The organism is Scandinavium sp. NPDC088450 (assembly GCF_044900545.1).
Taxonomy (GTDB): Bacteria; Pseudomonadota; Gammaproteobacteria; order Enterobacterales; family Enterobacteriaceae; genus Scandinavium.
This window is the reverse complement of record NZ_JBJDNI010000001.1, coordinates 286,742-330,386: the sequence shown is the minus strand read 5'-3', so window position 1 is coordinate 330,386 and position 43,645 is coordinate 286,742. Positions and strand designations below refer to the sequence as shown.

General features: G+C 51.9%; 36 protein-coding genes (1 of these 36 only partly in view). 23 read left to right on the top strand and 13 right to left on the bottom strand.

Translation table 11 applies throughout. The features are described from left to right. Positions 1-351: 351 nt before the first annotated feature. From ACI2I2_RS01490 to ACI2I2_RS01465, 6 genes are all read left to right on the top strand, one after another. Complete coding sequence (locus ACI2I2_RS01490) at positions 352-1,941, top strand: methyl-accepting chemotaxis protein (protein ID WP_404656275.1); 1,590 nt, start codon at positions 352-354, stop codon at positions 1,939-1,941. Between the two features lie 48 nt (positions 1,942-1,989). Next, complete coding sequence (gene glsB, locus ACI2I2_RS01485) at positions 1,990-2,916, top strand: glutaminase B (protein WP_404656274.1); 927 nt, start codon at positions 1,990-1,992, stop codon at positions 2,914-2,916. Between the two features lie 139 nt (positions 2,917-3,055). Beyond that, complete coding sequence (locus ACI2I2_RS01480) at positions 3,056-4,492, top strand: GGDEF domain-containing protein (protein WP_404656273.1); 1,437 nt, start codon at positions 3,056-3,058, stop codon at positions 4,490-4,492. A 195-nt stretch (positions 4,493-4,687) separates the two neighbouring features. Further along, positions 4,688-5,680 (top strand): diguanylate cyclase, encoded by a 993-nt coding sequence (locus ACI2I2_RS01475; protein WP_404656272.1) that lies wholly within the window; start codon positions 4,688-4,690, stop codon positions 5,678-5,680. Between the two features lie 56 nt (positions 5,681-5,736). Then, positions 5,737-6,711: a diguanylate cyclase gene (locus ACI2I2_RS01470; RefSeq protein WP_404656271.1), complete on the top strand. Its 975-nt coding sequence runs from the start codon at positions 5,737-5,739 to the stop codon at positions 6,709-6,711. 205 nt (positions 6,712-6,916) lie between these two features. Beyond that, positions 6,917-8,368: a tagaturonate reductase gene (locus ACI2I2_RS01465; protein ID WP_404656270.1), complete on the top strand. Its 1,452-nt coding sequence runs from the start codon at positions 6,917-6,919 to the stop codon at positions 8,366-8,368. A gap of 184 nt (positions 8,369-8,552) precedes the next feature. On the opposite strand, the gene ACI2I2_RS01460 is transcribed toward ACI2I2_RS01465, so the two are convergent. Beyond that, positions 8,553-9,674 (bottom strand): Fic family protein, encoded by a 1,122-nt coding sequence (locus ACI2I2_RS01460; protein ID WP_404656269.1) that lies wholly within the window; start codon positions 9,672-9,674, stop codon positions 8,553-8,555. 179 nt (positions 9,675-9,853) lie between these two features. On the opposite strand from ACI2I2_RS01460, the gene ACI2I2_RS01455 reads away from it, so the two are divergent. Further along, positions 9,854-10,768: a bestrophin family protein gene (locus ACI2I2_RS01455; RefSeq protein ID WP_404656268.1), complete on the top strand. Its 915-nt coding sequence runs from the start codon at positions 9,854-9,856 to the stop codon at positions 10,766-10,768. Positions 10,769-10,779: 11 nt separating this feature from the next. Beyond that, positions 10,780-11,220 (top strand): GNAT family N-acetyltransferase, encoded by a 441-nt coding sequence (locus tag ACI2I2_RS01450; protein ID WP_404656267.1) that lies wholly within the window; start codon positions 10,780-10,782, stop codon positions 11,218-11,220. A 153-nt stretch (positions 11,221-11,373) separates the two neighbouring features. On the opposite strand, the gene tam is transcribed toward ACI2I2_RS01450, so the two are convergent. After that, entirely contained in the window at positions 11,374-12,135 is a 762-nt protein-coding gene (gene tam / locus ACI2I2_RS01445) for a trans-aconitate 2-methyltransferase (protein WP_404656266.1), read from the bottom strand. Between the two features lie 104 nt (positions 12,136-12,239). Between tam and ACI2I2_RS01440 the strand changes: the two genes are divergently transcribed. Then, positions 12,240-12,539 carry a hypothetical protein gene (locus ACI2I2_RS01440; protein ID WP_404656265.1) on the top strand — a complete coding sequence of 100 codons (300 nt, stop codon included), beginning with the start codon at positions 12,240-12,242 and terminating at the stop codon, positions 12,537-12,539. A 73-nt stretch (positions 12,540-12,612) separates the two neighbouring features. After that, a complete protein-coding gene (locus ACI2I2_RS01435) occupies positions 12,613-13,227 on the top strand; it encodes a DapH/DapD/GlmU-related protein (RefSeq protein ID WP_404656264.1) in 615 nt (204 codons plus the stop codon). 46 nt (positions 13,228-13,273) lie between these two features. On the opposite strand, the gene ACI2I2_RS01430 is transcribed toward ACI2I2_RS01435, so the two are convergent. The 3 genes from ACI2I2_RS01430 to ACI2I2_RS01420 all read right to left on the bottom strand — a co-directional run bounded on the left by ACI2I2_RS01430 (position 13,274) and on the right by ACI2I2_RS01420 (position 17,070). Continuing rightward, positions 13,274-14,548 (bottom strand): Glu/Leu/Phe/Val dehydrogenase, encoded by a 1,275-nt coding sequence (locus tag ACI2I2_RS01430; RefSeq protein WP_404656263.1) that lies wholly within the window; start codon positions 14,546-14,548, stop codon positions 13,274-13,276. Positions 14,549-15,219: 671 nt separating this feature from the next. After that, a complete protein-coding gene (locus ACI2I2_RS01425) occupies positions 15,220-15,858 on the bottom strand; it encodes a TetR/AcrR family transcriptional regulator (protein ID WP_404656262.1) in 639 nt (212 codons plus the stop codon). A gap of 12 nt (positions 15,859-15,870) precedes the next feature. After that, positions 15,871-17,070, bottom strand: coding sequence for a TCR/Tet family MFS transporter (locus ACI2I2_RS01420; protein ID WP_404656261.1), 1,200 nt, complete (start codon positions 17,068-17,070; stop codon positions 15,871-15,873). Between the two features lie 112 nt (positions 17,071-17,182). Between ACI2I2_RS01420 and ACI2I2_RS01415 the strand changes: the two genes are divergently transcribed. Both ACI2I2_RS01415 and ACI2I2_RS01410 read left to right on the top strand, forming a co-directional pair. Beyond that, positions 17,183-17,803 (top strand): class I SAM-dependent DNA methyltransferase, encoded by a 621-nt coding sequence (locus tag ACI2I2_RS01415; protein WP_404656260.1) that lies wholly within the window; start codon positions 17,183-17,185, stop codon positions 17,801-17,803. 66 nt (positions 17,804-17,869) lie between these two features. After that, on the top strand, positions 17,870-19,054 hold the full coding sequence (locus tag ACI2I2_RS01410; protein ID WP_404656259.1) for a PLP-dependent aminotransferase family protein: 1,185 nt from the start codon (positions 17,870-17,872) through the stop codon (positions 19,052-19,054). A gap of 304 nt (positions 19,055-19,358) precedes the next feature. Here ACI2I2_RS01410 and ACI2I2_RS01405 read toward each other — a convergent pair whose 3' ends face one another. Then, complete coding sequence (locus tag ACI2I2_RS01405) at positions 19,359-19,595, bottom strand: hypothetical protein (RefSeq protein WP_404656258.1); 237 nt, start codon at positions 19,593-19,595, stop codon at positions 19,359-19,361. Positions 19,596-19,651: 56 nt separating this feature from the next. On the opposite strand from ACI2I2_RS01405, the gene ACI2I2_RS01400 reads away from it, so the two are divergent. The 4 genes from ACI2I2_RS01400 (at position 19,652) to ACI2I2_RS01385 (ending at position 26,021) form a co-directional block, all read left to right on the top strand. Next, complete coding sequence (locus tag ACI2I2_RS01400) at positions 19,652-22,132, top strand: autotransporter outer membrane beta-barrel domain-containing protein (RefSeq protein WP_404656257.1); 2,481 nt, start codon at positions 19,652-19,654, stop codon at positions 22,130-22,132. A 182-nt stretch (positions 22,133-22,314) separates the two neighbouring features. Continuing rightward, positions 22,315-24,069, top strand: coding sequence for a cytochrome c biogenesis protein DipZ (locus ACI2I2_RS01395; protein ID WP_404656256.1), 1,755 nt, complete (start codon positions 22,315-22,317; stop codon positions 24,067-24,069). Between the two features lie 15 nt (positions 24,070-24,084). Continuing rightward, entirely contained in the window at positions 24,085-24,774 is a 690-nt protein-coding gene (gene msrA, locus ACI2I2_RS01390) for a peptide-methionine (S)-S-oxide reductase MsrA (RefSeq protein WP_404656255.1), read from the top strand. Between the two features lie 101 nt (positions 24,775-24,875). Next, on the top strand, positions 24,876-26,021 hold the full coding sequence (locus tag ACI2I2_RS01385) for an MFS transporter (RefSeq protein WP_404656254.1): 1,146 nt from the start codon (positions 24,876-24,878) through the stop codon (positions 26,019-26,021). An 8-nt stretch (positions 26,022-26,029) separates the two neighbouring features. On the opposite strand, the gene ACI2I2_RS01380 is transcribed toward ACI2I2_RS01385, so the two are convergent. From ACI2I2_RS01380 to ACI2I2_RS01370, 3 genes are all read right to left on the bottom strand, one after another. Further along, positions 26,030-27,280 carry an MFS transporter gene (locus ACI2I2_RS01380; protein WP_404656253.1) on the bottom strand — a complete coding sequence of 417 codons (1,251 nt, stop codon included), beginning with the start codon at positions 27,278-27,280 and terminating at the stop codon, positions 26,030-26,032. Positions 27,281-27,321: 41 nt separating this feature from the next. Next, on the bottom strand, positions 27,322-28,581 hold the full coding sequence (locus ACI2I2_RS01375) for an MASE1 domain-containing protein (protein ID WP_404656252.1): 1,260 nt from the start codon (positions 28,579-28,581) through the stop codon (positions 27,322-27,324). 116 nt (positions 28,582-28,697) lie between these two features. Further along, on the bottom strand, positions 28,698-29,792 hold the full coding sequence (locus ACI2I2_RS01370; RefSeq protein ID WP_404656251.1) for an AAA family ATPase: 1,095 nt from the start codon (positions 29,790-29,792) through the stop codon (positions 28,698-28,700). Between the two features lie 208 nt (positions 29,793-30,000). On the opposite strand from ACI2I2_RS01370, the gene ACI2I2_RS01365 reads away from it, so the two are divergent. The 3 genes from ACI2I2_RS01365 to ACI2I2_RS01355 all read left to right on the top strand — a co-directional run bounded on the left by ACI2I2_RS01365 (position 30,001) and on the right by ACI2I2_RS01355 (position 36,751). Further along, positions 30,001-30,345: a hypothetical protein gene (locus ACI2I2_RS01365; RefSeq protein ID WP_404656250.1), complete on the top strand. Its 345-nt coding sequence runs from the start codon at positions 30,001-30,003 to the stop codon at positions 30,343-30,345. A gap of 465 nt (positions 30,346-30,810) precedes the next feature. Beyond that, positions 30,811-31,380, top strand: coding sequence for a hypothetical protein (locus ACI2I2_RS01360; RefSeq protein ID WP_404656249.1), 570 nt, complete (start codon positions 30,811-30,813; stop codon positions 31,378-31,380). Between the two features lie 226 nt (positions 31,381-31,606). Then, on the top strand, positions 31,607-36,751 hold the full coding sequence (locus ACI2I2_RS01355; RefSeq protein WP_404656248.1) for an autotransporter domain-containing protein: 5,145 nt from the start codon (positions 31,607-31,609) through the stop codon (positions 36,749-36,751). 49 nt (positions 36,752-36,800) lie between these two features. Here ACI2I2_RS01355 and ACI2I2_RS01350 read toward each other — a convergent pair whose 3' ends face one another. After that, positions 36,801-37,715, bottom strand: coding sequence for a LysR family transcriptional regulator (locus ACI2I2_RS01350; RefSeq protein ID WP_404656247.1), 915 nt, complete (start codon positions 37,713-37,715; stop codon positions 36,801-36,803). A gap of 628 nt (positions 37,716-38,343) precedes the next feature. Between ACI2I2_RS01350 and ACI2I2_RS01345 the strand changes: the two genes are divergently transcribed. Next, positions 38,344-38,598 (top strand): hypothetical protein, encoded by a 255-nt coding sequence (locus ACI2I2_RS01345; RefSeq protein WP_404656246.1) that lies wholly within the window; start codon positions 38,344-38,346, stop codon positions 38,596-38,598. An 86-nt stretch (positions 38,599-38,684) separates the two neighbouring features. On the opposite strand, the gene ACI2I2_RS01340 is transcribed toward ACI2I2_RS01345, so the two are convergent. Both ACI2I2_RS01340 and fusA read right to left on the bottom strand, forming a co-directional pair. After that, entirely contained in the window at positions 38,685-38,978 is a 294-nt protein-coding gene (locus ACI2I2_RS01340) for a VF530 family DNA-binding protein (protein WP_404656245.1), read from the bottom strand. A gap of 142 nt (positions 38,979-39,120) precedes the next feature. After that, a complete protein-coding gene (gene fusA / locus ACI2I2_RS01335; protein WP_404656244.1) occupies positions 39,121-41,223 on the bottom strand; it encodes an elongation factor G in 2,103 nt (700 codons plus the stop codon). 209 nt (positions 41,224-41,432) lie between these two features. On the opposite strand from fusA, the gene ACI2I2_RS01330 reads away from it, so the two are divergent. From ACI2I2_RS01330 to ACI2I2_RS01320, 3 genes are all read left to right on the top strand, one after another. Then, positions 41,433-41,747 carry an ArsR/SmtB family transcription factor gene (locus tag ACI2I2_RS01330; protein ID WP_404656243.1) on the top strand — a complete coding sequence of 105 codons (315 nt, stop codon included), beginning with the start codon at positions 41,433-41,435 and terminating at the stop codon, positions 41,745-41,747. Positions 41,748-41,846: 99 nt separating this feature from the next. Continuing rightward, the gene (locus ACI2I2_RS01325; protein WP_404656242.1) at positions 41,847-42,173 is read left to right on the top strand and encodes a ProQ/FINO family protein; all 327 of its coding nucleotides are present in this window, start codon (positions 41,847-41,849) and stop codon (positions 42,171-42,173) included. A gap of 84 nt (positions 42,174-42,257) precedes the next feature. After that, the gene (locus ACI2I2_RS01320; protein ID WP_404656241.1) at positions 42,258-43,601 is read left to right on the top strand and encodes a glycoside hydrolase family 10 protein; all 1,344 of its coding nucleotides are present in this window, start codon (positions 42,258-42,260) and stop codon (positions 43,599-43,601) included. Positions 43,602-43,635: 34 nt separating this feature from the next. Here ACI2I2_RS01320 and ACI2I2_RS01315 read toward each other — a convergent pair whose 3' ends face one another. Then, positions 43,636-43,645: the 3' portion of an RNA polymerase sigma factor gene (locus tag ACI2I2_RS01315; RefSeq protein ID WP_404656240.1), read on the bottom strand. Its footprint extends 551 nt past the window's final position; the window shows 10 of its 561 coding nt (coding positions 552-561); the start codon falls outside the window, past its right edge; its stop codon occupies positions 43,636-43,638.

Below are 43,645 nucleotides of genomic sequence, written 5' to 3'. Positions count from 1 at the left end.
CACGAGTTCTGTAATATTCAAACCGTGTGGAAGGATCGCCACTAATTTCCGTTGTAGGCCTGCGCAAGCGTAGCGCCGCCAGGCAATGTGATCCCTATGCCCGGCGGCACTGCGTTTGCCGGGCCTACAAAACTTTGGTCTGCACGAGTTCTGTAATATTCAAACCGTGTGGAAGGATCGCCACTAATTTCCGTTGTAGGCCTGCGCAAGCGTAGCGCCGCCAGGCAATGTGATCCCTTATGCCCGGCGGCACTGCGTTTGCCGGGCCTACAAAACCCCGTTCATTTTGTCATGGTTCTGTCATTTTCATCTCGTACACTCGCGTCTAACGTGTTGTTATAGATGAAAATTATGAACTTAATGCAAATTCCTCGTCGTTTTATTCGCCGTTTCTTTCCGCAGCAGTTTGGTTTACTTGCCGGGATCTTCTTCATCATCGGGCTGTTTTGCGCAGTCCAGATTGCTTCTACCTTTCTGTTATCGTGGTCGCTGCAAAATGCCCGCCTGAGTGAACAGCATAATCAACGGGCGCACCTTCAGCAGTTGAAGGTCGATCAGGCTCGTGTTCAGCTTCTGGCGGCAAGTGACTTGCTTAACCGCGCGGGTGTTTACTTCATGCAGGATAAAGAAACGGGATCAGTCGGCAGTTCTGATGGTTTGCTGCAGGAAGCCGGAAGTGCTCTGCTTGAATCCCACAAAGCCTGGCAAGAATGGCTGGATTTGGCTCCGCCTGACGATGAAGCACTCATTAACAGCTATCAGCAATTTTATGCGGCGATTGAAGAGCAGCTCAACGGTCTGCAAAAAACACAGTCAATTGATGCCTTCTTTGCCGTACCCGTGCAGGCTTTTCAGAGTGATTTCAACGACAACTATGCCCGTTTTCAAACGACCAGCGAGCGGAATGCCGAGCTGGGGCGACAGTCACTGATTGATAATCTGGCCGGTTTACAGCACATGTTTGTCCTTACGCCATTGGTACTGCTGATCGTGGCCTTATTTGTGTGGCGGGGCATGGTGCATTGGGTGATTACGCCATTACGGCGTCTTATTGGCCATATCAAAACGCTGGCGGAAGGGGATCTCTCACAGTCCGTGCCTCAGGTTTCTGCTTTTAACAAAGAAATTCATCAGATCAGCACCAGTCTTGCGGGCATGCAGCGAGGCTTACAGCAACTGGTGAGTCAGGTCAGCGATGCCAGCGGCGCGATTGCAAGCAACATCGATAAACTGGCGCAAGGGAACGAGGCACTGGCTCAGCAGGCGCAGAAGCAGAGTCAGGAACTGGACGACGTGACCCGGCATATTCTTTCACTGGAATCGCACGTTGAAGGCAACGCTAATTATGCCGGGCTCGCGCGTGAGCGGGCGGAAGAGGCTAATCAAGTGGCTTCGGGCGGCGATAAAATGATGATGACGGTCAATGCGTCGATGGAAGCGATTGTCGAACGTTCGTCAGAGATGCGTGGCATTGTTTCCATGATCGACAACGTCGCGTTTCAGACAAACATTCTGGCGCTTAATGCCGCCATTGAAGCCGCGCATGCGGGAAATCAGGGGCGCGGCTTTGCAGTGGTCGCCCGTGAAGTTGGCTTGCTGGCCCGTCAGAGCAGCCAGTCGACGCAGACGATTCAGGAGCTTATCAATTATTCGTTACAAGGGATTGATGACGGGTCGCGCGCGGTTAACCAACTGGAGCAAAATCTTCGCCAGGTCACCACCCTGGTGGGGGCGTTAAGCTCGTTGTTGAGTGAGATTTCCCGCGCCACGCTCAGCCAGGGGGAAAGCATTCATCAAATGACGCAACAGGTGCATTCCCTGAATCAGGTCGCGGGCAAAACGGGTGAACTGGTCAATTCTGCGGCGACGTCGTCTCGCCATCTTGAAAGCAGTGCCCAACAGCTCACGCAGGCGGTTATGCGCTTTCGTCTGCCAGCCTGACGCTGGTATACTCGCAGGCCGAATTTGGCCTGCGGGCAAGGAGTGAAAGTGGCAACGGTCATCGATAACAGCATGCTGGAATCTGTATTAGCAGAAGTTCAGCCGTTGATAGGGCGCGGCAAAGTCGCCGATTATATTCCGGCACTGGCGTGTGTGGATGGCAGCAAGCTGGGGATTGCTATCAGTACCGTTGACGGTCAGCATTTTCGCGCCGGTGATGCCGATGAGCGTTTCTCGATTCAGTCGATTTCCAAGGTACTCAGCCTGGTGGTGGCGATGAACCATTATCAGGAAGAGGAAATCTGGCAGCGCGTCAGAAAAGATCCCTCCGGCCAGCCTTTTAACTCTTTATTGCAGCTGGAAATCGAACAGGGCATTCCGCGTAATCCCTTCATCAATGCGGGCGCGTTGGTGGTCTGCGATATGTTGCAAAGCCGTTTGAGTGCGCCGCGCCAGCGCATGCTGGAAATTGTGCGTAAGCTGTCGGGCGTGGATGATATTGCCTACGATGCCGTGGTGGCTCGTTCAGAGTTTGAAAACGCCGCGCGTAACGCCGCAATTGCCTGGCTGATGAAGTCCTTTGGTAATTTCCATAATGACGTGACCACTGTCCTGCAAAACTATTTCCATTATTGCGCGCTGAAGATGAGCTGCTCCGAGCTGGCGCAGACCTTTCTGTTCCTCGCGAATCAGGGGCAGTTTCCGCAACGCGATCAGCCCGTTATTACGCCATTACAGGCACGGCAGGTGAATGCGCTAATGGCGACCAGCGGGATGTATCAAAATGCCGGGGAATTTGCCTGGCGTGTCGGGCTACCCGCGAAATCGGGTGTGGGCGGCGGGATTGTTGCGATTGTGCCCCATGAGATGGTGATTGCTGTCTGGAGCCCGCAACTGGATGAGGCAGGGAACTCACTGGCGGGGATTGCCATGCTGGAGAAACTGACTCAGCGACTGGGGCGTTCCGTCTACTGACATTTGCAAATGAACAACAAATAAGTAACAAGGTGAATTGTGAATACGCGCATTGTGATCAATAGTAGATACAGCTAGCGATCATTGTTCCTCAAGTCCCGAAATAATTGCCATCTGCGATTATATGGAAAGATAATTAATGCGTTCGATTTCCGTTCCTCGTTTCACTCTTTTTAGCGAAGCGCACGCCCTGCGTAATGCCCTTGTTCTGTTTATTATCACCACGCTTTTTTACGCGATTGGCGCGATGCTGCGTATGGTGCAGGAGCTTTCCTTATTCTGGCCGCTGAATGCGGTGATGGCGGCGATCTTTGCCCGCTATATCTGGCTGAACCGGATCCACTATTACGTCATTTGTTACGGTGCCATGCTGTTATATGACGTCATGACCACTCAGTGGGGGCTGGCCTCGCTGGTGATTAACGCCTCGAACATGGTGTTTATTATCATGGTGGCGCAGTTAGTGATGCGTGATAAACGGCATGCCGGGCGCGATCCTGGCCCGATAAACGCGCTGCGGCTATTTTATTATTGTCTGGTGTCTGCCGTCTTTTGCGCTCTGCTTGGCGCGCTGGGTTCGGTGGGTATCGACAGACAAACCTTTATGCCGCTGCTGGCGGATTGGTTTAGCGAACAGTTTTCTACCGGCGTGTTGATCCTGCCGTGTGTGATGACGCTGACGATGCCGCATCAGCTCACTGGCATTCGCTTGAAGCAGCTTTTACCTGCTTTCACGCTGGTGCTCTCTGTGCTGGCATCTATCGCCGTGGGTGGGGCGGGAAGTTTGGCGTTCCCGCTACCGGCGCTTATCTGGTGCGCCATTCGTTATCCTTTGCCGGTCACTTGCTTGCTGACGCTGATTACCGGCGCGAGCGAAATTATTCTGGTCGCTAATTCGGTTATCAATCTTGCCGTTTCCGGGCCGTTGCATACCGCACAACTGTTTTCAACGCGTCTGGGCATTGCCACGCTGGCGATTAGCCCGGTTATCGTGTCGACGAGCGTGGCGGCCATCAACAATCTGATTCGCCAGGTCTCGCTGCGTGCAGACTTCGATTTTTTAACTCGTGTTTATTCGCGCTCGGGCTTGTATGAAGCGTTAAAAAAACAACCCGGCCATCCTGAGCAGAACCTGACGGTGATGTTGCTCGATATCGATTTCTTTAAAAGCGTGAATGACAACTACGGACACGAGTGCGGTGATTACGTACTGGCGGCGTTTGCCCGTCAGGTGCATGAAGCCGTGGGCGAGAAAGGGCTGGTGGCAAGAATGGGCGGCGAAGAGTTTGCCGTGGCCGCTAAAACGGAGGACCCGCTTGATGGTTATCAACTGGCAGAGAAAATTCGCCGCCGCGTAGAGAATTATGTTTTCCAGTGGCGGCAACAGCCGCTGCGGATAACGGTCAGCATCGGTATTGGCAGTGGGAGCGTGGGTAACAAAGCCATGATTGATATCTTCAATGAATTGCTGGTGGAAGCCGATGAATATCTCTATCGGGCCAAAAAAGCCGGGCGTAACAAGACTTGCGCCAGGTCGCAGGCTGAAGAAGGACAGCTGGAATCAGCGACTTCGTGAGATGTCGGTGACAACGTCACTTTTATGATGAAAGGGCCGACAAAGGTATTCACCTATCTTTATTGATAGCTTGCGCGGGAAGCAAAAAGCGAAGAGGATAACCGCGGCCTGATATCGGAAAAACTGCATTAAATGAACGGTTTTGACCAACAAAAAACGAATGATAAGGTCCCGGGTAGGCGGTTTGTCCGGCGTATGTATCTGATGCGCATCCTCGGCACTTTTCTCTGTTTTTTCCCCATTCTTTCTGTTCTGACAGAACTTGAGCGTCCACTTTGGTTGCGCGGCCTGCTGGTGGCCAATGCCTTCATCTGGCCGACAGTGGCTTACCTGCGAGCCAAAAGCGCACGAACCCCTTTAGTCGCGGAACATCAAAATCTGGTGATTGACGCCGGAGCGGGCGGGTTCTGGATTGCGATGATGGCGCTCAATCCATTGCCTTCGGTGGTGATTGCGACCATTTTGCTTGCCGACAGGCTCGCGGCAGGCGGCGTGGTGCTGATGCGTAAAGCGGCTGTTCTGATGATCTGTACCTTCGCTATCGGCTGGCTGAGCATGGGAATGGAAGTGCAGGTTGGCGTTTCCCAGCGCACCATGCTTGCGACATTGCCCTTAATCGCCATCTATCTGCTGGCGCTCTGCGTGTTGACCGATATTCTCGCCGTTAAACTTCGTCGCAAAAGCAATGAGCTGGAACGGATTGCGATGAAAGATCCGCTGTTGGATATCGCCAACCGCCGCCTGCTGGAAAAACGTATCGCCTGGGAACTGGGTCGGTTGCAGAACGCCTGTGGGGAGTCGGCACTGGTGTTTATCGACCTCGATAATTTTAAAGAGGTTAACGATCGCTACGGGCATAAAGTCGGCGATGCGCTACTGGAAACGGTCTCGCAAATTTTGCATGTCGCCACCCGAAGCACAGACACACCTGCGCGCCTGGGGGGCGATGAGTTTGTGATTTTGCTGCCGGATACCTCTCCGGAAGAAGCGATGATGATTTCGACTCGTATTATGGAAGCGACAGCGGTGATTACCGCTCAACCCGAAAGCGAACTGTCCTTAACGTTGAGCATCGGTGTCGCCAGCGCCCGGCCCGAAATGGAAGATGTCGCGGACTGGCTGAAAGCCGCCGATGACGCGCTCTACGAAGCCAAAAGGCGTGGCAAAAATCAAATCTACGCCCATTAAGCCTTTCCCTTAAAAATCCAGGCTAAGCTATTCATTATTCGGCAAGAGGAGACGCCATGAAGAGTCCTGACCATCCTGAAAATGAAACCCAACGCCTGGCCTCATTACGCGAATCCGGCATCCTTGATGCTGGCGATCCGGCGCGATTCGATCGCCTGACTCGCCTGGCGCGGCGTTTGTTTAATGTGCCGATGGCCATGGTGAGCCTGGTGGATGAAGAATCGCTGGTGTTCAAGTCCTGTAATGGCCTGCGCTACGCATCACTGCCGCGCGATATTTCGTTTTGCGGCCATGTCATTCTCAGCGAAACGCCATTGCTGGTGCCGGATGCCAGAAATGACGCGCGTTTTAGCGACAATCCTTTGGTGACGGGCGAGCCTCATATCCGCTTTTATGCAGGCTATCCTCTGCGTCTTCCTGATGGCGCAATGGTCGGGTCGTTCTGCTTGTTAGACCACGATAAGCGCACCTTTACCGACGACGATGTGGCCGTGCTGAAAGACCTGGCAGCCATTGTCGAAGATGAATTTGAAACGATTGCTGAGGCGACGACCGATGTGCTTACCGGATTGTTAAACCGCCGCGGCTTCGAGCATCTGGCTAACTTTGCCATTTCTTCTGCTCATCGACGGGCGGAACCTTTAACGCTCGGCTGGCTGGATCTCGACAGGTTCAAAGAGATAAACGATCGCTTCGGCCATGCTGAAGGTGATGTCGCCCTCAGGCAAATGGCGCAATTGCTGACCAATGCTTTTCGCGATAGCGATTTACTGGTTCGTCATGGCGGAGATGAGTTCGGCATTCTGTTTTCCGATACCGATGAAAGCGGCGCATGGATTGCGATGCAGCATCTGGTGGAAGAGGCTGACGCATGGAACCTCACCTCAGGTAAGCCCTGGAAACTGGCGTTTTCGTGGGGCGTGACGGAGTTCAATCACGACGATATCACCAACCTGTCGAGCTGGCTGCGCGCGGCGGATAAACGCATGTATGCCATGAAGAAAGAGCATCAGGCCGAACGGCGTAATTGAACTAAGCGCCATTCTGGTCGACAGCTTGATTGGCGGCACCCGCCGCCATCAGTTTTATGTCCTCTTTTCACCCGCATAAAGCCGCCACTTTCTGGCAAAAAGCGGCGCGCTCTTGATCAAAGCAGGGGTTTTGTGGTTTTAAAGTCTGCTAAGTTATTAGACCAATAACGCAGGCTGTATGACCAATCAATAAGGGAAACCCATTGTGAACACACTAAACCGCCGCGATTTTCCTGGTGCCCAGTACCCCGACCGTATCATTCAGTTCGGAGAAGGTAATTTTCTTCGCGCTTTCATCGACTGGCAAATCGACCTCCTGAATGAACACACCGACCTGAATGCCGGTGTGGTTATTGTTCGCCCGATTGCCAGCGATTTCCCGCCGTCGCTAAGCACCCAGGATGGCCTCTATACCACCATTATTCGTGGCCTGAATGAGCAGGGCGAAGCAGTGAGCGACGCACGTCTGATTCGGTCTGTTAACCGTGAAATCAGCGCCTACAGCGATTACGCGGCATTCCTCGAACTGGCGCATAATCCGCAAATGCGTTTTGTGTTCTCTAACACAACAGAAGCCGGGATCAGCTATCACGCAGGGGATAAATTCGACGATGCGCCAGCCGTCAGTTATCCGGCGAAACTGACTCGTTTGCTGTTTGAGCGCTACAGCCATTTTGCGGGCGCTGCGGATAAAGGCTGGGTCATTATTCCTTGTGAACTGATTGATTATAACGGCGACGCACTGCGTGAGCTGGTGCTGCGTTACGCGAAGGAATGGGCGTTACCTGAGGCTTTCATCACCTGGATTGAAACCGCGAATACCTTCTGTTCCACGCTGGTCGACCGCATTGTAACGGGCTATCCACGTGATGAAGTCGCGAGCCTTGAAAGCGAACTTGGGTATAAAGACGGTTTCCTCGATACCGCCGAGCATTTCTACTTGTTTGTTATTCAGGGGCCAAAATCGCTCGCGGCTGAGCTTCGTCTCGACAAGCTCCCGCTCAATGTGCTGATTGTGGATGACATCAAGCCTTACAAAGAGCGCAAAGTGGCTATCCTCAACGGCGCACACACGGCGCTGGTGCCGGTGGCTTATCAGGCTGGGTTAGATACTGTGGGTGAAGCGATGAACGACGAAGCCATTTGCGCGTTTGTTGAGAAAGCGATTCATCAGGAAATCATTCCGGTACTCGACTTGCCACGTGATGAACTGGAATCTTTTGCCAGCGCGGTGACAGGGCGTTTCCGTAATCCTTACATCAAGCATCAGTTGCTGTCGATTTCACTCAACGGCATGACCAAGTTCCGCACTCGTATTCTGCCGCAGCTGCTGGCAGGGCAGAAAGCGCAGGGCAAACTCCCGGGCAGACTGACCTTTGCACTCGCCGCGCTGATTGCGTTCTACCGTGCAGAGCGCAATGGAGAGAGCTATCCCGTTCAGGACGACGCACACTGGATTGAACGCTATCAGCAGCTCTGGTCATTGCATGGTGATAACCAAATCAGCACGCAATCTTTGGTTGAAGCGGTGCTGTCGGTAAAAGATCACTGGGAACAGGATCTGACGCAGGTACAGGGTTTAGTTGAGCAGGTAACTCGCGACCTCAACGCGATCCTGAGCAAAGGCATGCGCGAAGCCGTTCAGCCTTTGTGTTAAGGGCTTAATCCTACCCGGCGAAATGCCGGGTTTGTTTTACCTTCACATTAGTTACAACATCCTATTTTGCTTTTTTAATACAGCCCAGTTTGGCACTGTGCCTGTGAAGGCTTTGTAGGGGAGATGAGCCGATTGCGATGCACATTCGGCTCATTAGGTGAGTTGAATATAGTCAGCATTTGGCTCATGCCATTTTCGCCAAATGATAGCGTGTGTTGCGCCCGCCGCCGGGTAATTTCTCAAGCAATCCTTGTTCCAGCAGAAAAGCAAGATGACGGGTGGCCGTGGCTTTACTGACTTTCGCGACTTTCTGATACTGACTGGCGCTGATACCGTCAGCAAAACCCGTGTCTCCACCTTCCAAAAGTCGGTTAAGGACTTTCATCTGTTCCGCGCTCAGGACCTGACGAACCACATCGTGCCGTTTCCAGTAGCGACTTTTCTCCAGCGTGCTGTCAACTCTCGATAACGCGGCATCCAGCGTGGTATCAAGCGTTTCCAGAAACCAGACCAGCCAGGCAGTGATATCCAGACCCGATTTTTGTGTTTGTTCGAGGGCTCGGTAATAAGCGCTTCTGCGCTCAAGAATGGAGGCTGACATGGCATACAGGCGAATGCTTTGTTTGTCGGCCTGGGCCAGCGCTAAATCTGTCAGCGCACGGGTTAAGCGCCCGTTTCCGTCGTCATAAGGGTGCAGCGTAACAAACCACAGGTGAGCTATAGCTGCCCTGATAACAGGGTCCAGCAGCGGATCGTTATTGCTCCGATTAAACCAGGCAATAAAGTCTTCCATTCGTGCTTCAAGCCCTTCGCGAGGCGGTGCTTCAAAGTGAACGACGGGTCTGTCGATTATCCCGGAGACAACCTGCATGGTTTCACCGCCTTGCAGTTCACCGGCATGAACAGAATGCACCGCCCACGGATCATGCGGAAAAAGCCAGCGATGCCATTGATGAAGGCGAGAAAGCGAAAGGGGAACCTGGCGGTTGTCGATGGCATCGATCATTATCGACGCTACGCCTTCCGAGCGTTCAGAAACAGGAAAGGGCGTCTCTTCATCCACGCCAAGACGGCGAGCCAGCGAAGAACGCACTGAATGCGCATTTAACCGCTCATCCTCGATGGCCGATGAGGCCAGAATGTTGGCGAGCAGGGCGTCCAGCGTTTGCTTTTCTTCGTCCTGAACTTCACTTCGGCCCACCAAAACACCGGTTTTTCGCTGTAACTGGCGCAGCAGCGGCAAAACAGACTCATCCTGCCAGTAAAATTCGGGCCAGTTCGGTTGTTGCCAAATCCAGTGCGTCATAAAAACCTCTGAGCCGAATAATCACATTATTGGCTCATATTATGAGCCGAATGAGACGAGAAGTAAAATGAGACCTCAACGTCATTGTTATGTGTTTGTAATGAACTTTCGCAATAAACTTGAAAGAGTGATTTAGATCACGTTAAATAACGCAGTCCTTTTTTGACAGAACACTACCCATGATTGTTAGACCCCACGAACACTGGCTCACCCGCATTTTTGTCTGGCACGGCTCAGTACTCTCAAAGATTTTTTCCCGCCTGCTGCTGAATTTTCTCCTCTCCATCGCTGTGATTTGCCTTCTGCCCTGGTACAGCTCGTTGGGCATCAAGCTAACAGTGGCCCCCTTCAGCATTCTTGGGGTGGCGATTGCCATCTTCCTGGGTTTTCGCAACAACGCCTGCTATTCCCGTTACGTCGAGGCACGTCTGCTCTGGGGGCAACTGATGATTGCCTCGCGGTCACTGTTGCGGGAAGTCAAAACGACGTTGCCTGCTACAACTGACTTAGCGGGATTCGTCCGCCTGCAAATCGCCTTCGCACACTCGTTGCGCATGCAGCTACGCCGTTTGCCGCAGCAGGAAACGTTGGCTAATTATCTGACGGCGGAACAACTTATTCAGGTCCTCGCCGTACAATCGCCAGCCAACCGAATTTTGCTTCTGATTGGCGAGTGGCTGGCAGAACGTCGCCAGCAGGGGCTGTTGTCGGATATCTTGTTCCACAGCCTGAATAATCGTCTGAATGATATGTCGGGCGTTTTGGCAGGTTGCGAGCGTATCGCCAATACGCCCGTGCCGTTTGCCTATTCGCTGATCCTGCACCGCACGGTTTACCTGTTCTGCATCATGCTGCCGTTTGCCCTGGTCGGGGATTTGCATTACATGACGCCATTTGTATCAGTGCTGATTTCCTACACTTTCATTTCGCTGGATGCGCTTGCGGAAGAACTTGAAGAGCCGTTCGGCATCGAAAATAATGATTTACCGCTCGACGCTATCAGCAACGCCATCGAGATAGATTTGCTACAGATGAACGATGAGGCAGACGTTCCTGCGCGTAGAGTGCCTGATAAATGCTATCAACTAACATAAGGACGCTGGCAATGGATGTAAGCATTCGGGAAGTACAAGTGCAGGACAAAGCCCAGTGGCGTCAGCTTTGGGACGGGTACAACGCGTTTTATCGCTCGGTGGTGACCGAAGAGATAACCGAAAACACATGGCAGCGAATGCTGAGCGATCAGTCTTCCATTTTTGGCCGTGTGGCGGTGGTGGAGGGCGAGGTTGTCGGCTTTGCACTCAGCGTGCTGCACGAAGGTACGTGGGTCACATCACCCATTTGTTATCTCGAAGACTTATTTGTGGCTGAGAACCAGCGTGGCCGGGGCATCGCCGGAAAGCTTATACAGGCGTTGATTGATGAGGGGAAAGCGAAAGGCTGGTCGCGTCTGTACTGGCATACCGCCACCGATAACCCCGCCAGAAAGCTTTACGACCGTTTTACCCCCGTTGAGGATTACGTGCGTTATCGGATGAATCTGTAACCCTGTTGTTAAAAATCCAGGTAAGCTTTTTTCCAGAAATGGCAAAAGCCATCAGGAGAGTCATCATGGAAAAAAAGATTGAGACCGCCGTAAACATCATAATTTTCATTTCCCTGTTCGCGACGGCCTGGGATTTATCGATCGTTCGCGACTTCAGCTTTTAGTGCTTCGAGCCACAATGAACAACCGTGGGAACGCCAGCAGAACTTGCCCGTTTTGCTGGCGTGGATAATGCTCTTCCAGCAGCTGCAAATAGCGGCGTAAAAAAGCCTGTTGGCTGACGCTATCAAGATCTTGCAGATAGGGACGCAAACCCGTCGAACTTAACCACTCAATGATGGCCTGGTGCGATGCCAGCGGGTGGAAATAGGTCGTTCTCCAGATATCCACTTCGCAGCCATGGCTGGTCAGTAAATCATAGTAAGTCTGCACGCTCGGCAGCGGTGTTCTTGCCCGTGGAGGATGGCCCAGTTCACTGGCAACCTGGCGCATTGATGCATGCGAAGGCTCTTCCCAGTTATCCGGCATCTGCACCGCCAGCACGCCGTCTTTCGCCAGCAATGTCACTAAGTGGGGGAACAGCGTTTGATGGTCGGGAACCCATTGCAATGAGGCGTTGGCATACACCACATCCAGCGGCTGTTCCGGCTGCCATTCACTGATATTCGCCATCACAAACTGACAGTCAGGTAAGGCTTGTTGCGCTTTTTCAAGCATCGCTGGCGAGTTATCAACGCCTGTGATTGCTGCCTTAGGCCAGACATCACGCAGCAGCTCGGTACTGTTGCCCGGGCCACAGCCCAGATCGGCGATATAATTTGCAGAAGGTTTGGCGATCCTTGTCAGCAATTCCGCCGCTGGGCGGGTTCGTTCAGACGCAAACTGCAGATACAACGAGGGATTCCAGTCAGCCATACAAACTCCTTAAGCCTTGTTTAGACGAAGTAGAGCTTAGCGCAGTTATGATCTTTGCCAGATTTGATTATGTAAATAAACGCGAAAGAAACAGGAGAAAGTTCATGGAACAACAATTCACTGAAGAGCAAGAGAGCTTTATCGTCAACAAACTCTTTGAAGCTGAGAATCAAATGTTTAAGGAGATCATGGCTGTCATTAAGCAAACCGAAGCGAAGGCGAATGCTGATTTTGACGCTGAAGGAATCACCTTTACGAGCCATTCTCCAGCCAATTCCGACTACTTAACAGTCGCGTCCATTGAGTGGCTGTTTAATAAGTTACATGGTGGCAACAAAGCTCAGGCACAGAGGATACTGACGATGATGGCAAAACAAAACGGGATCTCATTGCACGTCGATTAAGCCTTTCCAGCGTCATGCTCCGTTAACAAAAGCGCCATACAGTAGCGCGATATCTCAACGGAGCGGAAAGCGAATGAAAACCGTAAAACTTGCCGAAACCTTTATCGACAGCAGCGTACGGATGCGGGAGTGCCGGATTGGCCAACAGTGTGAAATCCTTGCTCAGAGCGTGCTCGAATACGCCACGCTGGGCGATTTTTCGTATGTTGGAGAGTATTGCTCGATTGCCGACGCGCAAATTGGCCGCTTCGTGGCTATCGCCAACCAGGTACGGATTGGTGCGCCGAATCACCCCATGGAACGGGCGACGCAACATCGCATTACTTACTGCCCGGAATACTATTCCAGCCGTGCAACTCGCGATCATGACTTTTTCACTCAGCGCCGGGAAGACAGAGTGACTATCGGTCATGATGTCTGGATTGGTCATGGCGTGATTGTTTTGCCGGGCGTTACGGTCGGAAATGGCGCAGTCCTTGCGGCAGGTGCGGTCGTCACCAAAGACGTTGAGCCTTATACGATTGTCGGCGGTGTTCCGGCCAAAAAATTAAAGGCGCGTTTTCCTGAGGCAATTGCTCACGAGCTGCAAAGTATTGCGTGGTGGGACTGGCCTCTGGACACGATAATCGACAGGCTCGGTGATTTTCAGCAGGGCGATATCGCCCAATTTTGCGAGAAGTATCGCTAAGAGGAAGAGACGGTGAGCAGCCAGTGCCGCTCACCGTAGTCAGGCGTTAGCCCGGATAGATACCACGATCTTTACGAGCCAGCAGAATGCGTTCACAAGCCACGATGTAGGCGGCGGTGCGCAGAGAGCAGCTTTTCTCTGCCGCTTTCTCCCAGACATGAACCATCGCATCGGTCATGATCTTGTCCATACGCGCGTTGATTTCTTCTTCGCTCCAGAAGAAGCTCGCCATGTCCTGAACCCACTCGAAGTAGCTGACGGTGACACCACCGGCGTTACATACCACGTCGGGAACCACGATAATGCCGCGGCTGGCTAACATATCGTCAGCATCCGGATAGGTTGGGCCGTTTGCGCCTTCAAGCACCAATTTACATTTCAGCACTTCTGCGCGATGACGGGTAATCTGACCTTCCAGCGCGGCCGGGATCAGAATGTCCATGTCCACTTCCCAGAATGCTTCGCTGGCGATAGTGTCCGCGCCCGGGAAACCGGCGATTTGTTTGTGCTCAATCTGCCAGGTGGTCAGGGCATCCATATCAATGCCGTTGGCGTTGAAGAGGGTGGCGGTGTGATCCTGAATCGCCACCACGCGGGCGCCAGCGCCAGCAAACAGACGAGCCGCTTCGCTACCCACGTTACCAAAACCTTGCACCGCAACTCGTGCGCCTTCAACTTCAATATTTGCACGGCGAGCCACTTCACGACCGCTGATGTACACGCCACGGCCCGTCGCTTTCTCACGGCCTAATGAGCCACCAAGGTGAATTGGTTTGCCCGTGACCACGCCGGTAATGGTGGTGCCATGGTTCATGGAATAGGTGTCCATCATCCACGCCATCACTTTACCGTTGGTGCCCACATCTGGCGCAGGGATGTCTTTCTGCGGCCCGATGATGATACCGATTTCGCTGGTATAGCGACGGGTCAGACGCTCAAGCTCGCCTTCGGACAGCTCAAACGGGTTAACACGAATGCCGCCTTTCGCACCGCCATAAGGCAGGTTCAGGGCCGCACACTTGATGGTCATCCAGGCAGAGAGCGCCATCACTTCGTTCAGGTCCACGTCCGGGTGGTAACGGACACCGCCTTTACCCGGTCCACGGGAAAGGTTGTGCTGCACACGATAGCCTTCGAAATGGCGGATAGTTCCGTCATCCATTTGTACCGGGATATCGACAATCAACGCGCGTTTAGGATGGCGGAGGGTATCGACCCAACGGGACAATTCGCCAAGGTAAGGGGCCACACGCTCGATTTGTTGCAGGTAGGTGTTCCAGGCAGATGTCTTGCTATCTGATGCGTAAGATAACTTATCCATGATGAACCTTAGTCTTGTAAGTAATATGTTCTTAGTTAGCCGTGGTGTGCAGTGTTAGTCACTGCATGGCATAAATTTAACATTTATTTAAAATTTCGCACCAGCGAAGCGTCAGAAAATGGCTGAAATGGACAGAATTTTTAACAGTGAGAATGAATAATTATCCAGCAGATGAAAGGGCTTTGCCACTATGTTCACAGCCTGGGCGTTGATGTCAGCGAAGATGCTGAAAAAGTATTGGGCGGAATACTACTCATTTATGCACAGGAAGCGCATTGTTAACGACTCTAATGATTTTCCGGAATTATGATGCGCCTCAAAAAGTGAACATATTGATAACAGGCTGTGTTGACTTTGTTAGTCCGCGTTCAGCGTCTACGCGATGCTCCTGACGGGCAGGCCAAGGGCTAATGCCTTTCTGAGTGACTGTTCAAAATTTCAGACACCCCTCACGATGGCACTCAAGGAGGTGCTTATGCCGAATACCTTGACCGGCATCACAAAAATCATTTACATAACACATTGATGTTTATCTGTTTTATCCCCCTTAATGGCAAGCTATCGCTCAAACTCTCGCCAGGGCTGTAACGCCATGCTTAAAATGACATTAAATCCTGTAATGGAAATTCATGGCGTTATATCATGCTGATTCAGTGGTGGCTTCGCTAATTTCACGCATACGCTGTGCCCGCCAACGCGGCTTTTTGCCCGGCCGCACCTTTATCAATGACCGCCAGAAAGGCCTGTATGGCTAGTTTTTCATCCACACTGGAACGAAAGACTTCGTGGGCAGTGATTAGCGCCACGCTCCAGCTGGCGAGCAGCAGGGCAGCGGCCAGCTTCGCATCGCCGTCGGGTTCATCTTTCCCGGAAATCATAGCCAGCTCAGCCGCCATGATGTTCGCCACCTCGTCACGAATTTGCCTGGCGCGCGCTTTCAGGGTTTCGCTGGCCTGAATGATGGCTACAAAGCCCTGGCTGTCGGCAGAGAATTGAAGGAAAGGGCGCTTCTCGGCAATTAACCGATGCGCCAGTAACCGCAGGGCCTCGATGGGAGAAAGCTCTGCCGGACGTTCGCGCAAGGCCTGGCAGAGCGTTTCGCGGATCTCTTCATCACGGTCAAAAAACATGTCTTCCTTGCGAGGAAAATGGTTAAACACTGTCATTCTGCCCACATCTGCTGCGGCCGCTATCTCGTCGACAGTCACGTTATCAAAGCCTTTTTCGGCAAACAGTGCTGTCGCGGCATAAGAGATATTACGGCGCGTTTCCAGCCTTTTACGTGAACGGCGATCGGTAGGTTCGGACATGTTTTTACTCCTTTAAGCGATGTTTTCAGATTCGGGTGGCGTGTTTTTACGCGTGCCAAGCACAATCAGCGGCACGGCCAACGCGTAAATCGCAACCACTGAGAGCCAGATTGCCCCCGGCCAGCTCTGCTGTACCAGAAAGTAAATGCCGGAAAAACCAAGTGGGGCAATGATGGAGGCCAGGCTGATGGCGGAACCCAGCACGCCCTGAAATTGTCCCTGCCGATCGGCATCAACCTGACGAGTGGCTAACGCCTGCAGCGCTGGCGTGCCAATGCCGCCAAGTGCAAAGAGCGGCATGATGGCAAACACCATCCAGCTTTCACGGGTAAACGCGAGGATCGTCAGTGCCACACAAGAGCAGGCCACGCCCACCAGCACTGCACCGCGTTCGCCAAAAAGCCGAGCTGCGGGGCCGGGTAGAAATGCCTGTACCAGGGCCTGACAAATCCCAAATGCGCAGAGCGAAAGGCCAATCCAGAAGCCGTTCCAGTGGAAGGTGTCGCTCCCCCACAGCGCCCAGCAGATACCGTAAACCTCACCAATTCCGCTGAGGATAAAAAAGACCAGCACAATCGGGATGAGCTTTTTCATCGACAACGCCCAGCGCAGCGGTTTAAGCGGATTCAGGGCTTTTAAGTGCAAGCGTGTATGAGACGGAACACGAGATTCTGGCAGGACAAATAGCGCCATCAACAAATTTGCGGCGGTCAGGACTGCGGCGGCAAGAAACGGCAAGCGAACCCAAAAATCGCCAAGCAGCCCACCCAACACAGGCCCGATAATGAACCCTACGCCAAACATCGCGTTAAACAGACCAAAGCGACGAGCTCGCTGTTCCGGCGGGGTGATATCAGTGAGATAAGCGGTAGCGACAGACATGTTGGCGCTGGTCAGCCCGGCAATTGCCCGGCCGATAAACAGAATCCAAAGCTGTGGGGCAAAAGCCAGAATCAGGTAGTTGATAGCCGAGCCTGCAAGCGACACGATCAGCACAGGACGTCGGCCATGGGCATCGCTGAGCGCGCCAAGCACCGGCGCGAAGACAAACTGCATCACTGCGTAAAGTGCCGTCATGATCCCCATATACAGCGCAATATTGCTGGTATGCGCCACATCTTCCAGCAAACGGGGAAGAATAGGGATGATGAGGCCAATGCCGATCGCGTCGAGACAGATTGTTGTGAAGATAACAATCAAAGATTTATTCATAATGATTCTCAAAGAGTAATAGAGTGTACTGAGTTTTAAATGGTACTGAGTACACATTTAGTCTGCGCGTGAACCTGAAGATTGTCAACGATCGTGAAAACAGAGGCTGGAAATGGAAAAAGATCACCCCTCAGCAGAGAACATTATGCGTCTGTATCAGGAAGGCGCGGCGCAGTGGGATGCCATACGTAAGGAAAATTTCATCGAGCAAGTCTGGCTGGACCGCTTCCTGGCTTTATTGCCTGAACACGCCAGCATTCTGGATCTCGGTTGTGGCGGAGGCGATCCTATAGCCCGTTATTTCCTGCAAAAGGGCCACCAGATTTGTGGCGTCGATGCTTCAGCACCGTTGCTTGAACGTTGTCAGCAACGTTTTCCTCATGCCGAATGGCATCTTGCGGATATGCGCAGTCTGAAACTTCAACAGACATTCGATGGCATCATCGCCTGGGACAGTTTTTTTCATCTGACTCGCAGCGCACAACGCAAAATGTTCTCTATTTTTCAGCAGCATAGTCATGACGGTACCGCATTGATGTTCACCAGCGGGCCCGATAACGGTGAAGCCATCGGGGAGTTTATCGGCGAGCCGCTGTATCATGCGAGTCTTGCCCCTGATGAGTATCGTCAGCTGCTTGCAACGCACGGTTTTAACGTCAGAAACCAGGTGACGGAAGACCCGACTTGCGGCGGGCGTACGATTTGGCTGGCACAGCTTGAGAAGACTCAGTAGAAAGCCATTGCGTAATCAATTGATCGCCAGATATATTTCAAAGAAATGAAAAACAGAGATAACACCATGAGCAAGAGCAATCACCTCGCACACCGTATCCAGCAGCTTCAGCCTTCCGCCATTCGCGAACTTCTCAAACACAGTAAGATGCCTGGCGTGATTTCCCTCGCCGGCGGCATTCCTTCTGCTGAATTGTTCGATAAAGAAGGGCTGGCGCAAGCCACTCAACAAGTCGTTGAGCAGAATTTTAATGAAGCCTTTCAGTATGGTTTGACGGAAGGGTGCGTCGATCTGCGCCAGCAACTGGTCGGCCTGTGCAAGGCTCGTGGCATCACCACGACGGAAGACCAACTGCTTATTACGTCTGGTTCACAGCAAGCGCTGGATCTGCTGATTCGTGCGCTGGCCAACCCTGGCGATGTGTTCGTCGTTGAACGCCCGACCTATCTCGCAACGTTGCAAATTCTCAGCCTCACCGAAGCGACCGTGCAATCCGTTGGCAGCGATGAGCACGGCATGATTGTGGATGAACTGGAAGCGCTGCTCAGCACGACTCGCATTAAAGCCGTTTACCTGGTACCGACGTTTGGTAACCCGAGCGGAACCACGCTCAGCAAAACCCGTCGCGAGAAGCTGGTTAAACTGGCCGCGCAGCATGACTTTGTGATTATTGAAGATGACCCGTATGGCGCAATCAGCTTCACCGAGGAGCGTGAAAAAACACTGTTCCAGACTGCCGCTGAAATGGGGGATCATGAGAGCGTGGTTTATACCTCAACCTTCTCGAAAATTCTTGCGCCGGGCCTGCGTGTGGGCTGGATTGTGCTGCCGGAATGGATGAAACAAAAAGTCGCGATTGTGAAGCAGGCGACCGATCTTCATGCCAACTCGTTTACGCAGTCGCTTGTGGCGGCCTATCTGACAACAGGGCGTCTGGAGCCGCAAATCGCCCAGATTCGTGCAGCGTATCAGGAAAAATGTCAGGCGCTGTCTCGCTTCCTGAAGGCCGAACTGGATGAGCATATCCGCTTCAACCAACCACAGGGCGGCATGTTCCTGTGGGCGACGTTCCGCTATGACTTCGATACCACCCAGTGGCTGAAGCAAACGCTGGAGAAAGGCGTGGTTTACGTACCGGGTGAGTTCTTCTTTAGCGATCGGGCAGACAAGAAAACCCTGCGTTTCTCTTACGCTACGGCGACGGAAGATCAGCTGTATGAAGCGGTGAAGCGCCTTAAATCGGCATTATGATAGTGTGAAGTGGCCGCTGCGAACTGACGCAGCGGCTTTTTAGTTTGATTCCTTCATCTCCCGTTACACCGACCTTCCTCTTATAAATCCCCTCATTTTGGTTGAGTTCTCGCGCCATAACGTTTTCATATGAAAGTTTTTTATGTTCGAAAGCAATATATCAAGCCATTAATATTTAAAAGGTTTTGCTAAGAATCTTTGTAACTCATTGAATGAGAAGGTTGTGGGTTTGTAGGAAAATTCTTGAACCTGTGTAAAAGATCCATTACATTCACATAACTGATAACTATGGGTGACTATCAATTTAGTGAACTATCCATGTTTTCAGTCTGCGGAGGCGGCTGGTTTCGTTCAATCTTGCTTTCAGAGAGTCATCTTTGAAGAGGCAAGGGGAGCGCTCCGCTGATTTTTTTGTTTGTGAGTTGATTTTACCTGTCATGGAAATAGCTTCATGAGGATTTCTGCTACGCAAAATCCAGAAGGGAAATGGCTTTCTTTTCACGTTTAATAATACTGGCTGGTGATATTTTGCTTTTAACATCTTTACTGCACTGTTCAAGGGCTAATTTTATTTATCCTGCGAGCATGGCGCTGCTAATGACTTCACTGTTACATAAATCTGCCGAAGCATCGACGGAAGTTATTGAATCCGGGAATAACTACTGGTTTCTTGATTATGCGGAAAGCTATCAGGTCAATCAGGGCAGCATTGTTACGTCAGATTCAATCTATGAAACCATCACGCTCAAGCCCTTTATTGGTGCAGGTGGAGGGTCTCCTGCAGTTTCCTTTCTCAATGAAGGGGTTATCTCTCGCTTTAACGATGAAAACAATCCTTACTCCATGGCGGCTTTTAATTTCATCGCACAAGGTGAATTAATTAATAAAGGGCGCATAGAAGGGTGGGATTTAAGCCTTATTCTGACAGATAACGATCACCAGATCGTTAACGATGGGCGCATCACGGCGACGAACGGTACGGCCATTGTTATCCTTGGCGGCGAGGCAGTCATCGACAACCGCGGTGTGATTGAGGGCAAAGACACGGCTATCCATGCGTTAAGAGCAAAGCCCGTCACGGTGGTGAACAGCGGAAGTCTCACTTCTGTCTATGACGAAGCGTTAACGCTGGGTGATAACAGCAAACTTGAAAACTACGGTCTGATCTCAAGCCAACATGCTCCAGCCATTATTGCCAGTGGCAACGATAATATTCTGACATTAGGCAGCGGTTCGATGATGTCTGGCGCTGATAATACGGTATTTTTCAGCAAGGGGAATGGCAACTCACTGGTATTGAAAGGCGAAGGGTCTGAGTCAGGTAATTTTGTCGGCAACACGCCAGAAAACGGCCTTGCGAAAATTACCGTTGTAGAGAATAGCCAGTGGGAATTATCAGGGAATATTTCCGCATGGGGGCCTGCAAGTGATGTCGTGGATATAAATGGCCTGCTACATCTCAGCGGAAATATGACAATTGCAGGTGGAGGCGGCGCGACTGTTAACAAAGACGGCGTGCTGCAATTAAGTCAGAATGGCACGCTAACGGGTCATGTAACCAATTACGGCACCGTGTTAACAGGCAGCCAAAGCCAGGTTCAGACAGGTGTGCCTGATTTTACGATTAACGGTGATGTGGTTAACGCAGGCAAGATTGCCCTGAGTCCTGATGCCAATAGCTATGGGCACAACCTCGTCATCAACGGCAACTACACCGGACAACAAGGCAGCACCTTACGGCTTAATGGCAATCTGGCCGGGGATGACTCGCTGACGGATCGACTGGTGATAAACGGGAATACCAACGGAACAACCGCTGTCGAGGTTAACAATGTCGGCGGTTTGGGCGCAAAGACCCTGGAAGGCATTGAAATTATCAAGATCAGTGGGATAACGGCAGCAGATACCTTCGTACAAAAAGGGCGTATTGTGGCGGGGAGCTACGATTATTTCCTTCAGCAGGCCCCGCAAAGCAGTAACTGGCGATTGAGTTCAGTATTGCAGCCGTCAACACCGGTACCAGAACCAACTCCAGAACCTACGCCCGAGCCAACCCCGGAACCTGCACCCAATCCGCAGCCAGGGTTCGAGCCAGAACATAGCGAATCGCCGCCGGTTGCACAACCACAGCCTTCATCCGTGCCGAAAGCGACTCATGTTCTGCGGCCAGAAGCAGGAGCCTATGCAGTCAATAATGCGGTGGCAAACCAGATGTTTGTTACTCAGTTGCAGGACAGAGTGAATGCCAGTGTACCGGGTTCATCCTTGTGGTTGCGTCAAACGGGCGAGCACCAAAATTCACAAGCAGGCAATCAAGTCGACAACACCGCCAATCAATATGTGGTTCAACTTGGCGGCGATGTGATGAGCGTGCCGGTCAGTGAAAAAGGGGCGCTGCATGTTGGCTTGATGGCGGGATATGGCTATAACCGCGGAGACTCAGTTTCTGCTGTGACAGGTTACAGGGCTAAACGCTCTTCTCAGGGTTACAGCGGCGGGGCGAGCGCCACCTGGTATGCTGATGAGTCACAGCGAACGGGCCTCTATAGCGATAACTGGCTCTTGTATAACCATTTCAGCAACAGCTTGCAAGGCGACTCACTGAACGCAGAAGCCTGGACGGCAAAAGGGATTTCAGCGTCAACGGAGTGGGGCTATCGTGCGCGAGTTGGGCTTAGCGAACAGTCAGCCTTATTCCTCCAGCCGCAAGTGCAGGTGGTTTGGATGAATGTGAAAGCCGATGACCATCAGGAAGCGAATGGCAGCAAAGTGACGTCCTCAGAGGGCAACGTAGCCACGCGTCTGGGACTGCGCACAGCGCTGGAAAGCCAGGCTGGTAACGTACAACTTAAACCCTATGTTGAGTTGAACTGGCTACATAACAGCAGCGCGTTTGGCGCGACTATCAATGAAACCACGACCACACTGGACGGGATGAAAGACGTGGCCGAACTGAAGACGGGCCTGAGCGCAAACGTCACTCAACGCATTGAAGTGGCCGTCGAAGCCAAATGGCAGAAAGGGCATAACCAGTACCAAAATGCAGGTGGGATGCTGAACCTTCGCTACCATTTCTGATGAACTTTGCCTTCCAAAAGGAGCCGAAAGGTTCCTTTTTTTTATCGCCAAAGGATCAGGATTTTCGCGTCGGCACCGCCGACCAACTATCACGAAAAAGTGATACTTCCGTGAGGATCTCGTAAGCAGCTAGCCGCTACAGTCAATGCATCTTCCGTGTTGTCTCTGCTGAGGTCGACATCATGCTGGTTATCATTCTCGCTTATCTTGGTGGTCTGCTCACCATTGCCAGTCCCTGTATTTTACCGGTATTGCCGTTTGTCTTTGCTCGCTCCGATCAGCCGTTTCGCCGCACGGGTTTGCCGCTGCTGCTTGGGATGGCCTTAACCTTCACACTGTTCGCCACATTAGCCGCTGTCGGCGGCGGATGGGTTGTCGCTGCTAATCAATATGGACGCATTGCCGCTTTGGTCTTGATGGCCGTGTTTGGCATCACGCTGCTGTTTCCTCAGTTGGCTGAGAGGCTGATGCACCCACTGGTTTCTGCAGGAAATTCATTGTCGGAAAGAATTGCTTCAGGGCGATCTTCAGGTCCAGGCAGCTCAATGTTACTTGGCGCGGCGACTGGCCTTTTATGGGCACCGTGCGCGGGCCCCATTCTGGGGTTGGTCCTGACGGGAGCTGCACTTCAGGGGGCAAATACAGGTTCCACACTGCTGTTGCTCGCTTATGCCGCAGGGGCGATCACTTCTTTAGCACTGGCTTTGTTGATTGGTGGGAAGGTCTTCAGCGCCATGAAACGTTCACTGGGTATTGGTGAGTGGATCCGTCGTGGACTCGGGGCCGCGATGCTGTTGGGTGTCGCCGCCATTTCTTTAGGTCTGGACACCGGCGTGCTGGCACGTCTGTCGACGGTTTCAACAGGTGGCATAGAACAGGCACTGGTTCAAAAGCTGGGGCCTGTAAACGCAAACCAAAACGTGACACCGTCACCAATATTGGCTGCAGCCACCACAAACGACGTGCCACAACTGATAGACGGCGGGCCAATGCCCTCGTTGAACGGTGCAGTCCAGTGGCTGAATTCGCCCCCACTGACGGCAGAAGCGCTGCGCGGAAAAGTTGTGCTGGTCGATTTCTGGACGTACTCCTGCATCAACTGCTTACGCACGCTGCCTTACGTCAAAGCCTGGGCGGAAAAATATCGTAGTCAGGGTCTGGTGGTGATAGGTGTGCATGCCCCGGAATTTGCCTTTGAACGAGATATCAATAACGTCACCAAAGAAGCGAAAAAACTGGGCGTGACGTATCCGATCGCGATAGATAACAACTTCACGCTGTGGCGGGCGTTCAACAATAACTATTGGCCAGCGCATTACTTTATCGATGCGAACGGGCATATCCGCTACACCCATTTTGGTGAAGGCAACTATGCCGAATCAGAGCGCGTGATACAGGAACTGCTGCGTCAGGCGGGTTCGCAAAACGTCAGCTCCGGCATTGCGCAAGTCAGTGGGCAGGGCGTGGAACAGCAGGCCAGCGGTCAGGATGACATTTCGCCTGAAACGTATCTGGGTTATCAACGGGCTGAGAATTTCGCTTCTGGCGAGATCCAACAGGATCAGGCCAGCGCTTATCAGCAACCCCAAGCGTTACCAGTTAACACGTGGGGGCTTGACGGAAACTGGAATATTGGCGGCGAGCACATCACGCTGGCGGGCGGCAAAGGACGCATTGTCTATCAGTTTCATGCTCGCGATCTGCACCTGGTGCTTGGGCCAGCGGCAAACGGCAACCCGGTGCATTTTACTGTGTCACTGGACGGGCAAAAACCTGGCGCCATGCACGGTAGCGATGTCAATTCAGACGGACGCGGTACGGTTACCGATCAGCGCCTCTATCAACTAATACGTCAGTCTTCTGGTTCCGGTGAACATACTTTCAGTATTGAATTCGACGATCCCGGCGTGACGGCGTATGCCTTCACTTTTGGTTAAAAAGAGAGGAATGCCATGAAACGTTTAGCGACAGGATTTGCCATAGTGGTTGCCGCCAGCGTGCTGTTCCAGCTCCCGGCATGGTCTGCCAGCGATAGCGCGGTAAAGATCCCCGCGCCTGCAATGGATGAACAATCCCATGGCGCTCAGCTTGAAACAGCCATTTTTGCTGGCGGCTGTTTCTGGGGCGTGCAGGGTGTTTTCCAGCATGTGAAGGGCGTCACTAATGCTGTCTCTGGCTACGCCGGAGGGAAAGCCAGAACGGCAAATTATCCTACCGTTAGTATGGGAATGACCGGGCATGCAGAGTCCGTTAGCGTGACCTACGATCCACAAAAGGTAAGTTACGGTCAGTTATTGCAGGTGTTTTTCTCGGTGGCTCATGACCCAACCGAATTGAACAAACAAGGCCCGGATTACGGAACGCAATATCGTTCAGCACTGTTCCCACAAAACCAGGAGCAGGAGAAAATCGCGAAGGCATACATAGCGCAGCTCAATGCCGGGCACTACTTCACCGCGCCGCTAGCGACTAAAATTGAAGACAATGCGCATTTTTACCCGGCTGAAAAGTATCACCAAAACTTCCTCAACGATAACCCGAATTATCCGTACATCGTTATCAACGATATACCCAAAGTGCAGCAACTTAAGAGCTCGTTTCCAGCATTTTGGCGTGCAGATCCTGTGCTGGTAAAAGGGTAGCCTATACTGTGAAGGCAGAATCCCTTCAATCAGGAGCCTTTTGTGGCTGTAAAGATTGATATGAAAGTGCCTTCACATTCTATCCTGCGTGAACCCATAGCGTGGTGAAAACCACTAAGCTAAACACCAAGAGGCTGCTGGCGGTCATTTTTTCAGTGACGATCTTCGGCCTGACCTATGGCCTGAGTTCGCCGCTGATCGCGTTCAGGCTGCTTGACGCAGGCGCCTCTGAAAGCCTGATCGGCCTCAATGCTGCCATGCATGCTGTCGGTGTATTTATCGTTGCGCCGTTTTTGCCTGCACTGTTTAGGCTGTGTCGGCCTGCGGTGTTGATGGTGGTTTCGCTTATCGCGCTGGCGGGCATTTTCACCCTGTTTTCCTTCGTGCCGCTTTCAGGATGGTTACTGCTGCGGTTAGGGCTTGGCCTGTTCAGCGAAATCATCATGGTACAGACGGAGACCTGGCTTAACGGTAGCACGGTGGAACAAGCCCGAGGCAAAGTGCTGGCACTTTACACCGCTGGCATGTCGCTTGGGTTCGCCACCGGCCCGTTAATTTTGCTTGCAACCGGCAGCGCAGGCGGCTTGGCTTTTTATGTTGCCGCGTTCCTGGCTGCAATAGCCGCATTACTGATTATCACCAGCGGAATGCCGAAAGCGCATGAGCATCATGAACCTGCAGACAGCCTGCTCAACAGCCTGAAGCTCGCGGCCTTACCTGTTTCGGCTACGGTGCTTAACGCGGCTGTCGAAGTGCTGGGGATGAACTTTCTCTCGGTGTACGCCATGAAGCTTGGCTGGAGCGAATCGGCCTCTACGTTGCTGATTTCTGTACTGATGTTGGGTGCCATCATCTTGCAACTGCCTGTGGGCTGGCTTGCCGATAAAATAAACCGTCTGATATTCATGCGAACGCTGGCAGGTCTTGCCGCTGTTCTGGCGTTTATCTGGCCGCTGATCCTGACATTTCATCTGTTGGCGTACTGCATGCTGTTTATCTGGGGCGGCATTTTCGTTGGGATTTACACTGTCGCCATCACGTGGGTCGGTGAGCGCTTTCGGGGGGCACAGCTCGCTGGCATCTATGCGGCAATGTCAGTGGCGTGGGGCGCTGGCGCATTGATTGGCCCGTTACTGGGGGGCTTTATTATGACATTTTCACGACACGGGCTGCCCTGGTTCACCGGAACGTTGTGCCTGCTTTTTGCGTTATTGAGCCTCCATAAACGCTTTCGAACGCAGAGTTAGCGACGAAATCATTGCGCAAAGATCTTTCGCTTGATGAACGAGAGCAGTGAAACCCCGCTAGGATGAACGATGGCATGCAACGCCCGGGTGTAATCAAGCACCAAACCCGGCGTCCAGGCCATGGTGGTCGCGCGTTTACGAAGCTGCGCGGCAATCCACAGTTCAGGGATCAGAAACAACTGCAGGAAACCGCGCCAGGTACAACGATCGTGCAAAACACCATCGAGTGCGGCTTCGAGCGCGTAAGCCACGCTGCTGGAGCAATTACGCAAGGTCAAATTATACGTTTCAACCTGTCGATATCGGCTACAGAAGCTCGTCAACGCCGCTGCATTGAAGGTAGTAAAAATAATTTTACGATCGGATTCACACCAGTTGCGGGCTTCCGTTTGGTAGTCAGGTTGAAAAAGCCCGGCGACCGAATTGGCCTCTACGGCTTTGAGCGTATTAAAAAACTCCGACGGTGAACGGTCGATGTCAGCTGCCGGATAGAGACTGATATAGAGTGAGGGCGGCATTTCAAGCGCAGCATGGCCTGTCGAAACCACGCCGTTGGCATCAACCGCCGCGATATAGCGACTGATCACCGGGCGGGACAACGTCTCATTTTCAGAGGAGCCTTCCGGCGTCCAGACATGAACAATCAGCTTTCCCCCAGTGGCAATATCAGTGGTGGAAAGAAGGGCTTTATCATCTGAACGTAAAAGATCCTGCGGAGCGAGGATATCAAACACCGAACGACCTTCATTAATGCGCCGCATGCGCAAAGACAACAGCAGCGACTGAAGTCCACCGGTGATCAGCACCATGCCAATGAACTGTGAGATCGTGCCATCATGCGCGGTTGGAAAGGGCAAAAACAAGAAGATGGCAAAAGCGATTTGCAACACGCCTGAACACAGCGACCGCCGCCACAATGTGAAGCGAACAACGATTGCCGATGCAATGACAAACAGGCCCGTCACAAAATAGGCCATCCCAAACACAATGGCCAAAACCAGATTGCCGCTGTGACGGCCTGATAACACCAACAAGGCCACGAGGAAGAAAACGCCGCCTTTGAAGTAAAACACGCCTCGTTGAGTGCCTTTTGCGGCAGAACCTAACATGAGAGCAACCAGACTATCAGCCAGTAATAACAACCCAAAAATATGCAGAGGGAAGTGTCTTTCCCCTTGCAGACCGTCGATAAAAATGGACAACCCCAGACCACCCCAAATAACACCAGCCAGCATGAGAACCGGTGCGGCTTTTCGCACAAACGCCGCGCCAGCCAGTAATAAAGCGATTTGTAGCATAACTAACGTTCTCCCTCAGGCTGACCGACTCTGGCTTCAGTCCAAAACCCGATAATGGCATCACTCTCACTTCCCGCGATAAGCAGCGTATTGCTTTCATACATCAATATCGGGTTATGGCCATCAAGATGGAGCCTAAAGCGAAACCCATCTTCGACAGCCTGATGTTCAAGCACTGCCTGCCATCTGGACTGCATCTGCACTTTATGGTTTTCGTCCGGAATATGGGCCAGCAACATTTCGCGCGTCGTGATAGGCGAGAGTTCGGCGCGAAGTGGCGAGCTGGCATGGGGATTCCAGCTGAGGCTGCCGGTTAAGGGATCAAGCGAATAGGCGATGTCCTGGATAAGGTACTCCCCAGAGTCTGCACGCCGAAAACGCTTCTGAGCCCGTACAAACACAATCAACAACGCAGAACCTGACAAATAGCACTGAGCCAAAATGATCGACTCATCCAGGGTTAGCTTGCCAGGGTAGAACGGTCCGGTTTCATACCACGAGGCCGCCATCACAACGATGCTGAAAAGGATAAACGCCACTGATGCCAGACGACTGTTGCAAAGTATGGCCACGAGCATAACCAGTACCAACGGGAGACAGGCGACGGAGTAGGTCAGTGCCATGTTTTCGGTGGTGGGTGGCGTTCTGGTAAAGATAAGAAGAGTGATCAGCAGAATGGCGATAATCAGCAGCAGTGATAGTCGCTTAGACACAGACCCTGAGCTAGTGCGAAGCGAGACCAGCCCGACGAGTGCAGGCGTAACAAATAGTGTGCCTGTGACATTCGCGCTCCACCAGATCCAGACTCCTTTGAGAGGCGGCGTTCCCTGAAGGAACGAAAGCCACATCACCCCCAAAAAAGCCGCAATCACACTGATAAACAGCGTTGCCATTATCCAGTTAATCACTTTAAACAGCTCATCGCGGCCGCGAGTGAAGCGGCGCACAAACCACGCAATACTGAAATCATTCATCAGAGAAATCGCTGACAGCCCGAGTGAAACCGACAAGGAATGGCGAAAGGTGACATCAAGAAGCAGGCGGGCAATAAACAAAGACAGAAACAGCAGCGCCCAGTTTCGGCGAGGGAAAAGAAGAAAAGCGCTGACGGCAACACCGGCAGGCAACCAGATAAAAGCAATTCGGCTGCCAGGATCATCAAGAGTCAGGGAAACATAGCCCAGGAAAAAATAGAGAACGCCCCATGAAAGCAGGAGCAGTAAGTTGTATTTGCTGGGATCTTTTAATGCCGTATTTTGCATGCCTCGCTCCTGGCATTCATCACACTTGCCGCGACGATGTCATCACATGGGCTTCATCGTATGAGTATGACAGTTCGCTGAAAAAGCGTGAGCGAGGAGCGGAAATGTTCGCGGGATTATCCCCGGCTTTTTATCACCGTTTCACCTGATTCATTCGCCAGTTCATAAAGCTGGAATGAGGTGTGGTCGGAAATATGCTCGGCAAGATCGGGGGAATGGCTGGTGAGCCAGATTTGTGAGTAGCGTGATGATTCGACGATCAGTTTTGCCAGAGCCGGCAACAGTAAAGGATGAAGGCTGTTTTCGGGTTCATTCAAGGCAAAAAACGAAGGAGGGCGAGGGCTTAGCAGCGCGACCGCCAGGCATAAGAAACGCAGAGTCCCGTCAGACATCTCACTGGCCAGCAAAGGACGATTAACGCCTTTACGCCGCATTTTCATCACAAATAAGGAATGCTCGTTTTCACAATAGAATGAACAATCCGGAAACGCATCAGCCAATATTTCCGTCAGCAGCTCAGCGTCGCCAATTTCAATAATGGTTTGAAATGCTGCAGCCAGATTAGACCCATCGCTGAACAACGCCGGGGAGCGATGGCCTATATTCGCGGTTCTGATCGAGGATTTCCTCGACATATCAAACTCATGATAAAACCGCCACTTGCGCATGGTTTCTCTGACCTGAGAGACTTCAGGATATTTATGCGGCTCGCCCAGATGACCAAAAATAGATTCATTTTCATATACCGCATCAGAATAGGCATTTTTATGGCCATCAACGTCGACTAAAAAAGCTGCGCTGTTTTTTCGACGTAAGACATTAGCACTCGGACGCCGACCAACATTGCCCACCCAAATGTTTTCTTCTTTTAAAACAGGATCTAACGCAAAGTGCGTAGGATAGGGCAGCTTATCCGGAAAGCCAATTTGCATTTCAAAATCGAAATCATCCGTCTGACAAGACAGAACCATGCGCCGTGGCTGCCCGGCAGAAAGAGGGCTGTTGCCGGACCACATCACATTCTCAAGTCCGCCTTCATCACTAAGATGGGTTGAAAACTTGCCGTCTGCGGCCGCAGAAAGTAACTGAATACCTTTATAAACGTTTGATTTCCCGCAGCCGTTGCTGCCAAACACCACATTAAGCTTTCCCAGTTCGAGGTCGATATTTCGCACTGAACGGAAGTTCTGGATCTGGATGCGGTTAATCATTATTCACTTCCCATTTTGTAACATAGCGCTGTTGCTTCAATCAGCCTGTAATTCTACTCAGCAGGCGAGGGTACATGCGAAATATTATCATAATGAGGGTGTTTGCGTGACGTGTAGGTCCAGTCTCAAAAGCCAGCCCAATGATTGAACTGAGGTTGTGTTCCTTGTAATTTCAGCTGTTATTGCCACGAAACCCAAAGGGCCACACATGTTAAACACAAGCCTTAATCCGATGACTATCCGCAAAAAGATGTTGCCGTTTGCTTTCGCCTTGTTGCTGCCATTGGTGATTCAGCCCGCCCAAAGTTCCACGACTGAGGCCTGGAACGCTGGCGACAAAGCGATGGTAGCTGCCTGTAAAAATGCCAGCGGGCTGAAAAACGTCAAGGTGATCCGGGCGATTACGCATTTTGATGATTCAGTCGGGTATTCCGTATTGCTACAGCAGGGTGTTTATCCGCAAAAACATATGAATGGCAAGCAGGGAAAGGAAATGTGCTTGTTCAAACGAGCGACTCAGAAGGCCACAGTCACCGAAACGGAATGGCAGTGAGGGGCGACTAAGAACCAACCAGAATGAGACTGGTGTCATAACTATCATGAATGACACCACTGTTTCCTAATGCAGACATGAAGAGACAACACGTCCTATTTACCCGCCACCTGCGAATGATAACCGCTCATACAACATTTAGTGATAATTAATTAATAAAGCACTGAGAGTGAATTATACCACTATCCTATACAATTCAGCTTGTTAAGCCTTTTCCTCTCCATGATGAATGCAAATATTTATTTTCCCAGCTAATCATTCACTGATGTATACTTTGCTGGCGTTGAATATTCTTACTGCACATTGAGGTGGAGTAAACTCAAAAGAATGAATACAGGCTGAAATCACCTGGAGCAGATGATTTCGTCTCTTCTATTACCGGTATTTTTAACTATATTTGTAAAATGGTGATTTCATAACGCCATTACATAGACATCTCACAGTAATTTTGAAATGGATTTTCTCATGAATGTGATCTGTGTTATCTCGGATAACTCTTTTTTTTCGCTGGGATTTAAATCACTGCAATCGCCCGGTGACACAGTGCTGGTATTGACACCCTTAAAAGCCATTGAGAATAACAAATTGCTCAAAGGTGTTGATTTCTTTTATGTGTTTATCACAAATCGGCAGGCACATTTGCAGCTCTGTAAGCAGTTGCGCCAGGTTTCTGGAGCCATTGTTTTTTTTATTGATTTTGATTTAAGTGACACGACCGTACACTCCTGTTTCTTTCCCTCTCGGTCTTCATTACAGACGTTTAAGCAGATAACGCATACCAGAAGGAAAGGGATGCAGAGGTCTTTTAACGCTCCCTCTGGCCGCAACATGCGGCGCATAGGTCACGCCGCCAGTGGGCTGGCAGATTATTTGGCGTGCGTGAGCGAAAAAGCACAATCAGCGAAAAGTATGCACAACTATAAAAGAGTGCTGCTCCGTGGATTAGGCATAAACACCGTATCTATACACAATTTATTTATGTCGGAATACATAGCGGCGGGAATACAGGTTGCTAGTAAGCGAATTTCATCCTGACAAATTCCCTTGAGTAAAGTATTCCCATTACCAATGAAATGTTAATTCATCGAGTATTAAGTTAATGAATTAACATTTCAGCCAACACTGTTCTTATCTCCCAACCGGAGAGGAAAGCGTATTCAATAATCACAGAAGGGTCTATGCCATGAAACCGGCAACCAGTAAAAAAATGTTAAAAAGGAGCACACTTTCTCTGTGTGTTGCCTTCACTCTGCAAGGAAATATGGCGTGGGCGGATCCAACTGAGCCCGCGGAAGAGAAAACGGAGATTCAGTGTCCGAGTGATCTCAGTAAATTAACGAAAGAGCAAAAAGAGAAGCTCGCTCCGGTGTGCCTGAAGCCAGTGGTTAACGCTGACGAAGAAACGACCTGGGCGTGGGTTGCCGGTGGTGCGACTGCGCTGTTGGCGACGGTCGGCTTAGCGGCCACCAATAGCGACGGTGACAGCCACCACAGCAGCAATGATTCCGGTGGCGATTCTGGCGGCGATTCCGGTGGCGATTCCGGTGGCGATTCTGGCGGTGATTCCGGTGGCGATTCTGGCGGTGATTCTGGCGGTGATTCCGGTGGCGATTCTGGCGGTGACTCCGGCGGTGATTCTGGCGGTGATGATTCTGGTGGCGACGATTCCGGCGGTGGAACTGACACCACGGTCACCACCTATAACAACAACGTCACCATTGATAAAGGGGCGAAAACGCTGGCCGTGGGTGACTCCGTCTGGAACATTTCCACTAATAGCGACGGCACCTGGACGCTGACCAACACAACTGACGGCAGAACTGCGCTGCTGAATCAGTACAAAGTCAATGAGGCCAGCAACACTATTAAGCTGGATATGATCAGCGGCGATGGCACCAAAGCCGCGGTTTACGATTACAAAGGCAACCTGACGCTGACCGATATTGGTGACATGACGCTGACCGACAACAGCTCCGTCACCATCAGCGGCGGCACTGCCTCCGGCAACGGTAATGCGGGCAAGATAGTTGATGGCAGCGACAACACCGTCAGCATCGGAGACTCAACGGCCACAGAAAGCGCTACCGGCAGCTTTATTATCGGCGACGACAACGCCATTACCACCACCGGAGCGACCAGCGCCAACGGCGTAGACTCCATTGGTGTCGAAATCTATGGCGACAATAACGTCATCAGCAATACCGGCGATATCACCGCCACCGAAGGCGCGGAGGGTATTCTGGTCAGCGGCGATGGCAATACCATCACCAATGGCGGTACCACTACTGTGAGCAGTAGCGATGAAAATATCCATTCCACCGGTGTGGCTGTCGATGGCAACGGTAATACCGTCCATCAAACCGGCGATCTGAACGTCGGCGATTTCTCAACAGGGTTAGATGTTTCCGGTAATGGGAACACTGTGAGCCTTGAATCCAACGCCATCAACGTGACCGGGCAAAAAGCCACCGGTGTCAATGTGACCGGTGAAAGTAATACCGTAACGCTAAGCGGCAACATGGTGGTCGATAAAGACCAGACTGCGGATAACGCCGCTGACTATTTCTTGGACCCATCAGTCGGCATTAACGTCGAGGGCAATAATAACAATGTCACCCTCGACGGCAGTTTAACCGTGATCAGTGACGGTGAATATGCAAGTTCGAAGTATGGCAGTGCCAGTGGAACAGAAGAAGAGATTCAGGGGCTAAAAGTGAAGGGCGATGGTAACACCGTCACCCTGAACGAGGGTATTCATCTGGTCGGCGAAACCGATGCGATGACGGATACCGCCGCTGGCGATGAGATTGCCAACGGGCGCTATGGCCTCGCTTATGATTCTCCTGTTTCAGTCGATGGCCAGTCGACGTTGGTCCTGAACGGTGAATCCACCCTGAGCGGCGAATTTAAATCCGGAGTATGGAAGTCCTTCTTCGATCTCACAAATGGTGCCTCTCTGATAATTGAAGACGGGGCAAGCTTTGTCATTGATGCAGACCCAATTGATAAGTCCTGGGAAGAGTCGACATTAATCACTGCCAACGATGGTTCATCCGTTGTTAATAAGGGGGCTATCGAGTCAACCAATATCTCTGTCGTGACGAGTTTTAGTAACGGCACGCTGGTCAGTAACCAGGGTGAAATTACCCTTAACCGCGCAACTTCAACCTCAAAAGATCTATTTGCACTCTCTGGGACACTCACCGAGTTTGGCAGCACGGCCGTCAATGAGAGTGGTGCGGTGATAACTGGAAAAGTGATTAACCAGGACAGCGTGGTGAACACTCCTGATGTCTATGGTGTCTACGCACAAACCACCTTCAATAATAAGGCGACTTCCGTTCAGGGAATGGTTGCTGCGGTTGACGGCAGCACGGTAGTGAATAATGGCACTATCGATATGGCTGGACGTGGCGCTGTCGGCATGGCCGGATTATACGGTGGCGGTTATGCCGTCAATAATGGCACCATCACGACCGATGCGTTATGGGTCGACCCGAATGATACCACCACTCTGGCTTCAAATATTGGTACCCGGGCGATTGATTACTCAGTGGGTATGGGGGCTGGCGGCGACCATGACGCAACTTATGGCAAAACCGGCTCTTCCGCTCTCAATCAGGGTACCATTACCATTAATAATGCCGGTGCGGGCATGGCGGCCTATGGCAATAATACCGTGGTTAACCAGGGCACCATTAACCTCGAGAAGGATGGGAACTACGACCCAACGGCTCCGCTGGTTGGCATGGCGGTCTACGCCGGTGGCACTGCGATTAACGACACCACCGGGGTGATTAATATCAATGCCGATAACGGGGTGGCTTTCTATAACGATGGCTCCGGCAAAATTATCAACTACGGCTTAGTTTGCACCGATGGCAATTGCGAAAATGCTGAGACGTATAACCCGACCGACAGTGCTGTGGCAGTGGTCTGGAATGATGGCGATGTGATTACGGCGCAAGGGGAAACCCTGGCATTATCTAATCAGGCTTTGATTTTGGGTACCTCCAGTGTCGCTGAGGCTTATGTCACCAATGCAGGCACCGTCACCGGAAGTGATATCACCGTAACAGACAGTGGCCATCTGACCAACGAAGCAACAGGTAACATCAGTGGCGTCACCATCAACAAAGGTGGCGAATATACCAACCAGGGAACCACCGGTAAGGTGACCGCCGATGGTAATTTCATTAACGAAGGCACCGTGACGGGTTCAGCCGTCATTGCCTCAAGTTCCGCGGGTAATAATACGGGCACCATGGCCAGCGTTGAGCAGTGGGCCAGCACCTTTAACAACAGTGGAACAGTAAGCGCCTGGAAAGGGTCTTCTGCTAGTGCCGTCATGAACAATGAAGCTGATGGCACGGTTAATAAAGTGACCTTCGCCGCTGCCTCCACCTTCAATAATGCCGGTACGGCCAACCATGTCGGCGTCGATAAAAGTGGGGTGTTCAACAACCTCGAAGGCGGCACTGTGGTGCTTGACGACAAATCATTGTGGTCGGGGCAGTTCAATAACTGGGGTACCGTTAACAGCGATGCGGATATTGCCACTGCGGGTAGCGGCAGCACAGTCTATAACGGCACAACTGGGGTGATTAACGGGCAGGTAACCACTACCAATAACAGTGCTGCCAGCAAAGCCATTAACGACGGCACCATTAATATCGACAAGAACAACAACGTGGCGATGTCCGCACACGGCAGTTCAATGATGGTGAACAACGGCACCATTAACGTGGGTACCGAAGGCACCGCGCAGACAGGCATGGTCGGGATGCAGCTGGAGTCAGACGCCACTGCAAACGGCGTGGTTGAGAACAACGGGGTAATCAATATTTACGCCAGCAATTCCTATGCCTTCAGCAAACTCGGCAGCAACGGACATATCGTCAACAACGGCACGGTGTTTATTGATGACAGCGTGACGGGGTCCGGGCTTATCAAACAGACTGGCACAACGATGGAAGGCAGCGGCGAAGGCGGCGACGGGACTGAAGTTCACTACGTCGATTACACTGCGCCAACTGAACCTACTATCACACCGTATTCTGGTGGTTCATCCACAGTCAGCACAGCAACTACCAACGATCTCAATGGTTACGTGGTGGGCACCAGCGCCGACGGCAGCGCCGGTAAGCTGATGGTCAACAACGCCAGCATGAACGGCGTTGAGGTGAATACCGGTTTTGCCGCTGGCACCGCCGCGACCACCGTGACCTTTGACAACGTGGTTGAGGGCAGCAATCTCACCGACGCAGACGCTATCGCTTCGACAAGCGTGGTATGGAGCGCGCAGGGCACCACCGATACCAGCGGCAACGTTGACGTCACCATGAGCAAAAACGCCTATACCTCGGTGGTGGATGACAGCAGCGTCAACAGCGTTGCAGCGGCACTGGATGAGGGTTACACCAACAACGAACTGTATAGCAGCCTGAATATGGCGACCTCATCAGACGTGACCAAAGCCATGAAGCAGATCAGCGGCAGCCAGGCACTGAATGTTGCCCGTGATGCGCGCGTGCTCAGCAACCGCTTCGATATGCTGGCCGATGCGGCACCGGAAATTAACAACGGTCTGTCATTTAACATAGTGGCGAAGGGCGATCCGCGTGCAGAACTCAGCAATGACACGCAATACGATATGATGGCACTGCGTCAGAAACTGGGCTTCGGTAACAACCAGTCGTTAACCATGGAATACGGTATCGCGCGTCTGGACGGCGACGGCAACGTCAGTGCCGGTCAGGATGGCATTACCGGCGGTTACAGTCAGTTCTTTGGTCTGGATCATGCCATGCCGATTGGTGAAAGTGGCCTGTCGTGGAACAACGGCCTGCGTTATGACGTGCATCAGCTCGACAGCAAGCGCGGTATTAACTACGGCGATGTGAACAAACAGGCCTCGGCTGATACTAAGCAGCAATATCTTGAGTTGCGCTCTGAAGGCCGTAAAACCTTCAACCTCAGCGAAGGGCTGGATATTGCCTCGTATGCCGGCGTTAAACTGCGCCACACGCTGGACGACGGCTACAAAGAAACCGGGGCAGGTGACTTCAACCTCAACATGAACAGCACCACCGAAACCGCCGTGGATTCCGTGGTCGGCATGAAGCTGAGCTACGCCGGTAAAAATGGCTGGGCAGCAACTGCGACCGTTGAGGGTGGCCCGAACCTGAGCTACTCAACCAGCGGTAAAACCGCTTCTTTGCAGGGCGCATCCGGGCAGAACTTCGCCGTGGATGACGGTCAGAAAGGCGGGGGCATCAACAGTATGGCGCAGGTCGGCGTGAAATATCACGCTGGTAACACCGCGGCGTCACTGGAAGCCTTCCACTGGAAAGAGGACGGTATCAGCGATAAAGGTCTGATGGTGAACTACAAGTTCAACTTCTGATAGTAAAATAATAAAATGTAATGGCCCTTGCTCATCGCGGGGCCATTTTCTATTTTAACGCGCCTTTGAAAATATCTATCACTTTCAATAAATTCGCTTCACTGGATCTATAATTGATGTAAATATCAATTTCCAGTTCCGGGCCAGGGAGTAAGCTAATTTTCTGACGACTGCTCTCGCTCATGTTTTCATACAAAATCTCAGAAATAAATCCGATGGCATTATTTTTCTCAATAAAAAACAGATTGAGATTGTGCACATTGCTTTCGAATACCACTTTTTTGCGATGTTTAATAATATCGGCAATCACTGGATTGTTTTTTCGAATAGACTGGAAATAGGAGTGGCTGTTGTTGTTGATGGTCACCCAAGGGGTCTCAAGAAGCACCTGAGTGTTGTTCTTTAAATCAGTCAACGCCGCCTTTTGGGGATGCTGGCTGCTATAGGCAATGAATCCCCGCATTTTATAGAGTTTGTGACTGATAACACCAGGGCTGAACATTTTTTCATGGGTAATGATGATGTCTGCCTTTCTGAATGAGAAAAGCTCAGTGGCCATATTGGCATCAACAACTGCACTGATGTGCGTTATCTTGGGTAACGAGTCGGTATCCGGTGCCTCAGAGTATTTGTTAATAAAATCAAGCATTGGTGCATCAGGGGAATAGATAACAATCTCTTCACGGGCATCTTCACTGAACACAGAACCGTACAGATCACTAAAACTTGCCAACAAAGCTGAATGCAGTTGGGCACAAAACACAGTCGGTTCGATCCCCTGGCCAACGCGGACAAAAAGCGGGTCGTTAAAATGTTTTCTCAGCTTATTGATGCTTTGGGTGACATTGGAGGGAGAGGTGTCCAACTCCTGAGCCGCTTTTTTAATACTGGAATGCTTATAGGTCGCTAAAAATATCGGAATGACGTTAAGGTCGAATTTTCGAAAATTATGTAAGTTAATCATGTTGCGCCAGCCTTGAGTTGACATTGTGGTCAACATTTTAAAATCTGATGGTTTAATTCATCACAAAAAAGTTATGCAGAGTATAGCATTCAACATTCAGATGATTACAGAGACATTGCATACGACGTCAATGTCAGAAAGCCAGTCGAAGATGGAGACGAGCAGGTGGAACAATGTGTACGATCTGCAGTGAGGATACCGTGAACGTGTTATCAGAAAATAATGAGCAGATGGCCAGTGTGTGTCTGCGCAGGAAAAGAGCATTCAGAGGCCATCAGCGACCAGGCCAAGGATGACCGCAAAACGCTGGATTCTGCCTGATACTATGTTGGTGCGCATAATGTATATTATGTTAAATGATATCTAAGAGTACCCAGACAGTAAAACCTCCCTATGATTCCGCCCAACGCTGCACTTCCCTCATCTTCAATCGAGCTCAACGTTTTACTTCTTGCTCAGTGGCACACTACCAGCAACAATCAGTTGAAACACAACAACCTGACTTATTCCGCCGATGCTCAACAAAAAACGACGCAACACACTTCACTTCTTACCTCTCGCTTTCGTTCTGACAAATTGTTCACTGACCCGCGTTTCTTCCGAAGCGCATACCAGGGATGTCGATGAGATGAAACTGGTTGGCATGAGTCTGGATGCTGCAAGACTCAAAGCGACGGGACAAGGATTTGAATGCAGTCCCGGTGCGACGCTCAATAGCGTACAGATGGACGACGGTGTTCATCGATGGCTGCAAACCGAGTGCAGCAAAAAGAATCTGGAGCTCCTCTGTCCTCAAATGCGATCGATTGTGCTCAACGTCGATCCTGAAAGCCAAAAAGTGGTCGCCGTCGGGAAACCTGTAACCTCACATGCCTGCTTTTGACAGCCCGGTTTTCTTTACGGAATATAAAAAATCCAACGGATAACAAACCGTTGGTTCTTCAGATTCTGAGGCCAGTTGCTGCCAAATTACTGTTCGGTCTTTTTCGCCTGCCAGTTCGCCCAAGGGTTTTCCGCCGGAGGATTTTCTTCAGCATCCCTCACATCCTCAAGCGAATCGATATACAGCTCTTCAACTTCTTTGCGGGCCCAAGGCGTACGACGCAGGAATTTCAGGCTTGATTTGATGCTCGGGTCGCTTTTGAAGCAATTGATATTGATGCGCTTTGCCAGCTCGTTCCAGCCATATCGGGCGACCAGTGTGTTGAGTAATGCTTCCAGAGTGATGCCGTGTAACGGATCTTTTGAGGGCTGGCCAGTCATGCTTTTTCCTGCTGATTTAAGATTACTTGAAAATTTCGTCCACCTTACTGACTCTAAAAGCCTGGCGCAACAGAGGGTGCTGACTTCCCTGCCCTTTAACATAAAAAAGCGGCAGCCTCCCGAAGGACACTGCCGCTTTAGGTCAGGCTTTCGCCCGTTTAGCGATTATCTCGTCCGCCACGTTGCGTGGGGCTTCGGCATAATGATGATACTCCATGCTGTATGTGGCCCGGCCCTGAGACATCGATCGCAGGGTGGTGGAATAGCCGAACATCTCGGCCAGCGGCACGTCGGCGCGGATTATCTGGCTGCCAAACCGCTCTTCCATGCCTTGGACCATCCCGCGTCGGGAGGATAAATCGCCCATGATATTCCCGGCGTAATCCTCCGGTGTTTCCACTTCCACATGCATGACCGGCTCGAGAATCACCGGCTCCGCCTTACGCGCTCCCTCTTTGAAACCAAAGATGGCCGCCATGCGGAATGCCATTTCCGACGAATCGACGTCATGGTATGAACCAAACGTCAGCGTGGCTTTGACGTCCACCACCGGGTATCCCGCCAGCACGCCGTTGTTCATGGCTTCACGCAGGCCTTTTTCCACCGAAGGAATGTACTCGCGCGGCACCACGCCACCTTTTGTTGCGTCTTCAAAAACGAAACCGCTGCCGGGTTCAAGTGGCTCCAGCGACAGTACAACATGACCGTACTGCCCTTTCCCGCCGGACTGACGCACAAACTTACCTTCGATTTCCTTCACCGCGTTGCGGATAGTCTCCCGGTAGGTCACCTGCGGACGACCAATATTGGCCTCCACGCCAAACTCGCGTTTCATCCTGTCGACGATGATTTCCAGATGCAGTTCGCCCATCCCGGAAATGATGGTCTGACCGGACTCTTCATCGGTATGTAGCCGGAAAGACGGATCTTCCGATGCTAACCGTTGCAGCGCGATGCCCATTTTCTCCTGGTCGGCTTTGGTTTTCGGCTCGATAGCGAGCGAAATTACCGGTTCCGGGAACTCCATACGTTCAAGGGTGATCACCTTATCCGGGTCGCTAAGCGTGTCGCCGGTGGTCACGTCTTTCAGCCCGACACAGGCAGCAATATCACCGGCTCGCAACTCGTCGACCTCATGCCGGTCATTAGCATGCATCTGCACGATCCGACCAATACGCTCTTTCTTGCCTTTGACCGGGTTATACACCGCATCGCCTTTCCTCAAAACGCCCGAATAAACGCGAATAAAGGTCAGTTGGCCGACGTACGGATCGGTCATCAATTTGAACGCCAGCGCCGAGAACGGCTCATCGTCGCTCGGGTGGCGCTCCGCCGGTTGCCCTTTTTCATCAATTCCATCAATGGCCGGAACATCCAGCGGCGACGGCATCAGCTCGACGACCGCATCCAGCATTCGCTGTACACCTTTATTTTTAAAGGCACTTCCCGCCAGCATTGGCTGAATTTCACCGGCGATGGTGCGCTGACGCAGACCTGTGACAATGTCACTTTCATCCAGCGTGCCGGTTTCCAGATATTTATCCATCAGCGCTTCATTGGCTTCCGCCGCTGCGGAGATCATTTTCTCGCGCCACAACTGAGCGGTTTCCAGTAAATCGTCTGGCACCGGACCGTAGCTGAACGTCATTCCCTGGGTTTCATCATCCCAGTGAATGGTTCGCATTTTGATCAGATCCACCACGCCGCTGAAATGCTCTTCTGCGCCGACGGGAATGACAATCGGCACCGGGTTAGCTTTCAATCTGTCCTTCATCATCTGCACGACGCGGAAGAAGTCCGCGCCGGGCCGATCCATTTTGTTGACGAACGCCAGGCGCGGCACGTGGTATTTATTCGCCTGCCGCCATACGGTTTCAGACTGCGGCTGCACGCCGCCCACGGAGTCATAGACCATTACCGCGCCGTCGAGCACGCGCATGGAACGTTCCACCTCAATGGTGAAATCCACGTGGCCCGGGGTGTCGATGATGTTGATCCGGTGCGGTTCAAAGTTCCGGTCCATGCCCGGCCAGAAGGCACTAACTGCGGCGGAAGTGATAGTTATCCCCCGCTCCTGCTCCTGTGCCATCCAGTCGGTGGTTGCCGCGCCATCGTGTACTTCACCCAGTTTGTGGCTCATTCCGGTGTAAAACAGAATGCGCTCAGTGGTGGTTGTTTTACCGGCATCGATATGCGCGGAGATACCGATGTTGCGATAACGTTCGAGAGGGATGGGTCGGGGCATGATGCGTCCTTAGTCAGTTGACGGGTAGTGAACGGCCGGAAGTGGCCGCTCTTCATTCACGGCGTCTATAATAGTACAACTGTACGAGTATATTCGAACTATTTTATCTATCGTAGCTATCGACAAGGCGGTGGCTTCTCGCATGGCGTTCACCGTGGGCTTTCGGTATATTACCGGCCACCCACCGCGCCCGCAGACACAGGAACAGTATGATCGCCAACCATCCAGAACGTGAACAAATCCGCCTTGAAAATGTCCTTTTTGCATTGGGCAATGCGCTGCGTTTGGAGATAGTAAAAACCCTGGCCGATGGGAGTGAATTGAGCTGTGGCGCGCTGCGCCAGGACGTGGCGAAATCGACGATGACCCACCACTGGCGCGTTCTGCGCGACAGCGGCGTTATCTGGCAGCGTCCGCAAGGCAGAGAGAATATGATTTCGCTTCGCCGCGAAGATCTCGACGCCCGTTTCCCTGGCCTGCTCGACACGCTACTTCAGTCTATCCAACGTAATGCGCAGCAATAGCCCAAATACCTACCAAAAGTCGTCTCTCCCCATCCACTACGCCCCACGCATCTTTGTTTTATACTGTTAAAAACAAACAGATAGCGACGGGTATTGATTTTGGATAAGTCTCAACGTGCCATCCTGCTGCGTGAAAGCTGGCCTCTGCTTTTTGACAGGGATCCACCGCTGCCGATGAAAAGCGGTATTATGCAGGAGCTGATTGCCGATGCCAGCCGCCGTGACATTGATTTTCCCGGGGTGGAAATCGCCAAAGCGCTGAAGCGTTACACACGCACTATTCCCTATCAGCTGGCATTAGCTACCCAGACTCAGCGCTACGGCCTCGACGGTAATCCTGACGGCATCGTGACGGAAGAACAGCGTCAGATGGCGTTAAACTGGTTGAATAACAATCCACATTATCCGCAAGGTTCCGATAAATAAGATTCGGAGGGTAAGACGCACTGAGCAATGCACCGGACGGCTTGCTCTGTTCTGAGAATAGGACCAAAATATCGTTTCCAGCTCATGCCTGATAAATGTAGGGATACCATCATCAGCACACGTCGCCTTCCCTTAATCCGCACCAGCCTTTTGATTGTGACTGCGCTGGTGCTTGCGAGCTGCGGCTCTAAACCACCAAAATCACTGGTGACGCCGCTGCCGCCGGTAGCCAAACATCCGCTGCCCGATAAATCATTCTCTGACCACGAACCCGTACGTGGCGTGTGGTTGACCACTGTCTCGCGTCTAGACTGGCCACCCATTCCCTCAGTGAATGTGAGCGACCCGGCTGCTCGCGCCGCCATGCAAAAGAAAGCGCTGACCGATAAGCTCGATAAGCTCAAAAGCCTCGGCATTAACACCGTGTTTTTCCAGGTGAAGCCGGATGGCACCGCGCTGTGGCCGTCGCAGATTTTACCGTGGTCAGATATGCTGACCGGCACGATTGGTCAGGACCCGGGTTACGATCCGCTGATGTTCATGCTCGACGAAGCACATAAACGCGGCATGAAAGTGCATGCGTGGTTTAACCCGTATCGCGTTTCGACCAACATCAAGCCCGGGACAACGGCGGCGCTCAATCGCACGATTTCGCTGCATCCGGCAAGCGTGTTTGTCGCGCATCGCGACTGGATCAGAGTGTCTGGTGATCGCTATGTTCTTGACCCAGGCATCCCTGAAGCGCGGGACTGGATCACCAGTATCGTGTCCGAAGTGGTGTCGCGTTATCCGGTCGACGGCGTGCAGTTCGATGACTACTTCTATACTGAGTCGCCAGGCTCGGCGCTGAACGACAGCCAGACCTTCCGTCAATACGGCCAGGGTTTTGCCTCGAAGGCCGACTGGCGGCGGCATAACACCGAGCTGCTGATTTCGCAGGTGTCGCGCAGCATTAAACAGCTCAATCCTAACGTGCAGTTCGGCGTGAGCCCGGCGGGTGTCTGGCGCAATCGCTCATTTGATCCCGCAGGTTCAGACACGCGCGGCGCTCAGGCTTATGACGAATCGTATGCCGATACCCGTCGCTGGGTTCAACAAGGATGGCTGGACTACATTGCGCCTCAGCTTTACTGGCCTTTCGCCCGTGATGCTGCACGTTACGATGTGTTGGCTAAATGGTGGGCCGATGTGGTGAAACCGACGCATACCCGGCTGTATATCGGCATTGCGCTGTATAAAGTGGGCATGCCGTCGAAGAATGAACCTGACTGGATGGTGGGCGGTGGCGTGCCGGAGCTTAAAAAACAGCTCGACCTCAATGAGTCATTGCCTAACATCAGCGGCACTATTTTGTTCCGAGAAAATAACCTCAATCAGCCGCAAACTCAGCAAGCGGTGGATTACCTCAGGAACCGCTGGGGAAGTTAATCAGACAGGGCGAAGTTGTCTTCGCCCTGCTCTTTTAGTCCGCC

Excerpts from the sequence above, each read along its gene's own strand:
- ACI2I2_RS01395 (WP_404656256.1), top strand. The coding sequence starts at position 22,315 with ATGCTGGTTATCATTCTCGCTTATCTTGGTGGTCTGCTCACCATTGCC.
- ACI2I2_RS01405 (WP_404656258.1), bottom strand. The coding sequence starts at position 19,595 with ATGTTAAAAGCAAAATATCACCAGCCAGTATTATTAAACGTGAAAAGA.
- ACI2I2_RS01375 (WP_404656252.1), bottom strand. The coding sequence starts at position 28,581 with ATGCAAAATACGGCATTAAAAGATCCCAGCAAATACAACTTACTGCTC.
- ACI2I2_RS01430 (WP_404656263.1), bottom strand. The coding sequence starts at position 14,548 with ATGGATAAGTTATCTTACGCATCAGATAGCAAGACATCTGCCTGGAAC.
- ACI2I2_RS01370 (WP_404656251.1), bottom strand. The coding sequence starts at position 29,792 with ATGATTAACCGCATCCAGATCCAGAACTTCCGTTCAGTGCGAAATATC.
- ACI2I2_RS01415 (WP_404656260.1), top strand. The coding sequence starts at position 17,183 with ATGGAAAAAGATCACCCCTCAGCAGAGAACATTATGCGTCTGTATCAG.
- ACI2I2_RS01490 (WP_404656275.1), top strand. The coding sequence starts at position 352 with ATGAACTTAATGCAAATTCCTCGTCGTTTTATTCGCCGTTTCTTTCCG.
- ACI2I2_RS01460 (WP_404656269.1), bottom strand. The coding sequence starts at position 9,674 with ATGACGCACTGGATTTGGCAACAACCGAACTGGCCCGAATTTTACTGG.
- ACI2I2_RS01425 (WP_404656262.1), bottom strand. The coding sequence starts at position 15,858 with ATGTCCGAACCTACCGATCGCCGTTCACGTAAAAGGCTGGAAACGCGC.
- ACI2I2_RS01355 (WP_404656248.1), top strand. The coding sequence starts at position 31,607 with ATGGCGTGGGCGGATCCAACTGAGCCCGCGGAAGAGAAAACGGAGATT.
- ACI2I2_RS01420 (WP_404656261.1), bottom strand. The coding sequence starts at position 17,070 with ATGAATAAATCTTTGATTGTTATCTTCACAACAATCTGTCTCGACGCG.
- ACI2I2_RS01450 (WP_404656267.1), top strand. The coding sequence starts at position 10,780 with ATGGATGTAAGCATTCGGGAAGTACAAGTGCAGGACAAAGCCCAGTGG.
- ACI2I2_RS01320 (WP_404656241.1), top strand. The coding sequence starts at position 42,258 with ATGCCTGATAAATGTAGGGATACCATCATCAGCACACGTCGCCTTCCC.
- ACI2I2_RS01365 (WP_404656250.1), top strand. The coding sequence starts at position 30,001 with ATGTTAAACACAAGCCTTAATCCGATGACTATCCGCAAAAAGATGTTG.
- ACI2I2_RS01440 (WP_404656265.1), top strand. The coding sequence starts at position 12,240 with ATGGAACAACAATTCACTGAAGAGCAAGAGAGCTTTATCGTCAACAAA.
- ACI2I2_RS01330 (WP_404656243.1), top strand. The coding sequence starts at position 41,433 with ATGATCGCCAACCATCCAGAACGTGAACAAATCCGCCTTGAAAATGTC.
- ACI2I2_RS01350 (WP_404656247.1), bottom strand. The coding sequence starts at position 37,715 with ATGATTAACTTACATAATTTTCGAAAATTCGACCTTAACGTCATTCCG.
- tam (WP_404656266.1), bottom strand. The coding sequence starts at position 12,135 with ATGGCTGACTGGAATCCCTCGTTGTATCTGCAGTTTGCGTCTGAACGA.
- ACI2I2_RS01340 (WP_404656245.1), bottom strand. The coding sequence starts at position 38,978 with ATGACTGGCCAGCCCTCAAAAGATCCGTTACACGGCATCACTCTGGAA.
- msrA (WP_404656255.1), top strand. The coding sequence starts at position 24,085 with ATGAAACGTTTAGCGACAGGATTTGCCATAGTGGTTGCCGCCAGCGTG.
- ACI2I2_RS01475 (WP_404656272.1), top strand. The coding sequence starts at position 4,688 with ATGTATCTGATGCGCATCCTCGGCACTTTTCTCTGTTTTTTCCCCATT.
- ACI2I2_RS01410 (WP_404656259.1), top strand. The coding sequence starts at position 17,870 with ATGAGCAAGAGCAATCACCTCGCACACCGTATCCAGCAGCTTCAGCCT.
- ACI2I2_RS01470 (WP_404656271.1), top strand. The coding sequence starts at position 5,737 with ATGAAGAGTCCTGACCATCCTGAAAATGAAACCCAACGCCTGGCCTCA.
- ACI2I2_RS01455 (WP_404656268.1), top strand. The coding sequence starts at position 9,854 with ATGATTGTTAGACCCCACGAACACTGGCTCACCCGCATTTTTGTCTGG.
- fusA (WP_404656244.1), bottom strand. The coding sequence starts at position 41,223 with ATGCCCCGACCCATCCCTCTCGAACGTTATCGCAACATCGGTATCTCC.
- ACI2I2_RS01435 (WP_404656264.1), top strand. The coding sequence starts at position 12,613 with ATGAAAACCGTAAAACTTGCCGAAACCTTTATCGACAGCAGCGTACGG.
- ACI2I2_RS01480 (WP_404656273.1), top strand. The coding sequence starts at position 3,056 with ATGCGTTCGATTTCCGTTCCTCGTTTCACTCTTTTTAGCGAAGCGCAC.
- ACI2I2_RS01400 (WP_404656257.1), top strand. The coding sequence starts at position 19,652 with ATGACTTCACTGTTACATAAATCTGCCGAAGCATCGACGGAAGTTATT.
- ACI2I2_RS01360 (WP_404656249.1), top strand. The coding sequence starts at position 30,811 with ATGAATGTGATCTGTGTTATCTCGGATAACTCTTTTTTTTCGCTGGGA.
- ACI2I2_RS01345 (WP_404656246.1), top strand. The coding sequence starts at position 38,344 with ATGAAACTGGTTGGCATGAGTCTGGATGCTGCAAGACTCAAAGCGACG.